The sequence below is a fragment of the Sphingomonas sp. BE123 genome, from assembly GCF_031456015.1.
In the GTDB taxonomy this organism is placed as follows: Bacteria; Pseudomonadota; Alphaproteobacteria; order Sphingomonadales; family Sphingomonadaceae; genus Sphingomonas.
Map to the genome: position 1 here is coordinate 1505366 of NZ_JAVDTW010000002.1, position 55220 is coordinate 1560585.

Below are 55220 nucleotides of genomic sequence, written 5' to 3' on the forward strand. Positions count from 1 at the left end.
GGCGATGCTGCAGGACTGCGGAACGCCGGTCGCGGCAACGTCGAGGGTGACACCGACCGCGACATTGTGATCGTCCGCGTCTGCCACCGGTACCGGGAACCGCCCCTGCTGATAGGGGAAGTCTTTCCAATTGACCTCCAGCCTGCGTACCAGTTCGGGATCGGGTTCCTCTCCACGATCGATCTGCAAACCGATCGACGCTTCACGCTGGTTTCGGTCAGCGCCGACCCACGGCTCGCCGAGCTTAGGGGGAAGTGCGGCCTGCGCCAGCGCCGCTGCGGTAATGGTCAGTGCAATCATCATTCCCCCCCATAAACCGGTCTAAATCGCGTCGATCATCCCCGCCAGCGTATCGAGGCAGGCATGCGCCAGCGCCTTGCACCGCTCGGGCGACCAGCCGAATTCGGCGTCCGGGCTCGGGTCATGGTCCTTGAACGGCATTTCCAGCGTCATCGACACCGCGCCGAAGCGCTCGGCGAGCTGGTTTGTCGACATCGACAGGTTTGCCTGGCCCGGCGCGGACTTGTCATAGCCCTTTTCGAGCTGGAACAGCGGCGTCGCCTCAGCAAGGCGGCGGCCGAATTCATAGTATTTTTCGCCGAGTGCGTCGGTCCAGCTCGGAATGCCCTCGAACCCCGCAAGGAAGTTCGCCGGAATCGCCTCGTCCCCGTGCACATCCATCGCGAAATCGACCCCGGTTTCGTCCATCGCCGCGCGGACGAGGAAGACCTCGGGGCTCTGTGCCATGGTCGGGGCATGCCATTCGCGGTTCAGGTTCACCCCCGCCGCATTGGTGCGCAGATGCCCGCGGAAGCTGCCGTCCGGGTTCATGTTCGGCACGATGTGAAACGTCGCCTTGGCCCGCAGCGCCTGGGCAGTCGAGTCATCGGGATCGGTCAGCTTCTCCAGCGCCCCCTCGGCCCACCATTCGGCCATCGATTCGCCGGGGTGCTGGCGGGCATAGAGCCACACCTGTTTCGGCCCGGTGCCGAGCGTCAGCAGGTCGATCGCGCGCCCGTCCAGCGTCTGGCCCAGTTCGCGATGCGTCACGCCGGGCTGCGCCGCCATGCGCGCGATCAGGTCGGCGTGGCGCTCCATGCTGTAGGGCGCAAAATAGGCGAACCATGCCACATCGCTGTCGAAACGGTGGGTGAAGCTGAACACGCCGCCAGCATAGCTGCCGTCGGTCAGACGCCAGGTTTCGCGATCGGTGCTCACCCGCGCGCGATAGCCCGGCCAGCCGAACGCGTAGGCCGCCTTGCCGGCATTCACGATGCGGAAGGTCAGCGTTCGCCCCTTCGCGCCGGCGACGCGAAAGTGGAACCACTGGAAGAAGTCCGACTGGTGGTCGGCGACGATCTCGACATCGACGGTGTCCCCGTCGATGCCGATCAGGCGGATGTTGCCGCTGTCGAATGCGGCGTTGATCTGAATGGTCATTTCACCGTGATAGTGATGCCCGACTGACCGGGAAAGCCCTTGAACAGCGCGTCGGCAAGCTTGGCGGCCGTATCGGCCGGTTGTGTGCCGTCAGCGGCGCCGAGCGTCTCGGTCATCGCCTTGCCCTCCCAGATGACGGTATTGTCGCCGCGACGACGCAGCTGGACGGCCAGTTCCGATGCATAGACCGTGCGGGTCTTGCTGCCGATCCCGACGCTTGTTCCCACACCAACGCCGACCCCGCCGCCATAGCTGCCACCGCCCACGCCGATCGTCAGCGGCGGGCGGGTGCGGACCTGCCCCCGATCGGTGCGACGAAAATCGACCGAGGCGAGATAATCCGCCGTTGCCGATTCGGGCGCGGCGGTGAACCCCATCGCCGTCATCGTCGCCGCGACGGCGTCGACATAGAGTTGCGCCTCGGGGCCCGCCGGGCCGGCAGCTACCGGCTGGACCGCGACCGTCCCGGTCGGAATCGGCTGCGACAGATGGTAACGGGTCACATCGATCGGCGCGCTTCCGCCCATCGTGGTCGAGCAACCCGCCACGGCAGCGGCGGAGAGGGCGAGGGCAAGCATTGCACGGGTCTTCATCGGACACATCCTCCTGCCGTGCAGGCGCCACGGCTCAACGCCTCAACATCGTTACGGGGGCGGAGGTTCCGTTGCCAAGCTTTCCTTGACTTGTCGGCCCGTCCCGACTAGGCGAGCGCCTCTTTTCCGGCACCCGCCATAATTCAAGATAGTAGAGAATCGGTCATGAAGATCGTGAACAGCCTGAAGTCGCTCAAGGATCGCCATCGCGACAACCGCGTGATCCGTCGTCGCGGCCGCGTGTACGTCATCAACAAGACGCAGCGTCGCTTCAAGGCCCGCCAGGGCTAAGCCCGACGCAAGGGGACAGGGACGTGCGCGCCGTTATCTTCGATATCGGCAACGTCCTGTTCACCTGGCATCCGCGGTTCTTGTACGAGCGCCTGATCGGTGACGATCGGGCGCTCGACGCGTTTGTGCGCGACGTTGTCACGCTGGAGTGGCATTTCCAGCATGATGCCGGCCGCGATTTTGCCGACACGTCGGCGGAACTGAGCGCGCGCTTTCCCGAACATGCCGAGCTGATCGCCGCCTGGGGGCCACGCTTCAACGAAAGCGTCGGCGGGCCGGTGCCGGGGATGCACGAGCTGGTCGCAGAACTTGATGCGGCGGGTGTGCCGCTGTTCGCGATCACCAATTTCAGCCACGAATTCTGGCCGCCGTTCCGCGCCGAATGGCCGGGCCTGTTCGACCGCTTCCGCGATGTCGTGGTGTCGGGCGACGAAAAGCTGGTGAAGCCCGATCCCGCCATCTACCACCTCGCGCTCGCCCGGTTCGGGCTGGGGCCGCATGAGGCGGTGTTCATCGACGACAATGCCGCCAATGTCGCGGCTGCCCGCGCGCTCGGGATCCGGTCGGTGCTGTTCACGCAAGAGTCGGACGCCCGGCGCGAACTGGTCGACGCCGGGCTGCTGCGCGGTTAGTCGCGGCCCTTCAACTCGTCGCCGATCAGCGTCACAACGTGCAGCACGTTGGTCGAACCCGGCGTGCCGAACGGGACACCGGCGCACACCACGACGCGGTCACCGCCCTTGGCAATCCCCTGGCGCAGCGCCATGCGCTTCGCCTTGGCCACCATTTCCTCGAACGAATCGACATCCTTGGTGTGGACCGCATGCGTGCCCCACAGCAGGCCCATGCGCCGCGCCGTTTCGGCCTTTGGTGTCAGCACCAGGATCGGCACCGACGGACGTTCGCGTGCGATCCGGCGCGCGGTGGACCCGGACATGGTGAAGCAGATGATCGCGCTCGCCGAGACATTCGCCGCGATCGACTTGGCCGCCTCGGCCAGTGCGTCGGCGGTGGTCGGGTCGGGGCGCATCACGGTGAAGTGGACGCGGTCGCCATGCGCGGGGTCGCGCTCGACCGAATCGGCGATGGCGTCCATCATCGTGACCGATTCGATCGGCCACTGGCCCGCCGCACTTTCCGCCGACAGCATGATCGCGTCGGCACCGTCATAGACGGCCGTGGCCACGTCCGAGACTTCGGCGCGGGTCGGGGAGGGCGAGGTGATCATCGATTCGAGCATCTGCGTCGCGACGATCACCGGCCGTCCCATGCGGCGCGATGTTTCAACGATGCGCTTCTGCATCGGCGGCACGGTCTGCGGCGGCAGTTCGACGCCAAGGTCGCCGCGCGCAACCATCACCCCGTCGCAGGCCTCAACGATCTCGTCGAGCCGTGCGACCGCGCTCGGCTTTTCGATCTTGGCGAGCAGCGCGGGGCCGTCGCGCCCGATCAGGCGGCGTGCCTCGGCCAGATCCTCGGGCCGTTGGACGAACGACAGCGCGATCCAGTCGACCTTCTGCTCGACGGCAAAGGCCAGGTCGCTGCGATCCTTCTCGGTCAGCGCGGCCAGCGGCAGGATCATGTCGGGGACATTCAGCCCCTTCGAATTCGACAGCACGCCGCCAACCTCGACCCGCGTGTCGATATAGCCATCGCCATAACCGGTCACGCGCAGCACCATCTTGCCATCGTCGAGCAACAGGCGCGCGCCTTCGGTAACCGCCTCGAAAATCTCGCGATGCGGCATTTCGACGCGGGTAGCGTCACCCGGTGTCGGGTCGCGGTCGAGGCGGAAGCTGGCGCCGGTTGCCAGCGTCACCTTGCCGTCGGCGAACTTGCCGACGCGCAGCTTCGGTCCCTGCAGGTCGGCCAGGATGGTGGTCGGGCGGCCGGTGGCCTGTTCCAGCGCGCGGATCGCCTGAATCACCGGCACCTTCGACGCCTGGTCGCCATGGCTCATGTTGATGCGAAAGGCATCGGCACCGGCGGCATGCAGTGCCGCGATCATCTCGGGCGTGTTGCTGGCCGGACCCAGCGTCGCCAGCACGCGAACCTTGCGCGATCGCGGTGCCATTGCCTTTGTCATCGCCGAAGCCTCCATGTCTTGCCTGCGCCGGTCCCTAGCGCCAAATGAAGACTATTCAACCGTGGAGGCGCGTCCGTGACAACGTTGGACAAAATCGACGACCGCGTGGCGGCCGCAGCGTTCCGCCGGCTGGTACGTCATTTGCGCCACCGGACCGATGCGGAGAATATCGAGCTGATGGGGCTTGCCGGGTTTTGCCGCAACTGTCTGGCCGATTGGGTCAGCGAAGCGAGCGACGGCGAGCTCGACCGCGATGCCGCGCGCATGGCGATCTATGGAATGCCCTATGCGGCCTGGAAAGCGCAGCATCAGGGCGAAGCGACGCCCGAGCAAGTGGCGCGGATGGAGGCGAGCATCGCGCGCAACAAGCGAGAGGCTGAACTCGACGCCGAACTCGATGACAGCTTTCCGGCCAGCGATCCGCCCTCGATCACCCAGCCTGGGGGCTAGTCACTTTCCCCGTTTGCGGCCTAGGCTGCGGCAAACAGGGAGAGATCGATGTTCCGAATCGCCGCCGTTACCGCAGCGTTGCTCGCCGCGTCGCCACTTGCCGCCCAGAGCGCCGCGCCCAAGGTCCAGTTTATTCACGCCGGAACCCTGCTCGCGACGCCCGGTACAGCACCGCGCGGGGCCAGCACGATCGTCGTGCGCGATGGCAAGGTGGTCGAGATTCGCGACGGGTTCGTCACGCCTGAGGGCGGAGCGCAGCTGATCGACCTCAAGGACCGCTATGTCCTTCCCGGGCTGATCGACATGCACGTCCATCTCTACTCGTCGGGCTATCCGCTGCAGGCGCGGATGGAGGGGAACGGCAAGGATCTGGAAGACCGGTTCGTCGCAGCGGCCGGGCATGCGCGCGTGACGCTGGAGGCTGGCTTCACCACGGTTCGCGATCTGGGCGGCGAGGCGCGCGGGGTGCGGGCGCTGCGCGACGCGGTCAATCGCGGCGATCTGGCCGGACCGACGATCGTCAATGCCGGGCGCATGATCTCGGTCCATGCCGGGCATGGCGATGCCAACGGCCTGAACCGCGAAGCCGCGCATGTCGAGCGCGAGGAAGCGACCCATCTGTGCAATGGCGCCGATGACTGCCGTCGCGCGACGCGCGACCAGATCTTTACCGGCGCCGAAGTGATCAAGTTCGCCGCATCGGGCGGGGTCGGTTCGAACATTGCCGGCGGGCTCGAAGCGCAGATGACGTTCGAAGAGATGAAGGCGATCGTCGACACCGCCCATGCCTTTGGTCGCAAGGTCACGGCCCACGCGCATGGCAAGTCGGGGATCGACATGGCGATCCGCGCCGGGGTGGATTCGATCGAGCATGGCAGCTTCATCGATGCCGAGACGGTCAAGCTGCTGAAGGACAAGGGCGTCTATCTCGTCCCCACGATCCACGCGTTCGAAAGCGTGATCCGGCAGGCGCGCGCGGGCGAACGTCCCCCGGCCAGCGCGGCCAAGGCCGAAGAAGTGTCGAAGGTGGTCAAGGAAAGCCATCGCCGCGCGATTGCGGGCGGGGTTCGAATCGCGTTCGGCACCGATTCCGGCGTCGGTCCGCACGGCACCAACGCGCTTGAATTCACCTATATGAACCAGGTCGGGCTTGCCCCCGCCGACGCGATCCGTTCGGCAACCGTCGATGCTGCCACATTGCTGGGCCGCAGCGATCGGATCGGCCGGATCGCGCCCGGCATGGACGCCGACATCATCGCCGTGCCGAGCGACCCGGTCGCCGACTTGCGGCAGATGGAGAAGGTTCAGTTCGTGATGCGGCGCGGGGTGGTGTTCAAGGCCGACGGCAAGCGCACAGCGTTCCCGGGGGAGTAAGGGCTAGCCCGAACAGGCAGGGCAGCCGGGGTCCTTGGGCAGGGTCAGCGTGCGGAAGCGGAGTGCCAGCGTGTCGGCGAGCAGCAGCTTGCCCGCGCTGTCCTCGCCGAACGGGTGGATCGCGCGGATCACTTCCAGCGCGGCGAGGCTGCCCATGATCCCGGTCAGCGCGCCGAGCACGCCCTGTTCGGAACAGTTGATCCCCGCCGTTTCCGGGTCATTGCCGACGAAGCAGCGATAGCAGGGCTTGTGCGCCTCCCACCCGCGAAACACGCCAAGCTGCCCCTCGAACCGCCCGACCGCCGCGCTCACGAGCGGGACGCGGTGGCGCAGTGCCGCGTCGGCGACGAGCAGGCGGGTCGCGAAATTATCGGTGCCGTCAAGGATGACAGATTGACCCTTGATGAAATCGGGCGCGTTGTCTGCGTCGATGCGAAACGGCCACGCGAATACCTCGCAGTGGGGATTTATCCGTTTTGCTGCGGCCATCGCAGCATCGACTTTAGGGGTGCCGACGCTATCCGTTAGAAACAGGGTTTGGCGTTGCAGGTTCGACAGATCGACTTGGTCCCCGTCGATAATGTCGATTTCACCAACCCCCGCCGCCGCCAGATACTGCAACGCCGGGCTCCCAATCCCCCCAGCGCCCACCACCAATACCCGCGCAGCCTTCAGCGCCGCCTGTCCCGCGCCGCCGATCTCCGGCAGCACGATATGGCGGGCATAGCGTTCGAGTTCGGCGTCGGAAAAATTCATTGCCGCCAGGCGAAGGTCACCGTCGCGCGGTACCACGCGGTCGGGGCAGCGGTGCGCTGGGTCAAATTGTTGCGCGAAAAGCCCGCAACCAGTCCGGCTGCATATTGCTCGATCGTCGGGCAGCCGATGGCGCGCGGGATCGTGGTGCGTACCCCCGTCTCGGCATCGACCAGCACTGCGACCTCGACCCGCACGGCCGGCCGCCCGTCGACCAGCCGGCGCGCCTTGCACTTGCGCGCGCGCACCTGCCCGCGTGCCCAGTCATGCATCGCCGGGGTCATCGTCGGCGGATCGCGATAGGGGACCGCAGGCAGGCTTTCCCAGTTGATCGAGGCCGGCGGAGCGTGCGTGTCTGGCGGGCCCGCCGCGTCGATTTGTGCCGATGCGGTGAGCAGGACCGCCAGGGCTGCGGCTGCAATCATCGCCCGGTCGATCCGAACCCGCCGCTGCCGCGGTCGGTCTCATCCAGCACGGCGACCTCCTCGAACAGCGCGCGCTGCACCGGTGCCGGCACGAGCTGCGCGATCCGTTCTCCGCGCGCGATGGTGAAGGGCGCGTCGCCAAGATTGGCGAGGATCACCTTAACCTCGCCGCGATAATCCTCGTCGATCGTGCCGGGGGTGTTGAGGCAGGTGATGCCGTGCTTGAGCGCAAGGCCCGAGCGCGGGCGGACCTGCACCTCATACCCCGGCGGGATCGCGATCGCGAAGCCGGTGGCGACCGCATGGCGGGCCCCGGGGGCGAGCACCAGACCCTCGGCTGCGACAACGTCCATGCCCGCCGCGCCCGCGGTTGCATAAGCGGGCAGGGGCAGGCCCTCGCCATGCGGCAGGCGCATCAGGCGGATGGTGATCGGCGCGCCCATCACTTGCGCACCGGCAATGCGGCGGCGAGGCGGCGTGCCGCCTCGATGACCTGGGGATCGTCCAGCACCGGATCGCTCCGCCCCGGAATGATCCGGAAATCGGTCGCGATGCCGCGCAGGCTCAGCGCCTCGGCATAGCTGCGCGAAAAACGGGCCGGGACATCGGCGTCGGCGCCGCCGACCAGGATCGCGGCGCGCAGGCCGGGCTGGATGCCGCCCGCGGTCTGCAGCGGGTCGAGGCTGACCAGCTTTTCGCGCCAGTGCGGCGTGTCGGGTTCGCGCTTGCCGCGATAGGCACGCCATTCCGGCAGCGCGCACGGGCAGGATACCAGCACGACGCCGTCGATCAGCCCGGGCCGCAGCCCGGCAAGGTTGGCTGCAACGACTGCGCCGCCGACTTCCCCGATCAGGACCACGCGCGCGCGGCGGTAGCGCTGGCGCAAGATCGCGATCGTATCGCCGACTGCCGCAATCCGTTCCGCGCTGAAATCATCGGACGGGCTGGCACCGCGCGTGCCGGGGGACTGGCCACCGACGCCATCGGCATAGCCGGGGCGCAGCAGGCGCACGACCGCGCTGTTCGGCTCTGCCGCCGCGAGTGACTTGGCAAAGTCGCTCGTGTCGATCTTGGCGCGACGGCCATTGCCGTGAATGACGACGTAAAGTGTCGGCGCGGTGCGCGGCGCGGCGCCATAGCCCTGGGTGAACAGCGTCGGCGCGTTCGGAGTCCGCGCGCGGTCGACCGCGCAACCGGCGATGAGCAGCGGAAGCAGGATCAGCGCGAGCCTAGAGCGCATCGGCGATCCGTTCGGCGAGGCGGCGGGCGACATCGGCCTTGGCCAGCCGTTCCCAGCTTTCGACTCCAGCCTCCGTAACCAGATGAACAAGATTGGCATCGCCTCCCATCACATCGCCCGACACGTCATTGGCGACAATCCAGTCTGCACCCTTGCGCGCGCGCTTTGCGACCGCATGTTCGACCACCCGTTCGGTTTCGGCGGCGAAACCGATCAGCAGGCCCGGTCGCTGCCGGCTTTGTGCGAGGCCCGCGAGAATGTCGGGATTCTCGACCAGCGCCAGCGCCGGTGCCGCCGCGTCACCCTTCTTGATCTTCTGCCCTGCCATATCGCCCGTGCGCCAGTCGGCGACGGCGGCGACCATGACGGCAGCATCGGCGGGCAGGGCGGCATCGACCGCCGCCGCCATCTCGCGCGCAGTCTCGACATCGACCCGCTCAACGCCGGCTGGCGTCGGCAGCGTGACCGGCCCGGCAACCAGCGTCACCCGCGCGCCCAGCGCCGCCAGCGCGCCGGCAATCGCAAAGCCCTGTTTGCCCGACGATCGGTTGGCGATGTAGCGGACCGGATCGATCGGCTCATGCGTCGGTCCGGCGGTGACGAGGACATGCTTGCCTTTCAGGCGACCCGATGCGGGCGCCAGCGCAGTTTCGATCGCGTGCAGGATGGCTTCGGGCTCGGGCAGGCGGCCGGGGCCGAACTCGCCGCACGCCATCGGCCCTTCATCGGGCTCCAGCACGCTCACGCCATCGCCGCGCAGCGTCGCGACATTGCGCTGCGTCGCGGCGTGCTGCCACATCCGCACATTCATCGCGGGCGCGGCCAGCACCGGCTTGTCGGTCGCAAGCAGCAATGTGGTGGCGAGATCGTCGGCAATGCCCGCTGCCATCTTCGCCAGCAGATCGGCGGTGGCCGGGGCGACAACCACCAGATCGGCGGCGCGGCTGAGCTGGATATGCCCCATCTCGGCCTCGTCCTTGAGGTCCCACAGCGTCGTATAGACCTGATTCTCGGACAATGCCGCCAGCGTCATCGGCGTCACGAAATGCTGCCCGCCAGCGGTCACGACGCAGGTGACCGAATGCCCCGCCTTGCGGATCAGCCGGACCAGCTCGCACGCCTTGTACGCCGCGATGCCGCCGCCGACGATGAGGAGAATGCGCTTCATCCGCTAACCCCTAGCGCGCAACCTGCGTCACCACCACCCGCCGCTTGTCGCGCGCCCGCACCCACAGGTCGCGCAGCGCGTCGGGCACGAAGGCCAGGCCCACCAGAAAGGCCGGCGCGATGATAAGCCCCCAGTAAAAGGTGTCGAGCCGCGCAAACAGGCTGATCACCAGCGCATAGCCGCAAAAGGTGGCGAGCGCGCGGAGCGCCAGCGGGTCGCGCCAGCTCGCCCAGCCGAACAGCGCCAGCGCGACCAGGATCGCGGCGATCGCCGGGGGCAGCAACTGCACCCCCGTCGCCAGCGTCATCGCGCGCACGAACAGCCCGAACCCGTTCATTCCCGCCCAGCCCGGCGACATCGCGTCGAGCGGCCCGGTCACGCCATGGACCGCGACGGCATGCGCGCCGAGCGCGACGGCGAACAGCCCCAGCGCGGCTGCCCATCCCGCCGCCTCGCGCTTATGCCCCTCGGCAAAGGCCAGCACCGCCATGATGACGACATACAGCGCCGCCGTTTCGCGGATCAGCATGGCCAGCGCACCGATTGCCGCTGCCTCGACCCAGCGCCCGGGGCGGCGCAGCGCGAGGCTGAGCGCAACGAGCAGCCCGGCCCAGATTTCATGGAACGCCACCAGCCCGCTCTGGACAAAGGCAAGCATTCCGGCGGCCAGCAGCGCCAGTGCGACGACCCGTGCCGGCCAGCGCGGCAGCGCCTGCGCAATGCGGCGGTACCAGCACCAGGCGGTGGCAGCGGCGAGTGCATAGAGCAGCGCGACGATCGCGAGGGGCGGCAAGGCTCCCTGCACCACTGCCAGCGCCGGCATGCGAAAGGTCAGAAACGGCCGCAGCGGATAGCTGCCGGCGCGCAGCGCAGCCGCGGCGGATCGGTAATAGTCCTCGCCATGCGCCACCGCTGCCACGATCGAATCGTACAGCGCGACGTCGCTCTGCCGGTCGGCGCCGGCGCCGGTTGCGCTCGGCGCGGGGAGCGGCACGAATAGCACGGTCAGGGCGCCCAGAAGCAGGAAAAAGACCCCAGCCAGCACCCAGCGCGCACGGTTCACCGGCAGCCCGGCGAAGCGGCTGGGGGCAGAGAGCCAGATGGGCGCGCGGGTCATGCGCTGTCCCTAGCCTGCCGGGTGGCGCTTGTCAGGCAAGCAGCAGCGTCGCCACCGCGCCCGCACTCGCCGCAAGCAGCGCGACCACGGCGTAGCGCCAGCCGCCACCGACGCGCACGACTTCGATCTCGCGCAGCGGCGGGGCGGGGGGGGCGCCGCCCGGATCGGGGAAATGGCGTTCGATGTTGCGGATCAGCCGGGGCAGCCGCGCCAGCGTCTTCAGATCCTCCGAAATCCGGTCGGCAAGGAATGCCTCCGGACCCAGCTCGGTGCGGATCCATTCGCGCACGAACGGTGCGGCGCTGTCCCACAAATTGATGTCGGGGTGGATGCGCGTCGCCACGCCCTCGACCATCACCATCGTCTTTTGCAGCAGCAGCAGATGCGGCTGGGTCTGCATGTCGAAATCGCGGGTGATGTTGAACAGGCTGTCGAGCATCATGCCGACGCTCATGTCCTTGACCGGCAGGCCGCGCATCGGTTCGCCCACCGCGCGCAGCGCCGTCGCGAACTCGGCGACATTGTGATGTGCCGGGACATAGCCCGCTTCGAAATGAATCTCGGCGACGCGGCGGTAATTGCCGGTGATCAGCCCGTAGAGAATCTCCGCCAGCCACACCCGCGCGCGCCGGTCGATCCGGCCCATGATCCCGAAATCGATCGCCGCGATGCGGTCGCCGGGCAGGGCGAACAAATTGCCCTGATGCATGTCGGCGTGGAAAAAGCCTTCGGAGATCGCCTGACGCAGAAACGCGCGGACCAGTGTGTGCGCCAGCTTTTCGGTGTCATGCCCGGCGGCGATCAGGCCGTCACGGTCCGACAGCTTGATGCCGTTGATCCATTCCAGCGTCATCACCTTGCCGGTGGTGCGCTGCCAATCGATCTCCGGGACGGTGAAGTCCGGCTCCGCCTCCATCGATTCGGACAATTCGGACGCCGACGCGGCCTCGCGCCGCAGGTCCAGCTCGCGCGCGGTCCAGCGCTTGAAGGTCTCGATGACCAGGCGCGGGCGCAGGCGCGATGCCTCGCCGCCCATCCCCTCGACCTGCGCCGCCGCCCATTCATAGGTGTCGATGGCGCGGGCGAACTCGGCCTCGATCCCCGGGCGCAGCACCTTGACCGCGACCTGGCGGCCATCGGTGGTGATCGCGCGGTGCACCTGCGCGATCGACGCGGCGCCGATCGGCGTTTCCTCGACCGACTGGAACAGGTCGCTGAGCGGCCGCCCGAAGCTGGTCTCCATCGCCGCGCGGATCACCGCGAACGGGACGGGGGGCAGCGCGTCCTGCAGGCGGAGCAGGTCATGCGCGGCCGCTTCGCCGATCAGGTCGGGGCGGGTCGCAAGCGTCTGCCCCAGCTTGATCGCCGCCGGGCCGATCGCCTGCAGCGCATCGGCATAGCGCGGCACTTCCGGCACGCGCGCGCCGAAGCGGGCAATGCGTGCCAGGCGGCGCACCGGGGCGGGCGTGTTGCGGTCACGCTCGATCCCGCGCAACGCGCCGTGGCGCGCCAGCGTGCGGCCCCATTTCAGGAGGCGCCACAGATGCACGACGGGAGCGGTCAAATCTTCCAGCCGCTATGAATGGCGACCAGTCCGCCCAGCATCGGTTCGACCCGGGTCTGCACAAAGCCGGCGTCTTTGATCATCGCCTCAAACGTCGGCATGTCGGGGAAGCGACGGATCGATTCGACCAGATAGCGATAGCTGTCGGCATCGCCCGCCAGCATCTCGCCCAGCTTGGGCACCAGCCGGTGCGAATAGGCATCGTACACGTCGGCGAATCCGGGCCACAGGGTGGTCGAGAACTCGAGCACGAAGAACCGCCCGCCGCGCCGCAGCACGCGATGCGCCTCACGCAGTGCCGCGGGGATGTCGGTCACGTTCCGGATGCCGAACGCGATCGTGTAGGCGTCGAAGAAGCGGTCGGGCCATTGCAGCGTCTCGGCATTCGCCTCGCTCCACACCAGCCCGTCGATCCCGCGCTTGGCCGCGCGCTCGATCCCGACCGCCAGCATGTCGGGATTGATGTCGGCGACCGTCACCGCCGCACCATGTTCGGCCATGCGGAACGCGATGTCGCCGGTGCCGCCGGCCATGTCGAGGATCGCCTCGCCCGCGCGCGGCTTCACGCGGCGGACGAACACGTCCTTCCACACGCGGTGCAGACCGCCCGACATCGCGTCGTTCATGAGATCATAGCGCGAGGCCACGCTGGAAAAGACGCCGCCGACGCGACGGGTCTTTTCGTCGGGGGCAACCTCTTCATAGCCAAAGGAGACGGTGTCGGTCATGGCCAAGCCCTTAGCCGCCCTTGTGGGCGCGGCAAAGCCCGCTTAGCGAGACAAAATGCCCGAGCTTCCCGAAGTCGAAACCACCGTCCGCGGCCTTACCCCGGCCCTGCACGGCCAGCGGATCGCGCGCGTCCAGTTGCGCCGCCCCGATCTGCGCCGGGCGATGCCGGTCGATCTGGGGCAGCGTCTCACCGGCGCGACCGTCACCGCGCTCGGCCGCCGCGCCAAATATGGCCTGATCGACACCGATCGCGGCGACACGATGATCTTTCACCTCGGCATGTCGGGACGCTGGCGAATCGATCCGGCAGAGCTGCTGACGCACGATCATCTGGTGATCGAGACCGAGGCGGGGCGGCGGCTGGCGCTCAACGATGCGCGGCGATTCGGATCGGTCGATCTGATGCCAACGGCGGACGTCGCCGTCTGGCCGCCCTTCGCCGCGCTCGGACCGGAGCCGCTCGGGCCGCAGTTCACCGCCGATCATCTGCGCCAGGCGCTGGCCGGACGGGTCGCGTCGATCAAGCTGTTGCTGCTCGACCAGCGCATCGTCGCGGGCCTCGGCAATATCTATGTGTGCGAGGCGCTGCACGAATCGCGCATCTCGCCCAGGCGCAGCGGCGGATCGCTGACCCGGCCGCAGCTGCAGCGGCTGGTCGCGGCGGTGCATGGCGTGCTCGAATCGGCGATCGAGGCGGGCGGATCGACGCTGCGCGACTATGTTCAGCCCGATGGCGAGCTCGGCTATTTCTCCAAGCAGTTCAAAGTCTATGGCCGCGAGGGCGAACCGTGCAATTGCGGCGGCACGGTCGCGCGCTATGCCGAGGGCGGGCGCTCGACCTTCTGGTGCCCCAAATGCCAGAAGTAAGAAGGGTCAGCAGGGCGTTACCGGTTGACCGAATCGTCCGCCCTCGCTAAGGGGCGCGCTTTCCCGAGGCGTGGGACGGAAATCCGCGCCTCTTTTCGCATCGAAAACAGGAACGAAGATTCATGGCGAACACGCCGCAAGCCAAGAAGCGCATCCGCCGCAACGAACGCCGCGCCGAAGTCAACGGCGCCCGCGTCGGCCGCATCCGTACCTTCATCAAGAAGGTCGAAAGCGCGCTGACCAGCGGTGACAAGGCGGCCGCGGAAACCGCGCTCAAGGCGATGCAGCCGGAGCTGGCACGTGGCGTGGCCAAGGGCGTGGTTCACAAGAACACTGCCTCGCGCAAGTTCTCGCGCCTGACCAAGCGCCTCGCCGCGCTCGGCTAAGCCTGCTTCATTGCAGTTCGAAAAGGCCCTGCCGGCACCCGCCGGCGGGGCTTTTTGTGTGCCTTAAGGGAGCTCGAATCCGGGTCCGGAACGAATCGCGGACAGACCACGAGTCGCATTTCGAGTAACGACGGCGATCAGGGTAAAGGCGTTATAAAACAGCGGCTTATGCGGTAAATAACGCAATTCCGGGGCTGGCGTGAGTCAAGCCTACTTATTTCAGATTCTTTACATGCCGCCCCCTTGATCGACTCGAATTTCCGTCCCTAAAACGGACCTCCGCCACGGCGTTCTCGTCGGCGGAATCAGCAAGGGTACCGGCCGCACGCGGATGCGATTCCGCCAGCGCTATCCCTTTGCCTGAACGAAATTGACGGGCGGAAGGCGTGTTTTCCGCGACGGGGGCGTGACGGTGTGTGCGGGTTCCGTACGCAGCGCGATGGTATTTGAGGGGCAACGGGAAGATGGATCAAGCCAAGGCCTGGACACGCGTGCGCGGCAATCTGCGGCTTTCCGCAGGGCAGCGGCTGTTCGACCAGTGGCTGAAGCCGATCGTCCTGATTCCGGGTGAGGATCCGGAAACGGTCCGCCTCGGGCTTCCCTCGGCGTTCATGACCAACTGGGTTCGCAGCCATTATGCCGACCGGCTGGCGATGGAATTCCGCGCGGTTCTGCCGGCGGTGCGCAGCGTTTCGATCGAGACGGTCGACGCGCGGGCGACCCGCGCGCTCGCCGCGGCTCCGGCTGCCGAATCGCCCGCTCCGGCGATCGATCAGGCGGCGGCAGCACCGCGCAGCGAAGGCCGGCCCAATCTCGATTCGCGCTTCACCTTTGACCGGTTCGTGGTCGACACTTCGAACCGGGTGGCGTTCAACGCCGCACGCGCGCTCGCCGAACCGGGGACGCCGCGCTTCAGCCCGCTTTACCTCCACAGCAACACGGGGCAGGGCAAAACCCATCTGATGCACGCCATCGGCCACGCCTTCCTTGAGGCCTGCCCCGATGCGACGGCGATCTACATGCCGGCCGAGCGCTTCATGTTCGAATTCGTCCGCGCGGTGCGCGAGAAGGACACGTTCGCGTTCAAGGCGCGGCTGCGCGGCGTCGATCTGCTGATGATCGACGATCTTCAGTTCATCGCCGGCAAGGAAGCGACCCAGGAAGAGTTTTTCCACACGGTCGATGAGTTCATGCGTGAGGGCAAGCGGCTGGTCATCGCCGCCGACCGCAGCCCGCTCGCGCTCGAGGGGATCGAGGCACGCCTCGCGTCGCGGCTCGGTTCGGGCCTTGCTGCCGATATCAAGCCGGCCGAGCTGGGCCTGCGCCGCACGATCCTTGAGCGCAAGCTTGAGGATATGCCCGGCGCTATGGTCCCGTCACCCGTGCTTGATCTGCTCGCCGCGCGGATCAGCTCGTCGGTGCGCGAGCTTGAAGGCGCGCTCAATCGCCTCGTCGCCTATGCCCAGCTCAACAACGAAGTCGTGACGATCGAGTTTGCCGAGAGCGTGCTCGGCGAAGCGCTGCGGGGCAGCCAGCGCCGCGTGACGATCGACGAGATTCAGAAGGCGGTGTCGAACCATTTCGATCTCAAGCAGCTCGACCTGGTGTCGCAGCGCCGTGCAGTCGCCATTGCCCGCCCGCGTCAGATCGCGATGTATCTTGCCAAGCGGCTGACCACGCGTTCGCTGCCCGAAATCGGTCGCAAGTTCGGCAACCGCGACCACTCGACTGTGATCCATGCCGTGCGCCGGATCGAGGAGCTGCGCGGCAGCGACAGCGAGATCGACGGCGCCGTCCGCAGCCTGATGCGCCAACTGGAAGCCTGAAGCTTCCCGCTGCGTCAGGCGGGCGGGTCAGCGCGGCAGTTCGTCAAGGAACGCCGCGACGTCGGCCAGATCGACCTGCTTGTCGAGATAGGTCTGCCCGATCCCGCGCGCGAGCAGGAAGGGCAGGGTGCCGCCGTCCATCTTCTTGTCGTGCAGCATATGGCCGACCAGCGTTGCGCCCGATGCCGTAATGCCCGCGCTGGCCAGGTCGTGCGGCAGGCCGACTGCCTGCAAATGCGCGGCGACCCGCGCTGCATCCTCGATGCCACACTGGCCGCGCCGCGCCGAATAGGCAAAGGCCAGCGCCATGCCGGCCGCGACGCCCTCGCCATGCAGCAGCGCGTCGGAAAAGCCGGTTTCGGCCTCCAGCGCATGGCCGAACGTATGGCCGAGGTTGAGCAGCGCGCGCACCCCGGTCGTCTCGCGTTCGTCCGCCGCGACGATGCGCGCCTTGGCCGCCACCGAATGCGCAATGGCATATTCCCGCGCCGCCGGGTCTCCGGCGAGAAGCGCCGCACCATTGGCCTCGCACCATGCGAAAAATTCCGGATCGTCGATCAGCCCGTACTTCACTACCTCGGCATAGCCCGCGCGCAGGTCGCGCAGCGGGAGGGTGTCGAGCAGATCGGGGTCGATCAGCACCAAGGTTGGCTGGTGAAACGCACCGATCAGATTCTTGCCGGCGCGGCTGTTGATCGCGGTCTTGCCCCCCACGGAGCTGTCGACCTGCGCAAGCAGCGTGGTGGGGATCTGCACGAAGTTGCAGCCGCGCTTGAGAATCGATGTGGCAAAGCCGACCAGGTCGCCAATCACGCCGCCGCCCAGCGCGACGACATGGTCGCCGCGCTCGATCCCGCGCTCAAGCAACGCATCGGTCAGCGCCTCAAGCTGGCCCCAGCTCTTGGTCGCCTCGCCCGCCGGCAGGGTGATGATGTCGCTCGCCAGCCCGCCATTGTGAAGCAGCGCGGCAAGGCGCGCGGCATGCGGCGCGACATGCGCGTCGGTGACGATCACGAACGGGCGGCCGCGCGAAAGCGGCGAAAGCTGCGCTGCAGCCTGGGTCAGGATGCCGGCGGCGATGCGCACGTCGTAGCTGCGCGCGCCCAGCGCGACCGGAACGACCCTCATCGGCCGAGTGCCGACAGGATCGCGGCGACGGTCGCCTCGTGCGGGCCGACGCGGCTGACGACATGGATCGGCGCCAGCGCGTAAACGGGATTGCGGACTTCGGCGAGTTCGGTGAGCACCTTCAACGGATCCTTTCCGCGCAGCAACGGGCGATGGTCGCGCTTTGCGACGCGTTCGGCCAAGACCTTGGGGGCGGCGTCCAGCCAGATCGCGGTCGCCTGGTCAAGGATCAGCGCGCGCGTTTCCGCGTTGAGGAACGCGCCGCCACCGGTCGCGATGACCTTGGGCGCGCCGTCGATCAGCCGCGCAATCACGCGCCGTTCGCCATCGCGAAAATGCGGTTCGCCGAATCGTTCGAAAATTTCGGCCACGGTCATGCCCGCTGCCGACTCGATCTCGGCGTCGGCGTCGACAAAGGGCAGTTTGAGGCGCTGGGCGAGCCGGCGGCCCACCGTGGTCTTGCCCACGCCCATCAGGCCGATCAGCACGATCGGACGGGTAATGGGTTCAGGATTGGCCGGGTGGGTTTGCAGCATGGTCGCGGGGGCTATACAGCGAGCATCGCGCTCGGGCAAAAGGCCCGTCGCCTGTGATCAGAACCGGTTTGAGGGGGTCGATGTCCCGTTCGCTAATCATCGTCGTTATTGTCGCTATCCTGTTGATCGGAGGGCTTTTCTTCCTTGCAGGGCGCGATACGGAGAAGCAGCCGGTGCGCGTCGAGAAGGTCGTCCCGCTTGACAATCTCTCGAACTAAGACCGCGCTCGCCGCCGTTCTGGTGGTCGCGGCCGGCGTCGGGATTCCCGCGCTGGGGCAGGACCGCCCCGAATCGCTGCTGCCGCCCGGCTTCGACGATCCGGTGCCCGCGCCTGCTCCGGCGCCGGCCCCCGCGCCGGCACCGTCCCCGGCTGCGGGTCCGACCAGCGCGCCGCGCGGCGATGCCCCGCTGACCGGCGCTGACGGGGTTGGCAACAGCCTGGCGCCAGCCGCTGGCGTTGCGCCCGAAGCTGTCGGCGAGCTCGATTATGCGACGATCGCGCGCTACGAACTGCCCGATTTTGCGAAGCGCTCGCTGGCGCAGGTCGGCCCGTCTTCGCCCGCCAGCGACGGGCTGCCCGTTACTGCGTTCGGCACGGCCGATGGCGGTTTTCTCCAGGCGCTGATGCGCCGCACCAATGCGCCGGTCGCGTCGCGCTGGTTGTCGATCGCACTGCGCCGCGCGCTGCTTTCGCGCGTCAACACGCCGCGCGGGCTCAACGGCGCGGATTTCGCCGCAGAGCGCGCGTGGCTGCTGATCCGGATGGGGGAGGCGGATGCGGCGCGCGCACTGGTCCAGTCGGTCGATGTCGCCAATTACACGCCGAAGATGTTCCAGGTGGCGATGCAGGCGATGCTCGCGACCGCCGATCCGGGCGGCATGTGCCCGATGGTCAAGCCCGCGCTCGACCGCGCACCCGATCGCAACTGGCGCCTGGCGGAGGCGATCTGCGCCGGTCTCGACGGCGATCCCAGCCGCGCCGGCCCGCTGATCGACGCCAGCCGCCGCCGCCTCGGCAATGCGGTCGACGTGCTGCTCGCCGAAAAGCTGGTCGGGATGGGCGTGTCGGGGCGCCGTGCGGTGACGATCGAATGGGATCCGGTTGACCGGATCAGCGCGTGGCGCTGGGGCCTTGCGGTCGCGTCCGCCACCGACATTCCCGAACGGCTATACGGCACCGCCGGGCCGCAATTGCGCTATTGGCGCGCGATCACGCCGGCGCTTCCCCTGCGCGATCGCGTCGCGGCGGCAGAGGCGGCGGCGAGCCAGGGCGTGTTTTCCAGCCAGGCGCTGACCGACCTTTATGGCGAGATCGAGCTGCAGGAGGATGCCGCAACGGCGGAGGTCGCCGTTGCCCGCGATCTGCGCGCGGCCTTCACCGCCGCGACTGCGGCCGAGCGGGTCGAGCGGATCCGGCAATTGTGGGACGAGGCACAGGGGCCACGGGCGGCCTATAGCCGCCTGATCCTTACCGCCCGCGCGGCGGCGCGACTGACCCCGTCGGCCGAGCATGCGGACGATGCCGATCGCCTGATCGCCGCGATGCTCAGCGCCGGCTATGACCGCGCCGCGCTGCGCTGGAAGGAAATCGCCCCGCGTGGCAGCGATGGCTGGGGCATGTTGCTGCTTGCCGAGCCGGGCCGTGCCGTCGCCGTCGGCGATGTCGAGGCGTATCGCAACTCGGCGGACGCAACCAATGGCGCGATGCTGATTGCGGCGATGGCGGGCATGGGCCGGATCCCGACCGCCGACGGCGCACGGCTGATGCGCGCGTCCGGGGTGGCGTTCGAATCGGCCAATGCCTGGACCCGCGCCATCGCGCGCGCGGCGGAGTCGAACCAGCCGGGGACGGTGGTGCTGCTCGCGGCGGTCGGCATGCAAAGCCGGGTGTGGGAAGGGGTGTCGCCGGCGGCGCTCTATCACATCACCCGCGCGCTCAGTCAGGTCGGCCTCGATGGCTATGCACGGATGATCGCCGTCGAGGCGATTACCCGGCTTTGAGTGCGGCGGGCCCGGGCGACGACCCGGCGCTGATCGACCGCTTTCTCGAGATGCTGGCGGCCGAGGCCGGGGCGTCGGCGAACACCATTGCTGCCTATGGCACCGATCTGCGGCTGGCGTCGCAGGCGCTCGACGGCGGCCTTGCCATGGCCGACCGCGCGGCGATCGAGCGGCTGGCGGAGGACTGGCGCGACCTCGCCCGCGCCACCGTGGCGCGCAAATCGGCTGCGCTGCGCCGCTTCTACGGCTTTCTGGTCGATGAAAAGCTGCGCAGCGACGACCCCGGCGGGGCGCTGCCCCGCCCCGGTACCGGGCGCAGCTTGCCCAGGACGCTGTCCAACGCCGATGTCGACGCGATCTTCGCGGCAATCCAGGCGCGGATCGCGCGCGTGCCGCCCGATCCCCGCGACCTGCGCCTGCTCGCGCTGGTCGAGTTGCTCTACGGCTCCGGCTTGCGCGCGAGCGAGCTGGTCTCGCTCCCGCGCGGTGCGGTTCAGCCGGACAAGCCCTACCTGATCCTGCGCGGCAAGGGCGGGAAGGAGCGGTTGGTGCCACTGTCGGATCGTGCACGCGCGGCGGTGGCGGCGTGGCGCGCGCATGTCGATCCCGCGCGGCCATGGCTGTTTCCCTCGGGCAAGGGGCATTTGAGCCGCATCCGCCTGTATCAGATGGTGCGGGAGATTGCGGGGCTGGCGGGCATCCCGCCCGACCGGATCAGCCCGCACGTGCTGCGCCACGCCTTTGCCACGCATCTGCTCGAGGGCGGAGCCGATCTGCGCGCGCTTCAGGCGATGCTGGGCCATGCCGATATCGCGACGACCGAGATCTACACCCATGTCGACAGCGCCCGGCTGGTCGCACTCGTCAACGAACGCCACCCGCTCGCCGACACGCCCCGAATTGACGCGAAGCGCGACGGGGCATAGTGCCGCGGCGATGGCTAGCTTTCTTGAATTTGAAAAACCGATCGCGGAGCTTCAGGCCCGGATCGACGAACTGCGTGACGCCGCTGCGGGCGGCGAGGTGGATATCGAATCGGAGGTCGCGAAGCTTCAGGCTAAGTCCGACCGGTTCCTGAAGGACGCCTATGCGAAGCTGACCCCGTGGCAGAAGACATTGGTCGCGCGCCACCCGGAACGTCCGCACTTCAAGCATTATGTCGCGCGTCTGATCACCGATTTCATGCCGCTGGGCGGCGACCGCGCGTTCGCCGACGATCAGGCGATTCAGGGCGGGCTCGGCCGCTTTCGTGGCCAGCGCGTCATGGTCATCGGCCATGAAAAGGGCGACGACACGACCAGCCGCCTGCGCCACAATTTCGGCATGGGCAAGCCTGAGGGGTATCGCAAGGCGATCCGCCTGGTCGAGCTGGCCGACAAGTTCGGTATCCCCGTGGTGACCTTGGTCGACACGTCCGGCGCCTTTCCCGGCATGGAGGCCGAGGAGCGCGGTCAGGCCGAGGCGATCGCTCGCTCGACCGAAGCGTGCCTCAATCTCGGCGTGCCGATGGTCGCGTCGATTTTGGGTGAGGGCGGTTCGGGCGGCGCGGTCGCGCTTGCCGCAGGCAACCGCGTGCTGATGATGGAGCACGCGGTTTATTCGGTGATCTCGCCCGAGGGCTGCGCCTCGATCCTGTGGCGCACCGCCGACAAGGCCGCCGACGCGGCCGAGGCGATGAAGGTGACCGCGCAGCACCTCAAGGAACTCGGCGTGATCGATACGATCGTTCCCGAGCCGCTCGGCGGGGCGCACCGCGATCACGCCAGGGCGATCGATGCGCTGGGCGACGCGATCGAAGCGGCGCTCAAGGACCTGTCGGGTCAGAGCGCGACCGCGCTGCGCAAGGCGCGCCGCGCCAAGTTCCTGGCGATGGGCCGGGCCTGACGCAAATTCCACCCCCCGCCCAGCAGGGTAGGGGCAATCCAAACCAATCGTCACCCCCGCGAAAGCGAGGGCCCATCTCCCGCACTGTCCGCTTTCCGAACCGGTGCGATACGCCGATCGCCTAGGAGATGGGCCCCCGCTTTCGCGGGGGTGACGAAAAGAGATGTTCCACCAAACCAAGCGAAAAAAGGGCGGCGGACCCATCGGTCCGCCGCCCCCTGTTCAGTCGTTTCGAAACGAAAGGGTCTTACGACGCCTTCATGTTCGACGAAACGTTGGTGAAGGTGGTCTTGAGCTGGTTGCCCAGGCCCTGCATCGCGGCAATCGCGGCGACGGCGATCAGAGCGGCGATCAGGCCGTACTCGATTGCGGTTGCGCCCTTCTTGTTGCCGAAAATCTTGCGGATCGTGTTCATACCGGTCTCCATCCTGTTCGAAGCTTCAGTTTTCCCGGCTGCGTCCGGTGAAAACCGGTCTCAGCAAGCCCGAAACTAGGGTACGGAAGTTAACAAAGGCCTTAGGTGCGCCTGAGGGCCCGGCGAAAAAATCAGCCCGGGTTCTGGACCTTGGTGCTGACATTGTTCCACATGCCCGTGGTGCCGCCGGCCAGTTCGGTCAGCGCGCCGATCAGCACAAGGACGATGAGCGCGAGGATGAAGCCATATTCGACCGCCGTTGCGCCGCGATTGCAGCGCATCAGGCGTGCCGGCAGTGACTTCAACAAGCGCATCGCACCGCCCTTTTGAATTTGACCACCGCAAAACTACGCAAACGAAGTTAACAAAATGCTGAAAATGGATGCCGGGTTTTCCGGAGGGCGTATCGTTACGGTAGTGGCCGCGGCGTTGGTCGACGCGGAGCGACGCGTGCTGGTCCAGCGGCGCCCGCCGGGCAAGCCGATGGCTGATCTGTGGGAATTTCCCGGCGGCAAGGTCGAGCCGGGCGAACTGCCCGAGGCGGCGCTGTGCCGCGAACTGGAGGAGGAACTGGGTATCGCGGTCGATCCCGCCGCGCTCGCCCCGGCGACCTTTGCCAGCGCGCCGCTGGGGGACCGCCATTTGCTGTTGCTGCTCTACACGCTGCGCGAATGGGGCGGGGAACCCCGGGCGCGGCATGCCACCGCGCTGCAATGGGTTCACCCGCCCGCGCTGCGCGACCTCGCCATGCCGCCAGCGGATATCCCGCTGATCGGCATGCTCGAGGCGCTGGTTTAAGTCAGGCTCGGCGTCGGCTCGCCACGGGTGCGCCACAGCGAGTAGACCACGCCCGTCGTCAGGATCGCTGCGGTAATGCCCAGCGACACCACCGGCGGGATCTTGGCCAGGCCCAGCGCATCGGCGACGAAGATCTTCGATCCGATGAACACCAGCAGTACGGCCAGCGCGTACTTCAGATAGTGGAACCGGTCGACCAGTGCCGACAGCGCGAAATACAGCGCGCGCAGGCCCAGGATCGCGAAGATGTTCGACGTGTAGACGATGAACGGGTCGGTGGTGATGGCAAAGATCGCCGGCACCGAATCGACCGCGAACACCAGGTCGGCGAACTCGATCATCACCAGCGCCAGGAACAGCGGCGTCGCATGGCGCGCCATCGTGCCCGTCTTGGCATCGCGCTCCTGCACGAAGAACGCTGTTCCGCGCAGCCCGTCGGTCACGCGCATATGCCGCTTCAGCCAGCCGAGCAGCGGCGAGTTCGCCACGTCATAGGGCGTGTCGACCATCCGCCACATCTTGATGCCCGTGAAGATCAGGAAGGCGGCGAAGATGTAGAGCACCCAGCCGAATTCGGACACGATCGTCGCGCCCAGGGCGATCATGATCGCGCGCAGCACGATGACGCCAAGGATACCCCAGAACAGCACGCGGTGCTGATACTGACGCGGGATCGCGAAATAGGTGAAGATCATCGCGATGACGAAGACATTGTCCATCGCCAGGCTCTTTTCGACGACAAAGCCGGTGACGTAGTTGATCGCCGCCGTCTCGCCGAGCTGCCACCAGACAAAGCCGCTGAACGCCAGGCCCAGCACGATATAGAAAGCAGAGAGCTTCAGGCTCTCCTTGACCCCGATCTCGCGCGCCTTGCGATGCAGGACGCCAAGATCGAGCGCGAGCAGGGCTGCGACCAGCCCCATGAAGGCGAGCCACATCCACACCGGCTTGCCCAGCCAGAGTAACGTCAGAAATTCCATGGTGAATCAGCCCCTGTTGGGTGAGGCGCTGCACGCGCCATCAGGGCGGCCCGACATCATGCGCATCGCGCGCATCAGAGGGGCCCGGGCCGCCAATGGTTCGGATTGTCAGAAGCTGGTCGCGATCGACCGCTTCCAGTGGCCGGCCAGCCGGTCCTTCACCGCCAGCTTCAGCTTCTTGAGCCGCAGCAGGCGAAAACCGTCCGGGTTACGCCGCCGCGCTTCGCGCCGGATCTCGTCGTCGAGTTTCCGGTGAACGACGCTCAGACGGTACAACATGCCACTCATCATAATGCCTCCTGTCGATGTGAAATCGATCGGATGGCCGATGACAGCAAAGGTCGGTATTCAAGCCCAGCCAGCATCGGATCATCCGATGCGGTCCGACATCGCGATCATGTCGATCGCCAGAGGGGCCCGGTCCGCTACGCCAATATCGAAAAGATGCTGCGCTGCGTCAAGGGGGGTGATGGCCTAGGCCGTTTTGCCCTTGGTCGCCGCCAGCGCGTCGGCCAGCGATGTGCGGGCCGAACCGCGCCGCGCCGGCTTGGGCTGCGACGGGTCGGGCGCCCATCCGGTGAGAAACAGCGCATCGAACCGTTCCGCCGTGCGCCCCTCGCCATCGGCGCGGTCGGCAAAGCTGGCGGCGGCGCGCGCCACCGCGCTGCGGGTCAGCGGGGCGGGATCGCGGAGCAGGCTGGTCGCGCCCATGCCGCGCAGGTCGCGGAACAGGTCGAACAGGCTCGCATAGCGGACCTGCAGCGTTTCGACATCGGCGACCGGCAACGCGAACCCGGCGCGGACCAGCAGGTCGCCCGCCGCGCGTACATCGACCTGGGGATGCACCCGCGCCGCCGGACGGTCGCCCTCGGCCTCCAGCATCACGCTGCGCAGCGTGGAGAGCGTCGATCCGCCCAAAAACGCGCCCATGAACAACCCGTCGGGACGCAGCGAGCGGCGGATCAGCGCGAGTGCGCCGGGCAGGTCGTTGACGCTGTCGAGCACCCCTGCCGAAATGACAAGGTCATAGGCCCCCTCCGGCGAATGCGGCCGGTCCTCATCCGTCTGCACGCCGCCCGACAGCGCGGCGAAGCGCGCCCCGGCGTCGATCCGCGTGACGCGCGCGCCCGGTGGCGGGACGAACGCGCCGTCGAAGCTGCCCAGATCCAGCACATCACGAAACTCGCGCCGCACTGCGTCCAGCCGCTCGGCAATTCCGTCGAGCATCCACGCGCGGATGAAATCGAACCCGGCAAAGCCCGGCGCGGCGCGGTCGCGGCGCAGGCGGCGGCGGTTGCGGTCGAAAATCTCGGGCGGGGCAGTTTCGGGGGTCACGGCGCGGCTTGTGCCGCGTCGCGCGCCGCGCGACAAGCACGACGTGGAGGGCGTTGCATGGGGCTGCGTCAACCGTTGCTCGACCTGATCGGCCTGGCGCTGCCCCCGCGCTGCCCGGGCTGTGGCGATGTGGTCGACGCCGATCATCGGTTCTGCGCCGCCTGCTGGAGCGGGATGCGGCTGATCGCGCCGCCATGGTGCGCGACCTGCAATCTGCCGTTCGAGCATGATCGCGGCCCCGACGCGCAGTGCGGCACGTGCCTCGCCGATCCTCCGCTGCATGACGGCGTGCGCGCGGCGGTCGCCTATGGCCCGGCGGCGCGCACGCTCGCGCTGCGCCTCAAATATGGCGGCCGCACCGGCTTTGCCGTCACCGCCGCGCGGTTGATGGCGCGGCTCATGCCCGAAGATGCCGAGCTGCTGGTGCCGGTCCCGCTGCACCGCTGGCGCATCTGGGGCCGCGGGTTCAATCAGGCGCTGCTGATCGCCCGGGCGCTCGGCACCGCTTCAGGCGTGTCGGTCGCGCCCGATCTGCTGCGCCGGGTCAAGGCGACCCCGGTACTGCGCGGCCTCGGCCCGCGCGGTCGCGCCAAGGCGGTCGCGGGAGCCTTTGCGCTCGCCCCCGGAGCCAGGGAAGCCGTTCGCGGCAAGGCGCTCATCCTGGTCGACGACGTCCACACCAGCGGCGCGACCACCACCGCCTGTGTGCGCCTGCTCAAGCGCGCCGGGGCCCGCAGCGTGACGATCCTGTGCTGGGCGCGGGTGATCGATGACACGGACGCGGATTGACAAGACGGGGTGCCGCTCTCAACTCGGGATCATGGCCAAGATCGAAATCTATACCAAGGCATTTTGCGGTTACTGCCACCGCGCCAAGGCGCTGCTCGACAGCAAGGGCGCCGTCTATGAGGAGTTCGACCTCACCATGGGCGGGCCCAAGCGTCAGGAAATGCTCCAGCGCGCCAATGGCCGCACCACCGTGCCGCAAATCTTCATCGACGGCGCGCATATCGGCGGCTCGGACGACCTCATGGCGCTGGAGCGCGAGGGCAGGCTGGACGCGCTGCTCGACGCATGAGCGGGCCGGTGCGCGCCGCGATCCTTCAGATGACCAGCGGCATCGACCCGCTGGCCAATGCCCGCACGCTGACCGCGGCGATCTCCTCGGCGGCCGGGGAGGGCGCGGCGATGCTGTTCACCCCCGAAATGTCGGGCCTGCTCGACCGGGATCGACAGCGCGGCGCGGCGTCGATCGTGGCGCAGGACAGCGACCCCGTCCTCGCCGCCGTACGGGAGGCCGCGGCACAGCACGGCATCTGGGTCCAGCTCGGCTCGCTCGCCCTGCGCGGCGACGACGGTCGCTTCGTCAATCGCGGTTTCGTGATCGACGCCGATGGCGCAATCCGCGCGACCTATGACAAGCTGCATCTGTTCGATGTCGACCTGCCGACCGGCGAGCGCTGGCGCGAATCCGATGCCTATGTCCCCGGCGCGCGCGCGGTCGTGGTCGACACGCCGCTTGGGAGCCTTGGCCTGTCGATCTGCTACGACGTGCGCTTCCCCGATCTCTACCGGGCGCTGACCGATGCCGGGGCGACCCTGCTTGCCGTTCCCGCTGCCTTCACCCGCCCCACCGGCGCAGCCCACTGGCACACGCTGCTCCGCGCCCGCGCGATCGAGGCCGGGGTACACGTCATCGCCGCCGCCCAGACCGGCAGCCACGCCGACGGCCGCACTACCTTTGGCCACAGCCTCGCCATCGACCCCTGGGGTGAAATCCTGCTCGACATGGGCGCACCCGCCGGCCTTGGTCTGGTCGAGATCGACCCGGCACGTGTCACCGATGTGCGCGGCCGCGTCCCCGCCATCGTGCATCGCCGCCCGATCCCGCCGGTGACCCGCGCATGATCGTGTTCGACCTCAAATGTGCCCATGCCCATGTGTTCGAGGCGTGGTTCGGATCGAGCGCGGACTATGACGACCAGCGCGCCCGCGGGCTGCTGTCCTGCCCGGTCTGCGGCGACGCCGACATCGCCAAGGCAGTGATGGCCCCCAATGTCGCCGCCAAGGGCAACCGCGCGCCCGCCACGCCCGCGCCGGCGACCCCCGATCCCAAGGCGCTGATGGCCGCGCTCGCGCAGGTCCAGGCCAAGCTGCTGGAGGGGTCGCAATGGGTCGGCATGTCTTTCGCCGACAAGGCGCGTGCCATGCATCTGGGTGAGGAACCGGCGGCCCCGATCCACGGGCAGACCAGCCTCGACGAGGCCAGGGCGCTGATCGAGGACGGCGTCCCCGTCGCGCCGCTCCCCCTACCGGTGGTCCCGCCGGAGCAGCGCAATTGACCGGGCGACCGGGGCCATCTAACCAGCCCCGGCGTGTCTCGGTAGCTCAGCAGGATAGAGCAACGGTTTCCTAAACCGCAGGTCGGAGGTTCGAATCCTCTCCGGGACACCATTTCCTTGTTCCGGCGTGTTCCCCGGCATATCGACAAATCCCCGGAAAACTGCGATATTCTGGACCTGTAAGGCCCGGAATGTTTCCGATTGTTCCTGCATAATCCGCCCCGGCTGGGGGCATCGTTGGGGGCATGATGGGCGCGGTTGAAAAGGGATGCCCCCAAATGGCGCTGACAGATTCTGAAATCCGTAGCTTCCGGGCGATGGCCAAACCTTACAAGCGGGCGGACGGGGGCGGCCTCTATCTGGAGATATTCCCGAACGGCGCGAAGCTGTGGCGGTTCAAGTTTCGCTTTGCCGCAAAGGAAAAGCGGCTGGCGTTCGGAGCCTATCCCGATGTCACGCTTGCGAGCGCGCGGCGCATGCGAGAGGCGGCGCGGACGACGCTGGCGGAGGGGTTGGACCCTGCCGAGCAAAAGAAGCGGGACAAGCGGCAGGCGAAGCTGGAGGCGGACAACAGTTTCGGCAAGATCGCGGACGAGTTCATCGAAGCCAAGATGACCGGCGATCGTCGCGCTGACCGGACGCTGGTTCGGGCGCGGTGGTTTCTGGCGCTGTTGCGCCCGGCGCTGGGCAATCGCCCGATCACCGCGATCGAGCCGGCGGAGTTGCTGGAGCCGCTGCGCAAGCTGGAGCGCAAGGGCAATCTGGAGTCCGCGCGGCGATGCCGGGCGTTTGCCAGCCGCGTATTCCGTTACGCTGTGGCGACCGGGCGCGCGAAGTCGGACCCGGCGGCGCTGCTACGCGGCGCACTGTCTGCCCCCCAAGTCAAACACCATGCCGCTATTCTGGACCGCGCCAAGTTTGGCGAGCTGTTGCGCGCGATCGACGGGTTCGAGGGAAGCCCGATCACCCGGCTGGCATTGCAGATTGCCCCGCATGTGTTCGTGCGGCCCGGCGAACTGCGGCATGCCGAGTGGGCGGAAATCGACCGGGCGGCGGCGCGGTGGGATATTCCTGCCAGCAAGATGAAAGGGCGGCGGCCCCATTCGGTGCCCCTGACCCGGCAGGTGCTGGCGCTGCTGGACGATCTGGAGGAACTGACCGGGGGCGGCAAATACCTGTTCCCGTCAATGCAGACGCTGCACCGCCCGATGAGCGAAAACACGATCAATGCAGCGTTTCGCCGGATGGGCTTTTCCAAAGACGAAGTGACGGGGCACGGTTTGCGGACGACCGCATCCAGCTTCCTGAACGAAAGCGGGAAATGGTCTGCCGATGCAGTGGAGCGCGCACTGGCGCATCGGGATAGCGATGTGGTGCGCGGCATCTACAATCGCGGAAGCTATTGGGAGGAGCGGGTCGCGATGAACCAATGGTGGAGCGACCGAATCGACGGCATGCGGGACGGGGCGGAGATTGTCATGTTGCGGAGCACTAGCGCGTGATTGGTGCGAGTTCGGGCCTCAACCGGGTTGCAAAGCTGCTGGCAAACCCGCCTGCCGCTGGATGGCATTCGCTCGACGCGGCGCTCGAAAGACTGGTGAGAGAGTTCGGCGCGGCGGAAGTTCGCAGCGCTGCGTTGCGCCTGACTAAGCAAAAGCGGGGCAGGAAGGCCGAAAGGGATTGGCCCCTGTTACAAGAGCAAATGATGCGAGATGCCCGCGCCCTGCTACGGGGCGCGTCTGCGGCTGACTTGCCCACCAACTATGCCATCGCAACCGCATTCGTTGAACAAAATCCCGGTCATAACCCTGCATCGACGCATCGGCGTATCATGGGAAAGCTGACGAAAGGGCGGGATTGGATCACTTGGTATCATGTGATTGATATCGCTAAGAAAGAAGAGCCTTTTATCGCATTTTTTCAGGCAAGTTATAGATATCCGGACGGTCTGATATTTCAGGAGCACCGCTTGCGAGAGGCCGATAGAATGCGCGGCGTGCTGGAACGGTATCGGGGGTTTTACGGTGAACCGCCTGCCGACATGACGATGGACGCGATCGAGGCAAAAACGAAAGAGCCAATTCAGAACCCGCTGATGGCATTTCTGCCATCACTCGGATTTCGCGGTTCGCAACCGGACGGTGATGATGAAAATCGCGATCTTTGATTCATGCGGAAATAGGGAGCGCTTTTAATCGTCTACCGCCACATATCCGGGCGAAGTAACCGGGGCCATCGGCGCACTATAGGAGATACCGATGGACCGCATGATGACGATCAAGGATTTCGCGCGACGTTTCGGCATTGGACGCTCAACCGTCTATCGCGAGAACGCGAAGGGGGCGTTGCCATTCCGCAAGATTGGCCGGGCGACACGAATAGCGGAGAGTGACGCGAGCCGGTGGTTCGCCAACCTGCGCCAGTCCTAATCAGGTGGAAGTTTGAAACTTGCGGCGAAATGTCCCGCCATGCGTCCGCGCGTTCCAGCCGGAATCATGCGAAAACGCGCATTTTCAAGGCTTTCGACCAATACGGCATCAATCCCCTATTCAAGGTGGGTGCGATCCAACCAACCAAAGGGCGCGGCGGCGCTCGCAATGTGCGGGGCTTGTCTACGGAGGCGTTGACCGAACGCCAGTGTCGCGAACTGGTCGAGGCGATGCAGCATGCCGAGCGTATCGGGCACCCGTTCAATCGCTTCCTGACGATCACTTGGGAACGAAGCGGCATCGACCCGCGAGACAACGCACGCGCGGCCGGGCGATTTATCAAGATGGCGAGCGACTGGATGCGAGCGCGGGGATGCCGGTTGCGCTGGGCTTGGGTGCAGGAATCAAGCAACCGATTTGGCGCGCACGTGCATATGCTTTTGCACGTGTCGCCTGATCTGGAACCACTATTTGGACCGATGCCGACCCGCTGGGTCCGGCGCATTGTAGAAGCTGGTTATGTCGGCAAGACCACCCAAAGCCAAAGGGTGCCCTATCCCCTCAACGCGGGCGATTTAGCATCGCTGGACGCCTACCGTGCCGAAGTGGCTGGGAAGGTCCATTACATGCTGAAAGCCGCCCCGGCGGCGCTGGAGGCGCGGCTGGGGCTGCTGGGGGCGGGGCCAAAGCCTTGGGGCAAATCCTGCCGCGTATTCGGCAAGCGGCTGGCGATCTGGCAGGGCTGGCGGACCGATCCGGGCGGCTGAATTTTCGGCAAGTTGCCTGATAATTTCGGAAAATCTTGGCGCGCCTCGCTTCCCCGGATAGGCATTCACCATCTCGGGAGGATTTGAATGACGACCCCATTGCGCAAACTGCTGGAGAGCTATCGCGAGGCCGCAAAGGGGGAGCGGGAAAAGGGCACCTATTTCGAGCGGCTGGCGGTTGCGTTCATCAAGAACGACCCCGGCATGGCGCAGGAATATGAGGATGTCTGGCTGTTCAGCGACTGGGCGCGGGCGAACAAGGTCGATGGCCGGGATATCGGTATCGACGCAGTTGCCAAGATTCGCGGAGAGGACAGCTTTTGCGCCATCCAGTGCAAATTCTATCGGGAAGGGTATCGCATCCAAAAGGGCGATATCGATAGCTTCCTGAGCAGTGCTCAAACCAAGCATTTTTCACGTGGGCTGATCATCGAGACGACCGGCGCGCCATGGAGCGTCAACGCTACGGCGCTGTTGGACGAGTTGAACGTCACCATCGTTGGGCTTGATCGTCTGGAGGCCAGCCCGATCGACTGGGCGGCGTATTTTCAGCGCGATGAAATCCGTGTGGACCCGCCTAAGCAGTTGCGTGACCACCAGCGCGATGCGTTGAAGGCGACGCGCGAAGGATTGGCGGAGGCCGATCGCGGCAAGCTGATCATGGCGTGTGGCACCGGCAAGACGTTCACCGGGCTAAAGATCGCAGAGGAACTGGTGGGGGCTGGGGGCACGGTTTTGGTGCTGGTGCCCTCGCTGGCGCTGATGAGCCAGACAATCCGGGAATGGACGATCGACAGCGGCACGCCCTTGCGTTCCTATGCGGTCTGTTCCGACGCCCAAGTGGGCAAGCGGCGGCGCGATGCCGATGACGTGGCAGAGGTCGATTTGCACGACCTGGACTATCCGGCGACCACCAATGCGGCGAAGCTGGCCTCCCGGTCATCCTATGACACCCCTGACCGCATGACGGTGGTGTTCTCCACCTATCATTCGATTCAGGTGATTTCGGACGCCCAAAAGCGGCACGGCTTTCCTGAGTTCGATCTGATCATCTGTGACGAGGCGCACCGGACGACCGGTGCGACGCTGGCGGGTGAGGACGAGAGCAATTTCGTCAAAATCCACAATCAGGACTTCATCGCGGGCAAGAAGCGGATCTACATGACCGCGACGCCCCGCGTGTTCGGGGATGCGGTCAAGAGCAAGGCCAGCGAGGTATCGGCTGAACTGGCGTCGATGGATGACACGGCGTTGTATGGCGAAACGCTGTTCACGCGCGGGTTCGGTTGGGCGGTCGAGAACAAGCTGCTGACCGATTACAAGGTGCTGGTGCTGGCGGTGGATGAAGCCATGGTCAGCGGCGGTGTGCAGAACCGGCTGGCGGACGGGACCAGCGAGTTAAAGCTGGACGACGCCACCAAGATCATCGGCTGCTACAAGGCGCTGATCAAATCCGGCCTTAAGGACGAGCTCCTAACCGACCCCCAGCCGATGCAGCGCGCGCTCGCATTCTGCAAGGATATCGCATCGTCAAAGCTGATCCGAAGCGAGTTCGCTGCCGTTGTCAGTGAGTATCTGGCATCCGATGAGGGGCGCGATGCGCTGGGCGATATCGAGCCGCTGGAATGCGAACTGCACCATGTTGACGGCACCATGGGGGCCAAGGAACGGGGGCAGCATCTCGAATGGCTGAAGGAAAGCCATGGGGACCGCATCTGCCGCATCCTGACCAATGCCCGTTGCCTGTCCGAAGGCGTGGACGTTCCGGCGCTGGATGCCATCCTGTTCATGCACCCGCGCAAGAGCCAGATTGACGTTGTGCAATCGGTGGGGCGCGTCATGCGCCGCGCACCGGGCAAGAATATGGGATACGTCATCCTGCCAATTGGCGTCCCGGCTGGCATGACACCGGAAGAGGCACTGAACGACAACGAACGTTACCGCGTCGTTTGGCAGATTTTGAACGCGCTTCGATCGCACGACGAGCGGTTCGACGCGCAGTTGAACCAAGCGGACCTTGGCGTCGATATCAGCGGCAAAATTGAGGTCATCGCAGTCAGCAACAAATTGCCCGCTGGCAAGGCAGCAAAGAAGGGAACGGCTGGCATCGGCGCGGGCGGCGCTGGCGGGGAGGATGACGAGCGGACGGACGGCGACAGCAAGCCGCGCGATAGCGGTGAAGGTCAGGGGGCGTTCGTTTTTGACGAGTTCTCCCGCGCCATCATGGCCAAGATCGTCAAGAAATGCGGGCGGCGAGATTATTGGGAGGATTGGGCGGGCGATATCGCCAAGATCGCACAAACCCATATCACCCGCATTACGGCGCTGGTGTCAAAGGAAGGAACTCCGGAACGCGCGGCGTTCGATAGCTTCCTTGCTGAAATCCGGGACGATCTGAACGACAGTATCAGTCAGGCCGAGGCGATCGAGATGCTGGCGCAGCATCTGATCACCCGCCCGGTGTTCGACGCGTTGTTCGAGGGATACAGCTTCGCCCGCAACAACCCCGTCTCAAAGGCCATGGAGGCCGTTCTGAGCGCGTTGGACGAGCATCGGCTGGATAAGGAGGCGGAGAGCCTTGATCGCTTCTACGAGAGCGTAAAGCGGCGTGCGGCGGGCATCGACAATGCCGAGGCTAAGCAGCGCATCGTGGTGGAACTCTACGACAAGTTTTTCCGCAACGCCTTTCCGAAGATGACCGAGCGGCTGGGCATCGTTTACACGCCGGTCGAGGTGGTGGATTTCATCATCCATTCGGTGAACGAGGTGCTGCAAAGCGAGTTCGGGCAAACGCTGGGCAGCAAGGGGGTCCATATCTTGGACCCGTTCACGGGAACTGGCACGTTCATCACCCGGCTATTGCAGTCCGGGCTGATCAAGCCGGAGGAGTTGGAACACAAATATCGGCATGAAATACATGCCAACGAGATAGTCTTGCTTGCCTACTATATCGCGGCGATCAATATCGAGGCGGTGTATCACAGCCTGTCTGGCGGTGATTATGTGCCTTTCGATGGAATCTGTCTGACCGACACCTTCCAGCTTTACGAACAGAACAAGGATTTGTTGGCGAAGCTGATGCCGGATAACAGCAATCGAAGGACGCGGCAAAAGGAGCTCGATATCCGAGTTATTGTAGGAAACCCGCCTTATTCAGTTGGACAGGACAGTGTAAACGATAATGCGGCAAATTTGACCTATCCGAAGCTCGATGACCGTATCAGCGAGACCTACGCTAAGCGCTCTAAAGCTAAACTGAAAAACGCCCTCTATGACAGCTACATCCGTGCAATCCGGTGGGCGAGTGACCGGTTGGGCAAGGCGGTGGAGCACGATGGGCAGAAACGTGGTGTTATAGCTTTTGTTAGCAACGCTGGCTGGGTGGAGGGGAATACAACGGATGGTTTGCGCCAATGCTTGGCAGAGGAATTTGCTAGCATCTATGTGTTCCACTTACGGGGCAATCAGCGCACTTCAGGCGAACGATCTCGTCGGGAAGGCGGTAAGATTTTTGGCTCCGGCAGCCGAACCCCTGTCGCCATCACTCTTTTGGTGAAAAACCCTGATGCAGCGGCGACTGGTCGGATCCAATTCCACGATATTGGGGACTATCTGACCCGCGAAGAAAAGCTGTCTATAGTTGCTCGTTTTGGCAGCATCGGCGGCCTAGCCAAGGCCGATAAGTGGCGATCAATCGAACCGAACGAGCATGGTGACTGGTTAGGGCAGCGCGAAAAATCTTTTGAAGCCTTCCTTCCGCTTGGTGGAAACAGCGCGGAGGATCGTGAGCTATTTTGTCTTCGATCGCGAGGTGTAACTACTAGCCGAGATGCTTGGTGCTATAATCCTTCCAAATCTCAACTCGGACATACCGTTGCCAGCTCTATATCGTTCTACAACGAACAATTAATATCGTGGATTTCTGCTAAACGTCCGTCAGATATTGAAAATTTCGTGGACGTTGATCTGTCGAAGTTCAGTTGGGGCGGCGACATCTTTAAGCATTTTGCCTCGGAGCGCGTGCTTACGTTCAATGAAAATAGAATGATTAATAGCCTTTACAGGCCTTTCACGCATCAATGGCTTTATCGCGATCCGGTTCTCAATAATCGCTTGTATCAGATGATGAAGTTTTACCCCGAGGGCATGGAGAAAAATCGGACCATAATGCTGGCAGGTGTGGGCGCACGCAATTTCAGTGCGTTGATGGTTTCTGAAACTCCATGCCTCGATGCAATCGAAAAAGGGCAATGCTTTCCACGCTATATCTATGACGTCGCAGACACATCAACAGATATTGGGGACAAGATACAGGGGAGTCTCTATGTGGAGCAGAGTCCGGCGACGCCAAGGCGGCGCGATGCTATTACGGATGACGGACTATTGTATTTTCAGGCCGCCTATCCCGCCGAAACGTTAACTAAAGACGACCTGTTCCACTACGTTTATGGATTGCTGCATAGCGAGGACTACCGCATCCGCTTTGCCGATAATCTGTCCAAGCAACTGCCCCGCATCCCGGCTGTGAAGAAGGCTGCGGACTTCTGGGCCTTTGTCGAGGCGGGGCGAGCGCTGGCCAACCTGCATTGTGATTTCGATAGTGCCGAGCCGTTCCCTGTCACGATCGCCCAAGGGGCATTGGCGCTGGCGCATATCCCCGACCCGGTGAAGTTCTACCGCGTCGAAAAGATGAAGTTCGGCGGCAAGCGGCCCAATGTCGATAAGAGCACGGTGATCTACAATGCCAACATCACGATGACCGGCATTCCGCTGGAGGCGTATGACTATGTGGTCAACGGCAAGCCAGCGCTCGAATGGGTAATGGAACGCCAGTGCGTCAAGACCGACAAGGCGAGCGGGATCGTCAACGATGCCAACCGCTATGCAATCGAGACGGTAGGCGATCCGGCCTACCCGCTGTTGCTGTTTCAGCGTGTCATCACCGTTAGCTTGGAAACGATGCGGATCGTGCGCAGCTTGCCCCCCTTGGGGGATTTGTCGTGATTGGAGGCGGCTAGATGGGTGACGATCTGGACAATTCGGCCCGCGACCATCTCGTCGCCATCACTCGAGGTGCCGTCAACGCAGTCCCATTTGTCGGCGGGCTTTTGGGTGAACTGGTTACGGCTACAATTCCCCGGCAAAGGCAGGACCGTATTGCGACATATCTCCGCAAGGTCGAAGAGCGTTTGGCGACTTTCGAAGCGGCGGAGGCGAAGGCTGCGCTGCAGAACCCCGAGAAAATCGACCTGATTGAGGCGGGCGGCTATCTAGCTGTGCGAGCGACCAATGCTGAGCGCATTAGACAAATCGCTGATGTCGTGGCGCACGGCTTAGCCCGCGACGATGCCGATGTCATTCGCCGGAAACGGCTTCTTTCCCTCCTGGGCGAGATTGACGACGATGAAGTCGCCATCCTCTCTGCATACGGGCAATCCTACGGTGGGAATGCTGCTGCGGCGTGGGAGAAGATCGATCGCCCTACACCAGCGGGCCTTGGAGGCGGTCGCGCCTTGGTCGAGGAAAATCAGCTGTTTGAGTTGGGAACAAACCACCTGTTGCGATTAAACCTGCTGGAGCGCCGATTTAACATCAAGAAAGGTCAGGTGCCCGAATTGGACCCAAAAACGGGCTTGCCGAAATCGAGCATCCAGATTTCATATCTCGGCAGGATGTTGCTGCGCTCAATGGGAGTTAACCTGCCATATGAAGACTAGTTTAGACACCGCATACGGTGGAGGTGACAATGGGCGGTTTTGGTTCCGGACGCCAAGGCGGGCGACCGCTGGCAGATCACTGTTTCCGCGTTGACCTGAATTGGATGCTCCGCACCGGCCATGCCATGCCGGGCGCGCGGATGAGCGGAACGCTCCGGTGGAGCCGGGGTAGCGAGCATGCCGGGTCTATCAGCTATGTAGCGGACCTAGAGGACGAACAGCCGCATCTCATCTTGACCTATCGCCGGGGAAGCGGGGCAAATGCCGAGCAGGTCGAACAGCGGATTCGCCTTTGCCGCACCCGTCCGAACTATGGCGGCGTTCGGTGGTGGATGGTCTGCCCTTATCGCGGCGTCCGGGCGGCGAAGCTGTATTTGCCCCCGCATGGCGATCGCTTCGCTTCGCGCACCGCATGGCGGCTGGGCTATCACTCACAACGCATCGCGCATCACGACCGCCCATTTGAGGCGCTGTTCCGGCTGCAAAAGCGGCTGGGCGGGCCGCAAGGATGGGAGGCCGGGTTGGCCCGGCGTCCGAAGGGCATGTGGAACCGGACCTATGCACGGATGTGGCGTGAGTATGAGGCGCTGGATGGGCAATGCGCTGTAGTCATGCATGGGATGCTGTCACGGCTGGCGGGATGAGCGGGCCGGTCATCGACAGGCGCGACGCGCTGGGGCAGATTGCTGGATATGTGCAATAGGTTCCACCAATCCGAAAAGGCGGTTGCCTACCTGCGCGAACGCGGAATCATCGTGGATGTCGATGTCACCGACCGTCCGGGGCAGCTGTTTCCGACTGGCGCTAAGACACCGCGATACGGGATTACGGTGCGGCGGAGCGCGGAGGGGAATCGCCCGCTGATCGCGTCTGCGATGGAATGGGGCTTCCCGACCACGATCAAGGGCGCCAAGGGCCAGCCGCTGCGCAAGTTCGTGACCAACGCCCGGAATCTGGAAAGCCCATTCTGGCGCGCATCGCTGGCGAACCCGGCGCATCGGTGCCTTGTGCCGTTCACTCATTTTGCCGAGCCGCACCCTGACGGCGGCAAGGGCGATGATGGCTTGCCGAAACAGGCGTGGTTCAGCCTTGCCGACGCGGATGTGGGCATGTTCGCCGGGCTGTGGCGCGCGACCGATCGCGGCCCGGCATTCGCGTTTGCAACGTGCGAGCCGAACGCCCTTGTCGCGCCGATCCATCCAAAGGCTATGCCAGCTATCCTTCCCCCAGCCGACTGGGATGCGTGGCTGGAAGCGGACGCAGATACCGCCCGCGCGCTGGTCCGCCCCTATGCCGGGCCGATGGTCATGCAAACCGAGACGCCACCACTCCCCCAGCCTGTCCCGGCACCCGTTCCCGACGAATTATTTTAGGGGGTACCGGGCAGGTTCGGGGGCAGAATTGGGGGCATGCTGACAATTCAGCTGTAAAATGCACAATGATAACAGCTATTTAAACTGACGTTGCGAATCCTCTCCGGGACACCATTTCCCGCTGCGCATCTCACAGTTTGGTCGTGCATCCGATCCCGTCCGGCCTGCCCGGGCGGTGTGCCTGCGTTGCGGTGGAAAATCGTGTCGCGCCCGCTATGGTCGCGCCGTCCGCGATCACAGGGGCAGGTATGCGTAGATTCGGTTTGGCGGTGTTCTCCCTCCTGATGGCGCTCATCGCCATGCCTGCGGCGGCGCAGCCCGCCGGGCAGGACAATCTGACGGTACAGCTGGTTGCCGAAAGTGACGCGCCCGCACCGGGCAGCACCGTCACCATCGCCTTCGTCGCCAAACCCGATCCCGGCTGGCATGGATACTGGAAGAACCCCGGCGACGCCGGCCTCGACACGCGGCTCGACTGGACGCTGCCGCAGGGCGTGACTGCGGGCGAGCTGCGCTATCCGGTGCCCACCCGGCTGATGATCGCCGGGATCATGAACTATATCTACAAGGGCGATTACACCCAGTTCGCGACGCTCACCATCCCGGCCGGCCTCGCGCCGGGTACGAAGCTGCCCATCGCGGTGCGCGCCGATTACCTGATCTGCACCGACGAAATCTGTGTCCCTGAGCGCGAAAATCTTACCCTGAACCTCACCGTCGGCGACGGCAGCATCACCCCTGAGCGCCGCGCCCAGTTCGACCAGTGGCGCCGCCTGTTGCCCAAGCCGCTCGGCAGCGAAGCGAAGTTTCAGGTCACTGACGGCACGCTGCGCATTGCGATCCCGTTCCCTGCATCGGTCGATCTGTGGAAGGACGCCTATTTCTTCGCGCAGACTCCCGACGCCGTCACCTACTCCGCGCCGCAAAGCGTGACCCGCGACGGCGACACGCTGATCCTGTCGGTCAAGGCCGGGTCGAAAGTCCCCGAACGTCTCGATGGCATCCTCGCCACCGGCGAGCGTGACGGCTTTTCGCTCACCGCCGTTCCCGGCACCGTCGCCGCCGCCCCCGCAGCGCCCGCCGCAATCGACTGGAGCGCAGCGCTGCTCGCACTCGGCGGCGCGCTGCTCGGCGGGCTGATCCTCAACATCATGCCGTGCGTCTTCCCGATCCTGAGCCTCAAGGCGCTGAGCCTCGCCAAGAGCGGCACCAGCGAGGCGCATGCCCGCGCCGAGGGGCTCGCCTACACCGCAGGCGTCGTTCTCGTCGTCCTCGCGCTCGGCGGCCTCATGCTTGGCCTGCGCGCGGCGGGGGCGAGTGTCGGCTGGGCTTTCCAGCTCACCGACCCGCGCGTCATCCTGCTCCTGCTCCTCCTCGTCCTCGGCATCGCGCTCAACCTCGCCGGGCTGTTCGAGCTGATGACCCCGAAATTCGTCGGTCGCCTCGCCAGCGGCGGGTCGGGCGGGGCCTTCATGACCGGCGCGCTCGCCGCGTTCATCGCCACGCCGTGCACCGGCCCGTTCATGGGCGCAGCGCTCGGCGCCGCGCTCGTGCTGCCCTGGTATATCGCGCTCGTCATCTTCCTCGGCCTCGGCCTTGGCCTCGCGCTCCCGTTCCTGCTGCTTGGCTTCGTCCCCGCGCTGCGCCGGATGCTGCCCAAGCCCGGCGCGTGGATGGACACATTCCGCAAGATCCTGTCGGTCCCGATGTTTCTCACCGCGATCGCGCTCGCCTGGGTGCTGGGCGGTCTCACCGGGGTCAACGGCATGGCGACCGGCTTGGTCGTCGCGCTGGCGCTCGGCGTCGTGCTGTGGGTGCTCGGCCGGCGCCAACTGCGCGGGGCGGGGAACGGCGTCGCCTGGGCGCTCAGCCTCGCCATCCTGATTGGCGGCATGGCGCTGGTCGGGACTATCGAAAAGCCCGCCGCAGCCGCAGCCAGTGCCTCCGGCGCGCAACCGTTCAGCGAGGCGAAGCTCGCCGAGCTTCGCGCCCAGAACAAACCCGTCTTCGCCTATTTCACCGCGGACTGGTGCGTGACGTGCAAGGTCAATGAAAAGGCCGCGATCGAAACCGACGCGGTGCGTGACGCGTTCGCCAAGGGCGGCGTCACCGTCTTGGTCGGCGACTGGACCGATGGCGACCCCGCGCTCGGCCGCTTCATTGAGCAGCACAACCGCGCGGGCGTGCCGCTCTACCTGTGGTACCCGGCCGGCGCGCGCGAGCCTCAGGTCTTGCCGCAGCTGCTTACGCAAGGCATGTTGACCGAGCTAACCGGGGGCAAATGAACCGCAGATCAAGGAGATGAGCCGATGCACCGACTGATCCCATTTGCAGCTGCCGCCGTCGCGGCGCTCGTACTTCCCGCCGCCGCGCAACAGACCAACGGGCAGAAAGCGACCGATTTCAAACTGACCGACGCCACCGGCAAGACCGTCCAGCTCAGCGACTTCAAGGGCAAGACCGTGGTGCTGGAGTGGAACAACCCCGGCTGTCCGTTCGTGCAGCGCCATTACGAAGGCAACATGCAAAAGACCCAGGCCGCGGCCAAGGCCGGCGGCGTGGTGTGGCTGACGATCAACTCGGGCGCACCGGGCAAGCAGGGCTATATGCAGGGTGCCGAGGCGACCAAGTGGGTCGCGGACAAGAAGGCGAGCCCGGCGCATTACCTGCTCGACCCCAAGGGCGTGGTCGGCAAGGGCTATGCCGCCAAGACCACCCCGCACATGTACATCATCGACGGCGCGGGCGTGCTGCGCTTTCAGGGCGGCATCGACGACAAGCCCGCCGCCCGCGTCGAGGAAATGGGGTCGGCCCGCAACCACGTCCTTGCCGCGCTGAACGAGCTCAAGGCCGGCAAGCCCGTCTCGGTCGCCCAGACCACGCCCTATGGCTGTTCGGTCAAATATGCCGAATAGGTTGGACTTTCCTTCCCTGTGATAGGGGGCAGGGAAGGAGAGAAGGCCGGGGGAAACCCCGGCCTTTTTTAATTTTGAGGCAGGGGCGAACCAATTCCTCCCCTGAGCTTGCTCAGGGGAGGGGGACCGCCGCCGCAGGCGGTGGTGGAGGGGCGGCTGCGCAGACAGCCGTGAACAGCTCGGCAAAATTCCGCCCTCTACGGGGCGGCCCCTCCGTCAGCGCTACGCGCTGCCACCTCCCCTGCGGCGCAGGGGAGGAACTGAAATTCAGTCGCGCCCCGCACTTCACGAAGCCCCTCCCGCTTGCGGGAGGGGAGAGCTGTGGTACCAGCTGACGCAAAGCAAGTTCAGTGAACTGACAAATCGATCCAGAACTCGGTCAGCCACCACTGACGATTTTCTTGGGTGTCGATCACGCGGTTACCGATGCGACTGGGTTCAGCTTTGGAGATCAGCGACATCGCGTAAGGAGCTTTGGCGAGCCAACGAAATGACGCCTGCAGTTCCTCGAAATCGATGCAGCGCACGTCGCCGTCCAGCGACCAACAAAGCTGTGCCGGCGATTTGGCGCTTTCGGCCGTGATGCGGTTTAGGCCGTGGCAAACACCGTTGCGGACCTGCAGATGGGCGCGGAGCTGCGCATGGAGTGCCGCTGCCAGCATCGGACGCATCGACGCAACGCCCAACGGATTGACGATACAGCCCTCCCAATCTCGCAGCACGGCAGAAATGCCATGGACTGGTTTGGGCAATTCGCCACGGAGTTGTGCGACTTCGGATCGAGCTGTCCGCTCGATTTCGCCCCACAACATCAAGAGCGAGCCAAGCGAACTTTGAATCATCTCAAAGCTCACGCTCAACATGCTGCTCCGCCGACAATGGTCCCCATCCATCTACAATGCCGGCAAATCCTGAAGGATCGTTAAGCGCGGCGCCATTGCTAAGGTTGACCGATTTTGTTGGATAAAGGTTGGAAAAATGCTGATCCGCTCCCGCAATACCGGAGACCCACCTCCGCCCGGGGCGGTCCGACTGACCCGCCTCCCAGCGGCCACCCGATCCCCTTTCACTCCACATCATGTGTATTTCGCCCGCTCCGTCATCCCCCCGCACCCCCTTGTGCAACGCAACAAAGCATTGCAGCATGGAACGATAACGGGGTTCGGGACTTTGGAGGCCTGATGGGGGAAAGCCGCGCGTTCGACGAGATCTGGGGTCATGGTGGTCCGGCAAAGCCGCGACCGGAATTCAACGAACTCGCGCGCTGGATGGCTGACACCCCGCACGCCGAACTCCACCGCCGCCAGCAATCGGCCGAAGCCACTTTCCGTCAGCTCGGCATCACCTTTGCCGTCTATGGCGACACCGATGCCAGCGAACGCATTATCCCCTTCGACATCGTGCCGCGCATCTTCATGCACGACGAATGGACCCGCCTGTCCGAAGGGCTGGTCCAGCGGGTCGAGGCGATCAACGCCTTCCTCCAGGACATTTACGGCGAGCGCCGCATCCTGAGCGAGGGCGTGCTGCCCCCCGAACTGGTGCTGTCCAACCCGCAATTCCGTCCCGAAGTCGCCGGCATCCGCCCGCCGCATGACATTTGGGCGCATATCTGCGGCATCGATCTGGTCCGCACCGGACCGGATGAATTCTACGTGCTTGAGGATAATGCCCGCACCCCGTCGGGCGTGTCCTACATGCTCGAAAACCGCGAGGCGATGATCCGCCTGTGCCCCGAACTCTTCCGCAGCTTCCGCGTCGCCGCGGTCGACAGCTATAGCGACATGCTGCGCGAAACGCTCTGCTCGGTCGCGCCGGAGCGCCGCAGCGCCAGTCCGGTCGCGGTCGTGCTGACCCCGGGCCATTTCAACTCGGCCTATTACGAACACAGCTTCCTTGCGGACACGATGGGCGTCGAGCTGGTCGAGCCGGCCGACCTGCTGGTCGATGACGACATCGTCTATATGCAGACCATCGCCGGGCGGGTTCGCGTCGATGTCATCTATCGCCGCATCGACGATGATTTCCTCGATCCCTTGGTGTTCCGTCCGGACTCGCTGCTCGGCGTTCCCGGCATCATGGCGGCCTATCGCGCCGGCAATGTCGCGCTGGTCAACGCCCCGGGCAACGGCATTGCCGATGACAAGGCGATCTACAGCTACATGCCGGAGATCGTGAAATTCTATTCGGGCGGCGAAGCCAGGCTGCCCAATGTCGAAACCTGGCGCTGCCGCGAGCCGGATGCGCTGAAGTATACGCTCGACAATCTCAAGGACCTCGTGGTCAAGCTGGTCGACGGTTCGGGCGGCTATGGCATGCTGGTCGGCCCGACCGCGACCAAGGCGGAGATCGAGGCATTCCGCGCCGCGCTGATCGCCGAACCGCATCGCTACATCGCCCAACCCACATTGGCGCTGTCGACCGTGCCGACCGTCACCGAAACCGGCCTCGCCCCGCGCCATGTCGATTTCCGTCCGTTCGTCCTCACCGGCTCGGATGGCGTCCGCGTCGTCCCCGGCGGCCTGACCCGCGTGGCGCTCAAGGAAGGGTCGCTGGTCGTCAACTCCAGCCAGGGCGGCGGGACCAAGGACAGTTTCGTGCTGTTGCCCGACGGACCGGTACAGGGGCAGGAACAGACGCAGGTGGTCGGCTGATGCGCATGCTCTCCCGCACCGCGGCGTCGCTCTACTGGCTTGGTCGTTATGTCGAGCGCGCCGACTTCATCGCTCGCTTGGTCGAGGCCACTGTGCGCCTCGACGCCCTGTCCGCCCGTCCGGCGGGGGAGGCGGCCTGGGCCAGCGCGCTCAGCGTCACCTACACCGAAGAGGCCTATGCCGCCGCACACCAGTCGATCAGCCAGCAGCCGGTGGCGCATTTCCTGACGCTCGACATGAGCCACCCCGGCTCGATCGTCCGCTGTCTGGAGCAAGCCCGCAACAATGCCCGCGCTGTCCGCACCGCGCTGACGCGCGAGGCATGGACCGCGATCAACCGACTGTGGCTGCTGTTCGCCAAGCGCGTCAGCCCCGGCGGCACCACCACCACGCTCAACCTGGTCGAGGGTGTGATGGCCGAAGCGCGCGGGTTCGAAGGCGCGATCCACCGCATGATGGACAATGAAGCGACGATGCTGATCCAGCTCGGCGCCGCGATCGAACGCGCGGACAACACCGCGCGCCTGCTCGACGTCAAATATCATCTGCTGCTGCCCGAGGGGGAGAAGGTCGGCGGGCTGGTCGACCGCGACCAGTGGACGACGATCCTCCAGACCGTCTCGGCGGTCACTGCCTATCGCTGGCTCTACAGCGACGGCCTGCGTCCCGCCAACGTCATCGACCTGCTGATCACCCGCGCCGAGCTTCCCCGCAGCCTCGCCGGATGCGTCGAGGAGGTGGTGGAACAGCTCAACGCGCTTGCCAAGCGCACGGGGCTGCAGGGCGAAGCCGACCGCATGGCCCGCGCGCGCATCGCCCGGATGCAGAAAACCCGCGCGCATGAAGTCATCGTCAGCGGCCTGCACGAATATCTGCAGGCCTTCATCCGCGAAAATGCGCTGCTCGACGCCGCCATTGCGCGGCAGTTCCGGTTTATCTGATGCGCCTCGCGATCGACCATCACACCCGCTACCGGTTCAGCAGCCCGCAACAGCGGCTGGTTCAGACGCTGCGCCTGACGCCGGGCGATACGCACGATCAGACGGTGGTGGACTGGCGCATCGATGTCGATTGCGACGTGCGGCTGCGCGACACGATCGACGGCTTCGGCAACCGCGTCACGATGCTGTATGCCGAAGGACCGCTCACCGAGATCGCGATCACTGTCGCGGGGCAGGTGCTGACAACCGAAGCGGACGGGCTGGTGCGCGGCAGCAACGAGCCGCTGCCACCCGAATTGTTCGGCCGCACCACGCCGCGCACGGAGCCCAGTGCAGCGCTTGCGGAGCTGGCCCGCGCGTCGGCGGGCGCAGGGGATGCGCTCGACCGGCTCCATCGCTGGAACCTCGCGCTCGCGACGCGCTTCCCCGACGCCGCCGACCTGCCCGACAGCGGCGCGACCGCGGCGGAGGCATTTGCCGGCGAGCCCGACGCCCGCGACCTCGCGCACATCTTCATCGCCGGCGCATCGGCGCTCGGCCTCCCGGCGCGTTACGTCTCGGGCTATCGCAACTGTGGCGAGGGGACCTGCCCGCCGCATGGCTGGGCCGAGGCGTGGGTCGCTGGGCTGGGGTGGGTCGGCTTCGACCCCTCCGCCGGGATCAGTCCCGACGCCAATTATGTCCGCATGGCCACCGCGCTCGACTTTACCGGGGCGGCGCCCATCGCCGGGATCCGCCAGGGCGCCGGGATCGAGGAATTGTCGGTCGCGCTCCAGGTCGAGCGGATGAACGGCGAAGCGTGACGCCCCGGCGCGCGGCTCAGGCCAGCGCGCGCATCCGCAAGGGCTGCAGCGCTGCGTCCCCCGCCGCCGGTGCCGTCTGGGGATCGGCCATCCGGGCCCAGCCATTGGGGCCGAGCACCTCCATCGGCTGGTACCGCGTCTTGTACGCCATCCGGTCGCTGCCCTTCACCCAATAGCCCAGATAGACATAGGGCAGGCCGGCAGCGCGGGCGCGGATGATATGATCCATGATGATCAGATTGCCCAGGCCTTGGCGTTCCGGCCGGTCGGCGGCAAAGAAGCTGTAGATCATCGACAGCCCGTCGGCCTGCTGGTCGGTGATGCAGGCGCCGACCAGTTCGCCGCCCAGCTCCTCCGGCTCGCGATATTCGATGACATAGGTGCTGACCGGCGACTGCTCGACCATGTCGGCATAGTCGGTTTCGTCCATCATCGTCATGCCGCCGCCGGGGTGGCGCGCGCTGAGGTAACGGCGCAACAGCGCATATTGCTCCTCGGTCGCCCAGGGGCGGCATGCCGTGACCGACAGGTCTGAATGACGCCGGATCAGCTTGCGCTGGGTCGCGTTCGGCCGAAACTCCTCGGCGACCACGCGCACCGACAGGCAGGCGTTGCAGCCGACGCAGCTCGGCCGGTACGCGACCGACTGGCTGCGGCGAAACCCGATGCGGCCGAGCGCGTCGTTGAGTTCGCCGGCATGCGGGCCGTTCAGTTCGGTGAAGATCTTCCGCTCCTGCCGCCCGGGCAGGTACGGACAGGCCGAGGGGCTGGTCACGAAAAACCGTGGGAATCGAGTCAGTGCCGTCACCCTGTTCGCCCCTTCCAGATCGGGCCTAGCGCCCCGGACCGGCCCCTTATGTAACGGCGGAATCACGATGAAAAGGCGATTTACCATGAAAATGGGTTAACGCCGGGTCGCTCGGATTCAGTCGGGGGACACGCCACAGATGCAGCGCCCCGTAATTATACGGGGCGCGCGACAGGTGAAAAAGGGTGACGGGACTCGGTTCGCCGCAGCGGCGATTCGCTTCGGCGCGGCAGGTCAGTCGAGTTCGACCATGCTCACCGCATAGCCCGCAGCCCGCAGCGCGGCGATCAGCCGGTCGAGATGCGCCGCGTCGCGCGTTTCGCATTCGATATCGGTGATCAGCCCCTTGGCGGGGAGCGAGGTGAACACGCGCTGGTGATACACCTCGATGATGTTGACGCCCTGTTCGTGGAAGATGCGGCTGACATGGAACAGCGCGCCGGGGCGGTCCTGCAACCGGATGCGCAGCCGCGCGAGCCGGCCCGACCGGGCAAGGTCGCGCAGCAGGACATTGGCAAGCAGCCGCGTGTCGATATTGCCACCGCACAGCACGATGCCGACGGTCTTGCCGGCAAAACGCTCCGGGTCGGACAGCAGTGCGGCCAGCCCCGCCGCACCTGCCCCCTCGACCACGGTCTTTTCGATCTGCAGCAACAGGCTGACGGCTTCCTCCAGCTTGCGCTCGCTCACCAGCATGATGTCGTCGACCAGCGCCGCGATCACCTGCGCGGTTAGGCCGCCCGGTTCCTTGACGGCAATCCCCTCGGCCAGCGTGTCGCCGCCGATCGGCAGGTCGGTGCCCTTGATCCGGTTGAACATCGACGGGAACAGCTCTGCCTCGACCCCGACGACCGCAATGTCGCGTTCGGCCGCCTTGGCCACCGTCGCCATGCCAGAGATCAGCCCGCCGCCGCCGATGGGCACGATCAGCGTGTCGATCGCGGGCGCGTCGGCCAGCATCTCCAGCGCGACCGTACCCTGACCCGCCATGATCCGCGGATCGTCGAACGGGTGGACAAAGGTATAGCCGTTCGATGCCTCGAGCTGCCGGGCATGGGCATAGGCTTCGTCGAACGTCTCGCCTTCCAGGATCACGCTCGCGCGATGGCCCTCGGTCTGGGTGACCTTCACCGTCGGCGTCGGCTTGGGCATCACGATCGTCACCGGAATGCCAAGGCGATTGCCGTGATAGGCCAGACCCTGCGCATGGTTGCCGGCCGAAGCCGCGATCACGCCCTTGGCGCGCGCCGCCTCGTCGAGCTGAAGCAGCGTGTTGAGCGCGCCGCGTTCCTTGTACGCCGCCGTGAACTGAAGATTTTCGAACTTGAGATAGACGGTCGCGCCGGTGAGGTCGGACAGCGTCTTGCTGTGCAGCGTCGGCGTGCGCACGAGCGATCCGCCAATCCGCTCTGCCGCCATGTTCACATCGGCAAGGTCGAGCGGGAGGGGTCGGGGGGCGGGCGCAGCCTGGGTTGCCATATCGATACTTTCGCAATCCCGGGATCGTCGCCGGGCCGGTCCGCGCGCCCTAGACCATCTGGCGCGGCGGGGGAACACCGCCTATTCGAAAGCGCAGCCCGTGACCGGCGATCCACCGGTCCATTGTCGGAGAGAGATGTGCGCCTTCCCGTTTCGCTTGCCGTGATTGCCGCCCTGCTGCTGCCCGCTGTCGCCGCCGCCGATGCGCTGGTCGACAATGTCGATGGGCTGACCCTGGACGAAAAGGGTCAGGTGGTGCGTTTTTCCGGCATCGTGCTGACCCCGGACGGCAAGGTCGTGAAGCTGCTCAAGCGCGGCGAGAAACGCCCCGAGCGACCGGACTGGCGCGCCGATCTCGATGGCCGCATCGTCATCCCCGGCATGGTCGATGCGCATGGCCATGTCATGAACCTCGGTTTCCGGGCGCTCGCCCTTGACCTGTCGGCGACGCGGTCGCTCGCCGATGCCCAGGATGCGATCCGGCGCTATGCCGCCGAAAATACCACGCGGCGCTGGATCACCGGTGGCGGCTGGAATCAGGAAGTCTGGGGTCTGGGACGCTTCCCGACCGCGGCCGAGCTGGATGCGGCGACCGGCGACGTGCCGACCTGGCTGGTCCGCGCCGACGGACATGCTGGATGGGCCAACAGCGCGGCGATGAAGGCGGCCGGGATCACCGCCGCGACCAAATCGCCTCCGGGCGGCCGGATCGAGCTGGTCGCCGGCAAGCCGGGCGGCGTGTTCGTCGATGCGGCGATGGAGCTGATCGAAAAGGCGCTGCCCCAGCCGACACAACGCGATCGCAATGCCGCGTTCCTCAAGGCGCAGGAGCTGCTGCTTTCGATGGGCGTCACCGCGACTGCGGACATGGGGACCAGCGTCGACGACTGGCTGACCTATCGCCGGATGGGCGATTCCGGCCTGCTGCGCATCCGGATCATGAGCTATTCGGACGGGGTCGACACGGCGCTGCGCGTGGGCGGCAGCGGGCCGACGCCGTGGCTCTATGACGACCGGCTGCGCATGGGCGGGATCAAGCTGTACACCGACGGGGCGCTCGGGTCGCGCGGTGCATGGCTGAAGGCGCCCTATGCCGATGCGCCGGGCAATAGTGGCCTGCCGTTTCTGACCGATGCGCAATTGTCCAACCTGATCGTCCGTGGCGCGATGGATGGCTTCCAGTTCGCGATCCACGCGATCGGCGACCGCGCGAACCAGCAGGTGCTCGATGCCATTGCCGAAGTCAGCGGCACCTATACCGGCGACCGCCGCTGGCGGATCGAGCATGCTCAGGTCGTCGATCCGGCGGATCTGGCGCGGTTCGGCAAGCTCGGCGTGATCGCGTCGATGCAGCCGGTGCATCAGAGCAGCGACCGCACCATGGCCGAGGCACGCGTCGGCCCGGCGCGGCTGGCAGGCGCTTATGCGTGGAAATCGATGCTCGCCAATGATGCCCGCATCGCCTTCGGATCGGACTATCCGGTCGAAAGCCCGAACCCGTTCGAAGGATGGGCGACCGGTTTCACCCGTCAGGATGCCGCCGGCCAGCCCGCCGGTGGGTGGCGCCCCGAAGAGGCGCTGACCCGCGAACGCAGCTGGCGTGCCTTTACCACCGACGCCGCCTATGCCGGTTTTGCGGAGACGAAATTCGGGCATCTTGCGCCCGGCATGCGCGCCGACTTCATCGTCATCGACCGCGATCCGCTCCTCGCCGGGCCGGCAGACTTGCGCGCGACGCGGGTGCTTGAGACCTGGGTCGGCGGTGTGCAGGTCTATCGCCGGCCCGATCCCGCCGCGAAGGCGCCGCGCTGAATGCCATGCGGCCCGTCCACCGGGGGCCGCTCTGAGGGAGTGAGCGGGGCCGGGGGACGGGCCGATCGCGCCCCGGAGGGCGGCGAAGGTGAAGCGGTCTAGGCGGCGAGCGCCATCGATCCTGCGCCATGCCGGTTGTGCGCGACCGGCTGGAATGCGCTGGCATGCTGGGCCAGGCGATCTGCCTCGGTGCTCAGCGTCTGTGCCGCTGCCGAAGTCTGCTCGACCATTGCCGCATTCTGCTGCGTCGCGCTGTCGAGCGACTGGATCGCTCCGGACACTTCGCTGATTGCGGTCGCCTGCGACCGGCTGCCCTCGGCAACCGTTCCCAGCAGATTGTTCACTTCCTCGACATCGGTGGCGATCCCGACCAGAGCGGCATCGACCCGGCGCACCGCCTGAACCGCGCCTTCAATGTCGACCTGGGTCGCGGTAAGCTGCTCACGCGCCTGCTTCGATTCTTCTTCGGCGCGCATTGCCAGGGCCGAGACGAGATCGGCGACGACCGCAAAGCCGCGACCGGCTTCGCCCGCGCGGCCGGCTTCGACCGCTGCGTTCATCGCGAGAACACGGGTCTGGAACGCGATCTTGTCGAGGCCCTCGATCACGTCGTCGATGCCGCGCGCGCTTTCCGAAACGCGGGTCATCGCCTGCATCGCTTCGTCGGCGACCGAACGGCCCGATTCGACCGCTTCGTGCGTGCGGCTGGCGCGGGTGACGGTCTGGCTGGCGGCATCGGTGTTAGCACGGACGCTGCCGTCGATCTGCGTCACGGCCGCAGCGGTTTCCTCGATCGACGCGGCGTTGCTTTCGGTGCGGCGCGCCAGATCGTTCGTCGCGCTCGCAATCTCGTTGGTGCCGCTTCGGATCGCCTCGACGCTCGTGCTGACCGCGCCGACCAGGTTGCGCAGGCCCGCGACCGCGGTGTTGTAATCGTCGCGCAGACCGCGATAGGCGGGCGCAACATCGGCATCGATGCTGTGCGACACGTCGCCCGCCGACAGCCGTTGCAGCGCCCCGCTCAGCAGGTCGACGATCTGCTTCTGCGCGGCTTCGTCGGCGCGCTTGGCCATCTCGGCCGCTTCCTTGGCGATCGCCGCATCGCGGAATACGTGCAGCGCGCGCCCCATGTCGCCGATTTCGTCACGCCGCTCGCCGGTTTCGGCTTCGACATTATGGTCGCCCTCGGCAAGGCTGCGCATCTTGGCCACGATATCGGCGATCGGATTGGCGATCGACCGGTTGAGCAGCCAGGCCAGCCCGCCCGCCAGCGCAAGCATCAGCGCAATGCCGACGCCCAGCGCCCAGTGAACCTGATTGCGCAGCGCCGCCTCTTCCATGTCCGCCGCCTCGACACGCGCCTTCTGGGCCGCGTCGAGCGCCTTGATCGCATCGCGGATGCGGCTCAGCTGCTTCTTGCCGGCCAGTTCCTGCGCCTCGGCGCGGGTCGCCGGATCGCGGGCGAGGGCGATGGTCGGCTCCAGCTTGTCCTTCTGCCATTCGGCCGTCGCGGCCGAATATTCGTCGATCATCCCGCCGAAATCATGCCCCTGCGAAACGGTGCGGATTTCCTCCACCGCCGCGCCAACCTTGTCGCGATTTTCGACATAGGTCTCGTAGAATGCGTCCTGGCCAAGGATGGTGAAGCCGCGCACCGCGTTCATTTGTTCGAGTGTCAGGTACAGCAATGTCTGGGTCGCCCGCGCGCCGGCATAGGCATTCGCCTTTTCTTCCTGCGCCTTTTCGAGCCCGGTAACGCTGGTCACGATCAGCGCGCTGACCCCGCCAAAAGTGACCACCAGAGCCAGAAAGGAGAGGGCGAGCTTTCGCCAGATCGGCCAGTTCTGCATCGTTATTGCGCCTTTTTTCTCGTCGTGAAGCGCCGCGTACGGCGTCCTGCGTCCCCTGATTATAGACGGGCCCGCCCGGCTCCGGTCGCGGTGCCCGAGGTCGCGACCCTAGGGAAACTGCCCCCGTAACGTCCCCGAAACAGCGGGTAATGCGCTGTTAACCATCAATATCCTGCGCCTGCGACCGGATCGGCTGCGAACCGTCCAGAATGGAGGTGCGGGGCATGTGTCGTGGCCCGTCGTTGGGTCTGCGTCTTGGCCCTGGCCGCAGAAGCGGCCACCTCTTCCAGAAGGAATATGATCATGGGTTTTTCGGTTAACACGAACGTTGGCGCGATGGCGGCTCTCCAGAGCCTGAATCAGACCAACAAGTCCCTGGCTACCACCCAGAGCCGCATCAACACCGGCATGAACGTCGCGTCGACCAAGGACGACTCGGCTGCCTTCGCCGTTGCCCAGACGCTTCGCGGCGACCTGGGTGGCCTGAAGTCGGTCGGTTCGTCGCTCAGCCGTGCAAAGAGCACGGTTGACGTCGCGGTTGCCGGCGCCGAGCAGATCTCCGACCTCGTCAACCAGATGAAGGCCAAGGCGATCGAAGCTTCGGACGCGGGTCTGGACTCGGCCAGCCGTACGTCGCTCGCAGCAGATTTCGATGGGCTCAAGGAGCAGATCGAAACCGTCATCGAATCCAGCGAATTCAATGGCACCAACCTGCTGAAGGCGGCCAGCGGCTCCGTGAGCGCGCTCCAGTCGACCGACATGGCGGCTGACACGCTCGACGTGGCGAACCAGGACTTCACCGCGATCGTGACCGCGATCGGCACCACCTTCACCGACGCCGCCACGGCGGAGACGATGGTGGGCACTCTCGAGACCCAGGCCACTGCCATCAACTCCAAGATGAGCACCCTGGGCGCTGCCTCGCGTAAGATCGAGGGCCAGCAGTCGTTCGTCAGCAAGCTGTCGGACGTGATCGAGAGCGGCATCGGCAACCTTGTCGACGCCGACCTGGCGAAGGAATCGGCTCGCCTGCAGGCCCTGCAGGTCAAGCAGCAGCTTGGCGTTCAGGCGCTGTCGATCGCGAACCAGGCACCGCAGACGATCACGTCGCTGTTCCGTTAAGAGGAAATCTAGCCCTGACAAGGCGGGCCGGAGCGCACAGCGTTCCGGCCCGTTTCTTTTTGCGATCTCGTTGATTCTTGCGGTGAAATTTTTGGTAAGACCACCCATGCGCGCGTTGACGTTTCTATAACTACGTCATGGTCAGCAGCGCCCCCCGCATTCGTGAAATCATCGACGCAACCGGCATTCGCCTCAGGGTGACGATCGAAGCGGGTCCCTTTGGCCCCGCCATTCATCTCGCCCGCCCCGATCTGGCGGCCGAGATCCGCCTCGACATGCATGGCGCCGACCTGCTGTGCGGCTATCTCGTCGCGGCGCGTCTCGCCGGGCGTCAGCAGCTGGCCGACGAAAGCTCGCTCGGGCCGATGCCCGCGATCTTCAGCCTCACCCATGATCCGGTGGTGCGGGTCGAAGTGCGCCGCCACCTGCTGGACGATGCCGCACTCACCATTCCGGCGACGATGTGGGACCGCCTTTACGCCGAATTGTGCATCGTCGGGGCGCATGCCCGGGCGCTGTGCCTGCTGTCCGCAGCCGGAGCCGCAGCGGCCTAGTAGAACTACAATAGGTAATCGCGCAGTATTTCGTTTCGCTGGTGGAAACGGCATTTGAACAGGCGAAATCGAGCGCTCGAAAACAGGAAAACGGGCATGATGGATGGACGGGATGCACAGCTGCTGAAGAACGATCCGGACCGTCGCGTCTGGGGTCAGGGTCCGCAGCCCGAGTTTCGTGTGACCGTCACGCTGACCCTCTCCGACGCTGAGCGACTGTGGCACGCCGCGCGCGCGCGCCTGCTGGCTGCGCCCGGCGGCAACGAGGAAATGGTCGAGGAAACGATCGGGCCGATGGAGGCCCCGCAACTCGCCGACTGCGTCGCGCTGCTGTGCGCGCCGTCGCTGGTCCCGGGCTGTTCGGTCGACGATTATTGGGTCGACGCAATGCCGGGCCTGCCCAGCCGCGACATGATCGCGGCCTGAAATACAAACGGGGCGCGCCTACCGCACGCCCCGCACCAGATCCCCCGAAGAAGGGGCCGGCGAAATCCCTCCGCCGGCCCCTTCGACCGTTTTGGCGGTCAGCCGGCTACCGGCCCGTCATAGGGACGCCGGGCATAATAGCCGAAGCCCGCGATGATCGCGTAGCACAGCGCCGGCAGCGCAAAGGCCAGCGCCAGGCTGCCCGTCATGTCCGCAAGCGCGCCGGTGGCGAGCGGGATCACCGCGCCACCAAAGATCGCCACGTTGATGATGCCCGACCCGTCCGCCGCGCGGCTGCCCAGCTTTTCGCTGGCCAGGCTGAAGATTGTGGGGAACATGATCGAGTTCATCAGGCCGATGGCGAGCAGCGAATAGGCCGCGACGGTACCGGTCGTGTTGGCCGAAATTGCGATCAGCGCGATTGCGCCGATGGCGACCATCGCCAGCAGCTTGCCCGGGCTGATGACGCGCATCAGTGCCGACCCGATAAAGCGGCCGACCATTGCGCCACCCCAGTACAGCGCGATCATCCACCCGACGACCGACTCCGGCTGGCCCAGCACCCGCTCAAGCGCGAGATAGTTGATGATCAGCGAGCCGATCGACACCTCGGCGCCGACATAGAGAAAGATGCACAGCGCGCCAAAGCCGAAGCGCGGGCGCTTGACCAGGTCGAAGCCGGCAAAGCCCTTGCTCGCCTCATGGCGTTCGCCCTTCAGCCGGTTGCGGAACAGCCACACCGCAATCGCGACAACCGCCAGCGCCGCGGCAATGCCGAGATAGCCATTGACGATCGCCTGGCTCTCGGCGCTGCGATAGGCGGCAAGTTCGGCGCCCGACAGGTCCTTGGCTTCGACCCCCGCGATGCTGCCAAGGATCAGGGCAGCCCCGACGAGCGGGAAGACGGTGGTGCCGAGCGAGTTGAACGCCTGGGCGAACGTCAGGCGGCTATGCGCCGTCTGCGGCTTGCCGAGCAGCGAGATCAGCGGATTGGCGACGACCTGGACGATCACCACGCCGCTCGCCAGCACGAACAGCGCACCCAGGAACAGACCATAGGTGGCCGTCTGCGACGCCGGGATGAACAGCAGGCAGCCGACCATCATCGTGACCAGGCCCGCGACCGCGCCGCGCATATATCCAAGCTTCTTGACCAGCTTCGCTCCCGGAATCCCGATCACCAGATAGGCGGTGAAGAAGCAGAACTGGATCAGCATCGCCTGGGTGTAGTTGAGCGTGAACAGCTCCTTGAGCTTCGGGATCAGCACGTCGTTCAGCGACGTGATGCCGCCGAAGATGAAGAACAGTGCGAAGACGAAGACCTGAAGGTCCGGGGCATTCACCCCCTGTGTGCCCGGATCGCCCGAATTCGGGTCGGTCGGGCTCATATCCATGACGGGTGCGGCCAATGCGCCTCTCCTGATAACGTTGTCAGCTGGCAACGATGTTTAACGGCGCACGCGCGAAAGGCGAGGGGGAAAGTGCGGCGTCGGCGCCGTTGTGGTGCAGCAGTCGATCGACATGCGCTCGCTAGCAGATCGACCCGCTGGCGATCTCGCAGGACGTGACATTGTTGTGCAGCGCAGCGCCTCGGCGACGTCTGCACCACGTGGATTCCGCCGCAGCCAGTGTCGGGGTGGTGCCGGTTGCAGGGATCGAACCCGCGACCTTCGGTTTACAAAACCGCTGCTCTACCAGCTGAGCTAAACCGGCGCGGCGGGCTGGCAGGCGTGCACAGTCCGCGTCTGGATGGCGCTCCTTTGCGTCAAGCGATGCCGAACGTCCAGCCCTCCGATTGCGCAATCGCTGCAGTCAGACCGCCCGGTTGCCATAAGGCGGGGT

57 protein-coding genes and 2 tRNA genes (2 of these 59 running past the window's edge) are annotated in these 55220 nt (G+C 65.7%); 33 read left to right on the forward strand and 26 right to left on the reverse strand.

Annotated features, from left to right (window positions below):
* The 3 genes in view from J2Y54_RS15470 to J2Y54_RS15480 are tightly spaced (at most 21 nt apart) and all read right to left on the reverse strand, a layout consistent with a single transcriptional unit that may run on beyond the window.
* Positions 1 to 300: the beginning of a hypothetical protein gene (locus tag J2Y54_RS15470; protein WP_310041016.1), read on the reverse strand. Its footprint begins 468 nt before the window's first position; 300 of the gene's 768 nt are visible here — the first part of the coding sequence; its start codon is at positions 298 to 300; its stop codon lies off the left edge, out of view.
* Between the two features lie 21 nt (positions 301 to 321).
* A complete protein-coding gene (locus tag J2Y54_RS15475) occupies positions 322 to 1440 on the reverse strand; it encodes a M14-type cytosolic carboxypeptidase (protein ID WP_310041018.1) in 1119 nt (372 codons plus the stop codon).
* On the reverse strand, positions 1437 to 2033 hold the full coding sequence (locus tag J2Y54_RS15480) for a DUF4136 domain-containing protein (protein WP_310041020.1): 597 nt from the start codon (positions 2031 to 2033) through the stop codon (positions 1437 to 1439). The genes J2Y54_RS15475 and J2Y54_RS15480 overlap by 4 nt, the downstream gene beginning before the upstream one ends.
* A 165-nt stretch (positions 2034 to 2198) precedes the next feature.
* Here J2Y54_RS15480 and ykgO point away from each other — a divergent pair, with 165 nt between their 5' ends.
* Positions 2199 to 2324, forward strand: coding sequence for a type B 50S ribosomal protein L36 (gene ykgO / locus J2Y54_RS15485; RefSeq protein WP_066663252.1), 126 nt, complete (start codon positions 2199 to 2201; stop codon positions 2322 to 2324).
* A gap of 23 nt (positions 2325 to 2347) precedes the next feature.
* The gene (locus J2Y54_RS15490; RefSeq protein ID WP_310041023.1) at positions 2348 to 2956 is read left to right on the forward strand and encodes an HAD family phosphatase; all 609 of its coding nucleotides are present in this window, start codon (positions 2348 to 2350) and stop codon (positions 2954 to 2956) included.
* Here J2Y54_RS15490 and pyk read toward each other — a convergent pair.
* The gene (gene pyk, locus J2Y54_RS15495) at positions 2953 to 4410 is read right to left on the reverse strand and encodes a pyruvate kinase (RefSeq protein WP_310041026.1); all 1458 of its coding nucleotides are present in this window, start codon (positions 4408 to 4410) and stop codon (positions 2953 to 2955) included. The genes J2Y54_RS15490 and pyk overlap by 4 nt on opposite strands.
* Positions 4411 to 4485: 75 nt before the next feature.
* Between pyk and J2Y54_RS15500 the strand changes: the two genes are divergently transcribed.
* Both J2Y54_RS15500 and J2Y54_RS15505 read left to right on the forward strand, forming a co-directional pair.
* On the forward strand, positions 4486 to 4860 hold the full coding sequence (locus tag J2Y54_RS15500; protein WP_310041028.1) for a DUF1244 domain-containing protein: 375 nt from the start codon (positions 4486 to 4488) through the stop codon (positions 4858 to 4860).
* 48 nt (positions 4861 to 4908) lie between these two features.
* Positions 4909 to 6234: an amidohydrolase family protein gene (locus J2Y54_RS15505; protein ID WP_310041030.1), complete on the forward strand. Its 1326-nt coding sequence runs from the start codon at positions 4909 to 4911 to the stop codon at positions 6232 to 6234.
* A gap of 3 nt (positions 6235 to 6237) precedes the next feature.
* On the opposite strand, the gene J2Y54_RS15510 is transcribed toward J2Y54_RS15505, so the two are convergent.
* The 8 genes from J2Y54_RS15510 to J2Y54_RS15545 are packed head-to-tail and all read right to left on the reverse strand — an operon-like array spanning position 6238 to position 13229.
* Positions 6238 to 6990, reverse strand: coding sequence for a molybdopterin-synthase adenylyltransferase MoeB (locus tag J2Y54_RS15510; RefSeq protein ID WP_310041032.1), 753 nt, complete (start codon positions 6988 to 6990; stop codon positions 6238 to 6240).
* Positions 6987 to 7412 (reverse strand): hypothetical protein, encoded by a 426-nt coding sequence (locus tag J2Y54_RS15515; RefSeq protein WP_310041033.1) that lies wholly within the window; start codon positions 7410 to 7412, stop codon positions 6987 to 6989. The genes J2Y54_RS15510 and J2Y54_RS15515 overlap by 4 nt, the downstream gene beginning before the upstream one ends.
* On the reverse strand, positions 7409 to 7855 hold the full coding sequence (gene dut, locus J2Y54_RS15520) for a dUTP diphosphatase (protein ID WP_310041035.1): 447 nt from the start codon (positions 7853 to 7855) through the stop codon (positions 7409 to 7411). The genes J2Y54_RS15515 and dut overlap by 4 nt, the downstream gene beginning before the upstream one ends.
* On the reverse strand, positions 7855 to 8652 hold the full coding sequence (locus tag J2Y54_RS15525; protein ID WP_310041038.1) for a hypothetical protein: 798 nt from the start codon (positions 8650 to 8652) through the stop codon (positions 7855 to 7857). The genes dut and J2Y54_RS15525 overlap by 1 nt, the downstream gene beginning before the upstream one ends.
* Entirely contained in the window at positions 8642 to 9820 is a 1179-nt protein-coding gene (gene coaBC / locus J2Y54_RS15530) for a bifunctional phosphopantothenoylcysteine decarboxylase/phosphopantothenate--cysteine ligase CoaBC (RefSeq protein ID WP_310041041.1), read from the reverse strand. The genes J2Y54_RS15525 and coaBC overlap by 11 nt, the downstream gene beginning before the upstream one ends.
* A gap of 10 nt (positions 9821 to 9830) precedes the next feature.
* Positions 9831 to 10937 carry a hypothetical protein gene (locus J2Y54_RS15535; RefSeq protein ID WP_310041043.1) on the reverse strand — a complete coding sequence of 369 codons (1107 nt, stop codon included), beginning with the start codon at positions 10935 to 10937 and terminating at the stop codon, positions 9831 to 9833.
* Positions 10938 to 10968: 31 nt separating this feature from the next.
* The gene (ubiB, locus tag J2Y54_RS15540; protein ID WP_310041045.1) at positions 10969 to 12501 is read right to left on the reverse strand and encodes a 2-polyprenylphenol 6-hydroxylase; all 1533 of its coding nucleotides are present in this window, start codon (positions 12499 to 12501) and stop codon (positions 10969 to 10971) included.
* A complete protein-coding gene (locus J2Y54_RS15545) occupies positions 12498 to 13229 on the reverse strand; it encodes a class I SAM-dependent methyltransferase (protein WP_310041047.1) in 732 nt (243 codons plus the stop codon). Before J2Y54_RS15545 ends, ubiB begins: the two co-directional genes overlap by 4 nt.
* A 55-nt stretch (positions 13230 to 13284) precedes the next feature.
* Here J2Y54_RS15545 and mutM point away from each other — a divergent pair, with 55 nt between their 5' ends.
* The 3 genes from mutM (at position 13285) to dnaA (ending at position 16309) form a co-directional block, all read left to right on the forward strand.
* A complete protein-coding gene (gene mutM / locus J2Y54_RS15550) occupies positions 13285 to 14097 on the forward strand; it encodes a bifunctional DNA-formamidopyrimidine glycosylase/DNA-(apurinic or apyrimidinic site) lyase (RefSeq protein ID WP_310041049.1) in 813 nt (270 codons plus the stop codon).
* 122 nt (positions 14098 to 14219) lie between these two features.
* Complete coding sequence (gene rpsT, locus J2Y54_RS15555) at positions 14220 to 14483, forward strand: 30S ribosomal protein S20 (protein ID WP_300497779.1); 264 nt, start codon at positions 14220 to 14222, stop codon at positions 14481 to 14483.
* Between the two features lie 464 nt (positions 14484 to 14947).
* On the forward strand, positions 14948 to 16309 hold the full coding sequence (gene dnaA / locus J2Y54_RS15560) for a chromosomal replication initiator protein DnaA (RefSeq protein ID WP_310041051.1): 1362 nt from the start codon (positions 14948 to 14950) through the stop codon (positions 16307 to 16309).
* Positions 16310 to 16336: 27 nt separating this feature from the next.
* On the opposite strand, the gene aroB is transcribed toward dnaA, so the two are convergent.
* Both aroB and J2Y54_RS15570 read right to left on the reverse strand, forming a co-directional pair.
* A complete protein-coding gene (gene aroB / locus J2Y54_RS15565) occupies positions 16337 to 17437 on the reverse strand; it encodes a 3-dehydroquinate synthase (RefSeq protein ID WP_310041052.1) in 1101 nt (366 codons plus the stop codon).
* Positions 17434 to 17973: a shikimate kinase gene (locus J2Y54_RS15570; RefSeq protein WP_310041054.1), complete on the reverse strand. Its 540-nt coding sequence runs from the start codon at positions 17971 to 17973 to the stop codon at positions 17434 to 17436. The genes aroB and J2Y54_RS15570 overlap by 4 nt, the downstream gene beginning before the upstream one ends.
* A 198-nt stretch (positions 17974 to 18171) precedes the next feature.
* Here J2Y54_RS15570 and J2Y54_RS15575 point away from each other — a divergent pair, with 198 nt between their 5' ends.
* From J2Y54_RS15575 to J2Y54_RS15585, 3 genes are read left to right on the forward strand one after another with little or no spacing between them, the layout of a single operon-like run.
* A complete protein-coding gene (locus J2Y54_RS15575; protein ID WP_310041056.1) occupies positions 18172 to 19974 on the forward strand; it encodes a hypothetical protein in 1803 nt (600 codons plus the stop codon).
* Positions 19971 to 20900: a tyrosine-type recombinase/integrase gene (locus J2Y54_RS15580; protein WP_310041058.1), complete on the forward strand. Its 930-nt coding sequence runs from the start codon at positions 19971 to 19973 to the stop codon at positions 20898 to 20900. The genes J2Y54_RS15575 and J2Y54_RS15580 overlap by 4 nt, the downstream gene beginning before the upstream one ends.
* 10 nt (positions 20901 to 20910) lie before the next feature.
* Positions 20911 to 21858, forward strand: a complete 948-nt coding sequence (locus J2Y54_RS15585; protein WP_310041059.1) for an acetyl-CoA carboxylase carboxyltransferase subunit alpha — start codon at positions 20911 to 20913, stop codon at positions 21856 to 21858.
* Between the two features lie 247 nt (positions 21859 to 22105).
* On the opposite strand, the gene J2Y54_RS15590 is transcribed toward J2Y54_RS15585, so the two are convergent.
* Positions 22106 to 22273 carry a Flp family type IVb pilin gene (locus J2Y54_RS15590; protein ID WP_066665303.1) on the reverse strand — a complete coding sequence of 56 codons (168 nt, stop codon included), beginning with the start codon at positions 22271 to 22273 and terminating at the stop codon, positions 22106 to 22108.
* Between the two features lie 131 nt (positions 22274 to 22404).
* Positions 22405 to 22587 carry a Flp family type IVb pilin gene (locus J2Y54_RS15595; protein ID WP_310041061.1) on the reverse strand — a complete coding sequence of 61 codons (183 nt, stop codon included), beginning with the start codon at positions 22585 to 22587 and terminating at the stop codon, positions 22405 to 22407.
* A 55-nt stretch (positions 22588 to 22642) separates the two neighbouring features.
* Between J2Y54_RS15595 and J2Y54_RS15600 the strand changes: the two genes are divergently transcribed.
* On the forward strand, positions 22643 to 23071 hold the full coding sequence (locus J2Y54_RS15600) for a (deoxy)nucleoside triphosphate pyrophosphohydrolase (protein WP_405052924.1): 429 nt from the start codon (positions 22643 to 22645) through the stop codon (positions 23069 to 23071).
* Here the strand turns inward: J2Y54_RS15600 and J2Y54_RS15605 are convergent.
* The 3 genes from J2Y54_RS15605 to J2Y54_RS15615 form a co-directional block, all read right to left on the reverse strand.
* The gene (locus J2Y54_RS15605; protein WP_310041063.1) at positions 23068 to 24051 is read right to left on the reverse strand and encodes a TerC family protein; all 984 of its coding nucleotides are present in this window, start codon (positions 24049 to 24051) and stop codon (positions 23068 to 23070) included. The two genes, J2Y54_RS15600 and J2Y54_RS15605, sit on opposite strands and share 4 nt — an antisense overlap.
* 108 nt (positions 24052 to 24159) lie before the next feature.
* A complete protein-coding gene (locus J2Y54_RS15610; protein WP_310041065.1) occupies positions 24160 to 24339 on the reverse strand; it encodes a DUF465 domain-containing protein in 180 nt (59 codons plus the stop codon).
* 186 nt (positions 24340 to 24525) lie between these two features.
* Positions 24526 to 25386, reverse strand: a complete 861-nt coding sequence (locus tag J2Y54_RS15615) for a methyltransferase domain-containing protein (RefSeq protein WP_310041068.1) — start codon at positions 25384 to 25386, stop codon at positions 24526 to 24528.
* Positions 25387 to 25443: 57 nt separating this feature from the next.
* Here J2Y54_RS15615 and J2Y54_RS15620 point away from each other — a divergent pair, with 57 nt between their 5' ends.
* The 15 genes from J2Y54_RS15620 to J2Y54_RS15690 all read left to right on the forward strand — a co-directional run bounded on the left by J2Y54_RS15620 (position 25444) and on the right by J2Y54_RS15690 (position 40929).
* Complete coding sequence (locus J2Y54_RS15620; RefSeq protein ID WP_310041069.1) at positions 25444 to 26175, forward strand: ComF family protein; 732 nt, start codon at positions 25444 to 25446, stop codon at positions 26173 to 26175.
* Positions 26176 to 26206: 31 nt separating this feature from the next.
* Complete coding sequence (grxC, locus tag J2Y54_RS15625; RefSeq protein ID WP_310041070.1) at positions 26207 to 26464, forward strand: glutaredoxin 3; 258 nt, start codon at positions 26207 to 26209, stop codon at positions 26462 to 26464.
* Entirely contained in the window at positions 26461 to 27294 is an 834-nt protein-coding gene (locus J2Y54_RS15630; protein WP_310041072.1) for a carbon-nitrogen hydrolase family protein, read from the forward strand. The genes grxC and J2Y54_RS15630 overlap by 4 nt, the downstream gene beginning before the upstream one ends.
* Complete coding sequence (locus J2Y54_RS15635; RefSeq protein WP_310041074.1) at positions 27291 to 27728, forward strand: DUF1178 family protein; 438 nt, start codon at positions 27291 to 27293, stop codon at positions 27726 to 27728. Before J2Y54_RS15630 ends, J2Y54_RS15635 begins: the two co-directional genes overlap by 4 nt.
* Before the next feature lie 35 nt (positions 27729 to 27763).
* Positions 27764 to 27840, forward strand: a tRNA-Arg gene (locus J2Y54_RS15640).
* Positions 27841 to 28006: 166 nt separating this feature from the next.
* Positions 28007 to 29230: a phage integrase central domain-containing protein gene (locus tag J2Y54_RS15645; protein WP_310041075.1), complete on the forward strand. Its 1224-nt coding sequence runs from the start codon at positions 28007 to 28009 to the stop codon at positions 29228 to 29230.
* Complete coding sequence (locus tag J2Y54_RS15650) at positions 29227 to 29895, forward strand: hypothetical protein (protein WP_310041076.1); 669 nt, start codon at positions 29227 to 29229, stop codon at positions 29893 to 29895. Before J2Y54_RS15645 ends, J2Y54_RS15650 begins: the two co-directional genes overlap by 4 nt.
* A gap of 91 nt (positions 29896 to 29986) precedes the next feature.
* A complete protein-coding gene (locus J2Y54_RS15655) occupies positions 29987 to 30157 on the forward strand; it encodes a helix-turn-helix domain-containing protein (RefSeq protein WP_310041077.1) in 171 nt (56 codons plus the stop codon).
* 29 nt (positions 30158 to 30186) lie between these two features.
* On the forward strand, positions 30187 to 30924 hold the full coding sequence (locus J2Y54_RS15660; protein WP_310041078.1) for a hypothetical protein: 738 nt from the start codon (positions 30187 to 30189) through the stop codon (positions 30922 to 30924).
* Between the two features lie 87 nt (positions 30925 to 31011).
* Positions 31012 to 35928 (forward strand): type ISP restriction/modification enzyme, encoded by a 4917-nt coding sequence (locus tag J2Y54_RS15665; protein ID WP_310041079.1) that lies wholly within the window; start codon positions 31012 to 31014, stop codon positions 35926 to 35928.
* Positions 35929 to 35942: 14 nt separating this feature from the next.
* Positions 35943 to 36641 carry a hypothetical protein gene (locus tag J2Y54_RS15670; protein WP_310041081.1) on the forward strand — a complete coding sequence of 233 codons (699 nt, stop codon included), beginning with the start codon at positions 35943 to 35945 and terminating at the stop codon, positions 36639 to 36641.
* Positions 36642 to 36766: 125 nt separating this feature from the next.
* A complete protein-coding gene (locus J2Y54_RS15675; RefSeq protein WP_310041082.1) occupies positions 36767 to 37285 on the forward strand; it encodes a hypothetical protein in 519 nt (172 codons plus the stop codon).
* Positions 37286 to 37333: 48 nt separating this feature from the next.
* Positions 37334 to 38014 carry an SOS response-associated peptidase family protein gene (locus J2Y54_RS15680; RefSeq protein ID WP_310041083.1) on the forward strand — a complete coding sequence of 227 codons (681 nt, stop codon included), beginning with the start codon at positions 37334 to 37336 and terminating at the stop codon, positions 38012 to 38014.
* 284 nt (positions 38015 to 38298) lie between these two features.
* Positions 38299 to 40299 (forward strand): protein-disulfide reductase DsbD domain-containing protein, encoded by a 2001-nt coding sequence (locus J2Y54_RS15685; protein WP_310041084.1) that lies wholly within the window; start codon positions 38299 to 38301, stop codon positions 40297 to 40299.
* A gap of 24 nt (positions 40300 to 40323) precedes the next feature.
* Positions 40324 to 40929: a redoxin domain-containing protein gene (locus J2Y54_RS15690; protein ID WP_310041085.1), complete on the forward strand. Its 606-nt coding sequence runs from the start codon at positions 40324 to 40326 to the stop codon at positions 40927 to 40929.
* Between the two features lie 347 nt (positions 40930 to 41276).
* Here J2Y54_RS15690 and J2Y54_RS15695 read toward each other — a convergent pair whose 3' ends face one another.
* Positions 41277 to 41792, reverse strand: a complete 516-nt coding sequence (locus J2Y54_RS15695; protein WP_310041086.1) for a hypothetical protein — start codon at positions 41790 to 41792, stop codon at positions 41277 to 41279.
* 318 nt (positions 41793 to 42110) lie between these two features.
* Between J2Y54_RS15695 and J2Y54_RS15700 the strand changes: the two genes are divergently transcribed.
* From J2Y54_RS15700 to J2Y54_RS15710, 3 genes are read left to right on the forward strand one after another with little or no spacing between them, the layout of a single operon-like run.
* Complete coding sequence (locus tag J2Y54_RS15700) at positions 42111 to 43583, forward strand: circularly permuted type 2 ATP-grasp protein (protein ID WP_310041088.1); 1473 nt, start codon at positions 42111 to 42113, stop codon at positions 43581 to 43583.
* A gap of 5 nt (positions 43584 to 43588) precedes the next feature.
* Positions 43589 to 44524: an alpha-E domain-containing protein gene (locus tag J2Y54_RS15705; protein WP_310041338.1), complete on the forward strand. Its 936-nt coding sequence runs from the start codon at positions 43589 to 43591 to the stop codon at positions 44522 to 44524.
* A complete protein-coding gene (locus tag J2Y54_RS15710) occupies positions 44524 to 45327 on the forward strand; it encodes a transglutaminase family protein (RefSeq protein ID WP_310041090.1) in 804 nt (267 codons plus the stop codon). Before J2Y54_RS15705 ends, J2Y54_RS15710 begins: the two co-directional genes overlap by 1 nt.
* Before the next feature lie 16 nt (positions 45328 to 45343).
* On the opposite strand, the gene J2Y54_RS15715 is transcribed toward J2Y54_RS15710, so the two are convergent.
* Both J2Y54_RS15715 and J2Y54_RS15720 read right to left on the reverse strand, forming a co-directional pair.
* Positions 45344 to 46135 (reverse strand): arginyltransferase, encoded by a 792-nt coding sequence (locus J2Y54_RS15715; RefSeq protein ID WP_310041093.1) that lies wholly within the window; start codon positions 46133 to 46135, stop codon positions 45344 to 45346.
* Between the two features lie 234 nt (positions 46136 to 46369).
* Complete coding sequence (locus tag J2Y54_RS15720; RefSeq protein ID WP_310041095.1) at positions 46370 to 47614, reverse strand: threonine ammonia-lyase; 1245 nt, start codon at positions 47612 to 47614, stop codon at positions 46370 to 46372.
* Between the two features lie 138 nt (positions 47615 to 47752).
* Between J2Y54_RS15720 and J2Y54_RS15725 the strand changes: the two genes are divergently transcribed.
* Complete coding sequence (locus tag J2Y54_RS15725; RefSeq protein WP_310041096.1) at positions 47753 to 49426, forward strand: amidohydrolase family protein; 1674 nt, start codon at positions 47753 to 47755, stop codon at positions 49424 to 49426.
* A gap of 98 nt (positions 49427 to 49524) precedes the next feature.
* Here J2Y54_RS15725 and J2Y54_RS15730 read toward each other — a convergent pair whose 3' ends face one another.
* Positions 49525 to 51276 carry a methyl-accepting chemotaxis protein gene (locus J2Y54_RS15730; protein WP_310041098.1) on the reverse strand — a complete coding sequence of 584 codons (1752 nt, stop codon included), beginning with the start codon at positions 51274 to 51276 and terminating at the stop codon, positions 49525 to 49527.
* A gap of 303 nt (positions 51277 to 51579) precedes the next feature.
* On the opposite strand from J2Y54_RS15730, the gene J2Y54_RS15735 reads away from it, so the two are divergent.
* The 3 genes from J2Y54_RS15735 to J2Y54_RS15745 all read left to right on the forward strand — a co-directional run bounded on the left by J2Y54_RS15735 (position 51580) and on the right by J2Y54_RS15745 (position 53378).
* Entirely contained in the window at positions 51580 to 52398 is an 819-nt protein-coding gene (locus tag J2Y54_RS15735) for a flagellin (RefSeq protein WP_310041099.1), read from the forward strand.
* A 197-nt stretch (positions 52399 to 52595) separates the two neighbouring features.
* Positions 52596 to 52952 carry a hypothetical protein gene (locus J2Y54_RS15740; protein ID WP_310041101.1) on the forward strand — a complete coding sequence of 119 codons (357 nt, stop codon included), beginning with the start codon at positions 52596 to 52598 and terminating at the stop codon, positions 52950 to 52952.
* Between the two features lie 96 nt (positions 52953 to 53048).
* Complete coding sequence (locus tag J2Y54_RS15745) at positions 53049 to 53378, forward strand: hypothetical protein (RefSeq protein WP_310041102.1); 330 nt, start codon at positions 53049 to 53051, stop codon at positions 53376 to 53378.
* A gap of 98 nt (positions 53379 to 53476) precedes the next feature.
* Here J2Y54_RS15745 and J2Y54_RS15750 read toward each other — a convergent pair whose 3' ends face one another.
* From J2Y54_RS15750 to J2Y54_RS15760, 3 genes are all read right to left on the reverse strand, one after another.
* Positions 53477 to 54772, reverse strand: coding sequence for a sugar MFS transporter (locus J2Y54_RS15750; protein WP_310041340.1), 1296 nt, complete (start codon positions 54770 to 54772; stop codon positions 53477 to 53479).
* Positions 54773 to 55015: 243 nt separating this feature from the next.
* Positions 55016 to 55091 (reverse strand) — tRNA-Thr (locus tag J2Y54_RS15755).
* 52 nt (positions 55092 to 55143) lie between these two features.
* On the reverse strand, positions 55144 to 55220 hold the 3' end of the coding sequence (locus J2Y54_RS15760) for a hypothetical protein (protein WP_310041103.1). Its footprint extends 784 nt past the window's final position; 77 of the gene's 861 nt are visible here — the last part of the coding sequence; its start codon lies beyond the right edge, outside the window; the stop codon is at positions 55144 to 55146.

Bases quoted from the DNA above. Each gene is read 5' to 3' on its own strand.
- J2Y54_RS15475 (WP_310041018.1), bottom strand. From the start codon at position 1,440: ATGACCATTCAGATCAACGCCGCATTCGACAGCGGCAACATCCGCCTG.
- J2Y54_RS15480 (WP_310041020.1), bottom strand. From the start codon at position 2,033: ATGAAGACCCGTGCAATGCTTGCCCTCGCCCTCTCCGCCGCTGCCGTG.
- ykgO (WP_066663252.1), top strand. From the start codon at position 2,199: ATGAAGATCGTGAACAGCCTGAAGTCGCTCAAGGATCGCCATCGCGAC.
- pyk (WP_310041026.1), bottom strand. From the start codon at position 4,410: ATGACAAAGGCAATGGCACCGCGATCGCGCAAGGTTCGCGTGCTGGCG.
- J2Y54_RS15505 (WP_310041030.1), top strand. From the start codon at position 4,909: ATGTTCCGAATCGCCGCCGTTACCGCAGCGTTGCTCGCCGCGTCGCCA.
- J2Y54_RS15510 (WP_310041032.1), bottom strand. From the start codon at position 6,990: ATGAATTTTTCCGACGCCGAACTCGAACGCTATGCCCGCCATATCGTG.
- J2Y54_RS15515 (WP_310041033.1), bottom strand. From the start codon at position 7,412: ATGATTGCAGCCGCAGCCCTGGCGGTCCTGCTCACCGCATCGGCACAA.
- dut (WP_310041035.1), bottom strand. From the start codon at position 7,855: ATGGGCGCGCCGATCACCATCCGCCTGATGCGCCTGCCGCATGGCGAG.
- J2Y54_RS15525 (WP_310041038.1), bottom strand. From the start codon at position 8,652: ATGCGCTCTAGGCTCGCGCTGATCCTGCTTCCGCTGCTCATCGCCGGT.
- coaBC (WP_310041041.1), bottom strand. From the start codon at position 9,820: ATGAAGCGCATTCTCCTCATCGTCGGCGGCGGCATCGCGGCGTACAAG.
- J2Y54_RS15535 (WP_310041043.1), bottom strand. From the start codon at position 10,937: ATGACCCGCGCGCCCATCTGGCTCTCTGCCCCCAGCCGCTTCGCCGGG.
- J2Y54_RS15545 (WP_310041047.1), bottom strand. From the start codon at position 13,229: ATGACCGACACCGTCTCCTTTGGCTATGAAGAGGTTGCCCCCGACGAA.
- mutM (WP_310041049.1), top strand. From the start codon at position 13,285: ATGCCCGAGCTTCCCGAAGTCGAAACCACCGTCCGCGGCCTTACCCCG.
- rpsT (WP_300497779.1), top strand. From the start codon at position 14,220: ATGGCGAACACGCCGCAAGCCAAGAAGCGCATCCGCCGCAACGAACGC.
- dnaA (WP_310041051.1), top strand. From the start codon at position 14,948: ATGGATCAAGCCAAGGCCTGGACACGCGTGCGCGGCAATCTGCGGCTT.
- aroB (WP_310041052.1), bottom strand. From the start codon at position 17,437: ATGAGGGTCGTTCCGGTCGCGCTGGGCGCGCGCAGCTACGACGTGCGC.
- J2Y54_RS15570 (WP_310041054.1), bottom strand. From the start codon at position 17,973: ATGCTGCAAACCCACCCGGCCAATCCTGAACCCATTACCCGTCCGATC.
- J2Y54_RS15585 (WP_310041059.1), top strand. From the start codon at position 20,911: ATGGCTAGCTTTCTTGAATTTGAAAAACCGATCGCGGAGCTTCAGGCC.
- J2Y54_RS15590 (WP_066665303.1), bottom strand. From the start codon at position 22,273: ATGAACACGATCCGCAAGATTTTCGGCAACAAGAAGGGCGCAACCGCA.
- J2Y54_RS15595 (WP_310041061.1), bottom strand. From the start codon at position 22,587: ATGCGCTTGTTGAAGTCACTGCCGGCACGCCTGATGCGCTGCAATCGC.
- J2Y54_RS15600 (WP_405052924.1), top strand. From the start codon at position 22,643: ATGCTGAAAATGGATGCCGGGTTTTCCGGAGGGCGTATCGTTACGGTA.
- J2Y54_RS15605 (WP_310041063.1), bottom strand. From the start codon at position 24,051: ATGGAATTTCTGACGTTACTCTGGCTGGGCAAGCCGGTGTGGATGTGG.
- J2Y54_RS15610 (WP_310041065.1), bottom strand. From the start codon at position 24,339: ATGAGTGGCATGTTGTACCGTCTGAGCGTCGTTCACCGGAAACTCGAC.
- J2Y54_RS15620 (WP_310041069.1), top strand. From the start codon at position 25,444: ATGGGGCTGCGTCAACCGTTGCTCGACCTGATCGGCCTGGCGCTGCCC.
- grxC (WP_310041070.1), top strand. From the start codon at position 26,207: ATGGCCAAGATCGAAATCTATACCAAGGCATTTTGCGGTTACTGCCAC.
- J2Y54_RS15630 (WP_310041072.1), top strand. From the start codon at position 26,461: ATGAGCGGGCCGGTGCGCGCCGCGATCCTTCAGATGACCAGCGGCATC.
- J2Y54_RS15635 (WP_310041074.1), top strand. From the start codon at position 27,291: ATGATCGTGTTCGACCTCAAATGTGCCCATGCCCATGTGTTCGAGGCG.
- J2Y54_RS15645 (WP_310041075.1), top strand. From the start codon at position 28,007: ATGGCGCTGACAGATTCTGAAATCCGTAGCTTCCGGGCGATGGCCAAA.
- J2Y54_RS15655 (WP_310041077.1), top strand. From the start codon at position 29,987: ATGGACCGCATGATGACGATCAAGGATTTCGCGCGACGTTTCGGCATT.
- J2Y54_RS15660 (WP_310041078.1), top strand. From the start codon at position 30,187: ATGTCCCGCCATGCGTCCGCGCGTTCCAGCCGGAATCATGCGAAAACG.
- J2Y54_RS15665 (WP_310041079.1), top strand. From the start codon at position 31,012: ATGACGACCCCATTGCGCAAACTGCTGGAGAGCTATCGCGAGGCCGCA.
- J2Y54_RS15670 (WP_310041081.1), top strand. From the start codon at position 35,943: ATGGGTGACGATCTGGACAATTCGGCCCGCGACCATCTCGTCGCCATC.
- J2Y54_RS15675 (WP_310041082.1), top strand. From the start codon at position 36,767: ATGCCGGGCGCGCGGATGAGCGGAACGCTCCGGTGGAGCCGGGGTAGC.
- J2Y54_RS15680 (WP_310041083.1), top strand. From the start codon at position 37,334: ATGTGCAATAGGTTCCACCAATCCGAAAAGGCGGTTGCCTACCTGCGC.
- J2Y54_RS15685 (WP_310041084.1), top strand. From the start codon at position 38,299: ATGGCGCTCATCGCCATGCCTGCGGCGGCGCAGCCCGCCGGGCAGGAC.
- J2Y54_RS15690 (WP_310041085.1), top strand. From the start codon at position 40,324: ATGCACCGACTGATCCCATTTGCAGCTGCCGCCGTCGCGGCGCTCGTA.
- J2Y54_RS15695 (WP_310041086.1), bottom strand. From the start codon at position 41,792: ATGTTGAGCGTGAGCTTTGAGATGATTCAAAGTTCGCTTGGCTCGCTC.
- J2Y54_RS15700 (WP_310041088.1), top strand. From the start codon at position 42,111: ATGGGGGAAAGCCGCGCGTTCGACGAGATCTGGGGTCATGGTGGTCCG.
- J2Y54_RS15705 (WP_310041338.1), top strand. From the start codon at position 43,589: ATGCTCTCCCGCACCGCGGCGTCGCTCTACTGGCTTGGTCGTTATGTC.
- J2Y54_RS15710 (WP_310041090.1), top strand. From the start codon at position 44,524: ATGCGCCTCGCGATCGACCATCACACCCGCTACCGGTTCAGCAGCCCG.
- J2Y54_RS15720 (WP_310041095.1), bottom strand. From the start codon at position 47,614: ATGGCAACCCAGGCTGCGCCCGCCCCCCGACCCCTCCCGCTCGACCTT.
- J2Y54_RS15730 (WP_310041098.1), bottom strand. From the start codon at position 51,276: ATGCAGAACTGGCCGATCTGGCGAAAGCTCGCCCTCTCCTTTCTGGCT.
- J2Y54_RS15735 (WP_310041099.1), top strand. From the start codon at position 51,580: ATGGGTTTTTCGGTTAACACGAACGTTGGCGCGATGGCGGCTCTCCAG.
- J2Y54_RS15745 (WP_310041102.1), top strand. From the start codon at position 53,049: ATGATGGATGGACGGGATGCACAGCTGCTGAAGAACGATCCGGACCGT.
- J2Y54_RS15750 (WP_310041340.1), bottom strand. From the start codon at position 54,772: ATGGATATGAGCCCGACCGACCCGAATTCGGGCGATCCGGGCACACAG.